Source organism: Spirillospora sp. NPDC049024 (assembly GCF_040649235.1).
Classification (GTDB): Bacteria; Actinomycetota; Actinomycetes; order Streptosporangiales; family Streptosporangiaceae; genus Spirillospora.
This window is the reverse complement of sequence record NZ_JBEZFD010000016.1, coordinates 168,233-221,563: the sequence shown is the minus strand read 5'-3', so window position 1 is coordinate 221,563 and position 53,331 is coordinate 168,233. Positions and strand designations below refer to the sequence as shown.

Sequence of the window (53,331 nt, the reverse complement as noted above, 5' to 3'; positions counted from 1 at the left end):
GAACCAGCCCCACGGCAGCTCCCCCCGACGATCAACTCGCCGAGCAGGACTACACCACCGCTAGATCAATTGCTACGACCGGTTGAGGGCAGGCAATATTAAGCCGTGGCGAGCTCGCGAGTATGACCTGGGACTGCGGCGCCGAGATGGCCTGCCATGCCGCTCTGGCCGTGGCCGCCGCCATCGAGGTGTACTTCGCCCACCCGCACTCCCGGAAACATGCGGCCATCGAGCCCATCAGCTCATCCGGACATCGCCTGACCGCCTCGGCCTCTACGATGGCGGCCGCAGCCGCTCGCGTTCTTTGTGGCACTCAATCAAATCCACAACAGGCCGGCCGTCTTCACGGGACGCTCTGATTGACTCGCTGTAGATGGCATCGGGAGGCAATGCCCCCTGTTGTCGTCGCCTCACTACTTCATGCAGTGTTCTTCTCTTTGCTGTCGCGCCAAAGGGAAGAGGGGTGGATGGATGACCCGGCGATCAAGCCTGGTGTGACGACGTGGCCGCGGTCGGTTAATGTGATTCGATGTTTTCGGTCGACCGGTCAGTGCGTTCGGGTATCGTTCGTGGTTGACCGGTAGGGTGACATAAGGAGTTCGGTATGGCGCAGAAAGTACAGATTATTCTGACCGACGATGTCGATGGCGGCGAGGCTGCCGAGACGGTGTCGTTCGGTATCGACGGTGCGGCATATGAAATCGACCTCAGTGAGGCCAACGCTGCCAGGCTTCGCGCGGCCCTGCACCCGTTCATGGGCGGCGGGCGGCGCCTGAAGGCGGTCAAAGGCGGGAAGGCAACCGGCCGCGGAGCCGCCGGCGCTTCCTCTGACCGGGGACGGTCGGGCGACATCCGGGCATGGGCCAGGGAGCAGGGCATCGCGGTCAACGACCGCGGCCGTATCCCAGCCGACGTGATCGAGCAGTACCAGGCCGCTCACTGAGCAGCCCGCTCCCACTCGCCAGGGTCTCTGTGGCCGCGGTCAGGCGGTACGGCGCAAAGCCGCACTGAAACGCTCCGGGTCGGGTGGAGGGGTTGGTGTGCCCCGGGTTGCTTCACCGGAGCGGCGTCCTAGCGTCTAAGGGTTCAAGTTACAGGATTTGATATCTGTAACCTGTTGGCTTAGTGTTTCCCGTATGGAGCGGAGAACACTCGATGCCAATGTCTGTGCGGGGGCGGTCGGGCTCGGCTGGTCAGGCATGTCCGGCGCGGATGGACACAGCGCCGACGAGCAGAGCATTGCGACACTTCATGGCGCGCTCAACGCCGGGATGACGTTCACCGGCACCGCCGACCACCAGGGGATGGGCCATCGCGGGGCCACGGTCGCACAGCTGGCGATCGCATGGGTGCTCGCGCAGGGGCGCGTGCACCGAGACATCGTCGCGTTGGTCGGGGCCGGCCGACCGCGCCGCAGCGCCGAGACGGCCTCGGCCGCCGGCCTGCGGCTGACCCAGGACGACCTGGACGTGATCGAGCAGGCCGTCCCGCGAGGGGCCGTCGCCGGAGAACGCCATGCCCCTGCTCTGCTCGCGCTCCTGGACAGCGAGCGAACAGGAAGCAGGCACTGATGCGGGCCCGGACCCCGCTGGACGCGAACACCATTCTGGCGGCCACCGAGGAGATCCTGCGCCGCCACGGGCCGGACAAGGCGACGGTCGTCGACGTCGCCCGGGCCCTGGGGGTCAGCCACGCCGCCGTCTACAAGCACTTCGCCTCCAAGCAGGTGCTGCGGGAGGCCGTGACCCGACGCTGGCTCGACCACAACCGCGACACCCTCGCCGTCATCGCGGCCGACCGTGCGGTCCCGCCCGCGCAACGACTGCGTGCCTGGCTGCACGCCGTCCTGGCCGTGAAGCAGGCCAAGATCCGCCAGGACCCGGAGCTGTTCGCCGCCTACGGAATCCTCGCGGCCGCGCACAGCAGCGTCGCCACCGACCATGTAGCCGACCTCATGGGCCAGCTGGCGGCCATCATCGCCCACGGCGCCGCCGACGGCAGCTTCCGCACCGACGACCCGGAGGCCACCGCCCGCGTGGTCTTCACCGCCACCGCCAAGTTCAACCACCTCGCCCATGCCTCCGAATGGCAGGACCCCGGCATCGGCGCCGAACTCGACGAGGTGTGCAGCCTGCTGCTCGAGGGACTGCGCGCCCCCGCACCGCCATGACCGGGCCGGGTCGAGTAGACGCCGCGGTCGCCGTCAGCGGCGCGATCGGTCCCGCCCACCAGCATCCGGCCGGCAACGAACGAGGAGTGACGAACAATCATGGTTCAAGCGATCGCAGTGACCCGGCCAGGCGGACCGAACGCCCTTGAAGAGCTCGACCTGGCGGCGGAACCGATCGGTCCCGGCCAGGTCAGGATCCGGGTCACCAGCGCCACGGTGAACCCGGTCGACGCGGTGATCCGTTCACGTCCGCGGCAGGATGAGGCGGACGCGGTGCGGGTGCCGGGCATGGAGGTCGCCGGCGTGATCACCGACATCGGCCCCGCCGTCGAGCGCCCGTTCACGATCGGGGACGCCGTCATGGCCATCGTGGTGCCCTCGGGCGAGCACGGCGGCTACCGGGCGGACCTGGTCGTGCCGGCGCGGTCGGTCGCGAAGATCCCGGCCGGGCTCTCCGACGTCCAGGCCGCGACCATCCCGATGAACGGGCTCACCGCCCAACTCGCGCTCGACACGCTGGCGCTGCCGGCCGGCGCGACGGTCGCCGTCACCGGCGCCGCCGGCGCCGTCGGCGGGTACTTCGTCCAGCTCGCCAAGCAGGCCGGGCTGGTCGTCGTGGCCGACGCCGCCCGGCAGGACGAGGCCTTCGTCCGCGACTGCGGAGCCGACCAGGTCGTGCCGCGGGGGGACGGCTTCGCCGCGACGGTCCGCCGCCACCACCCCGGCGGCGTCGACGGGCTCCTCGACGCCGCCGCGCTGGAGGCCGCCGCGCTCCCCGCGGCCAAGGACGGCGGCACCGTCGTCACCGTCCGCGGCTACCGGGGCGACGGCACCGACCGGGTCCGCGTCGCCCCGATCTTCGTCCGCGACTACGCCACGGCCGCAGCCGCACTCGACCGGCTCGCCGAACTCGCCGGCGATGGACGGCTCACCATCCGCGTCGCCGGTCGACTGCCCGCCCTCGCGGCCGCCGACGCGCACCGCTCGCTCGAGCGACGCGGCGTCCGCGGGCGTTTCGTGCTGCGGTTCGACTGACCTGTGGCTGCCACGTGCCGGACCGCGGGCGTACCGGCGTGTTCAGCCGATCTCCGCCGTGCGAGTCCGGCCCCCTCGCAAAGGTGCGATGAAGCCGAAACGGCGGTCCAGCTAACTTCACACCGAAGAGGCCACTGGTTCGAACCCAGTATCGCCCACCCCAGCTTTCCACAGGTCAGAGTGTTCTCTAAGCGTGATCGCGTGCGTCTCGATGACCTCTTCGTAGGCTCGGGAGCCGGTGAGGGAGCTTTGCGGAGTCCCGAAACGCTCACCCAGACGGTCGATCAACGGAACTGCCTCGTCCTGGGCGGCCGAGTTCGATGGCAGAAGCTGCACTGGCCGCCTTGAGAACCTCGTGGGCCCGTTCGGAGTGGGCGTTCTCGTTCGCATCGCTCCCGCTGTTTGCGCTAGGTCGAGAAGCGCAGATTCATATCACTTCACCGACCGGGGCCTCGGCGTCTGACGGGGGCCCGAATGGCGTGGGGCCAACCGATCAGGGGGCCGCCTTGACCACGTGGACGCTGTCCATTTCGCGGCAGCCGGCGGGCAGCGCACCGAACGCGTAGTCGCCTTCCGGGTTGACGGGCGGGGAGCGGAGCGCCGCCCGGCAGGCGTCGTCGCCCAGCGCCGCGATCATGGTGAAGGTGCGGCCGACGTCCGCGCTCCCCTGCCCGATCGGCCGTTTGCGGAAGCTCCAGTGGCCGTCGTGCACGGTGACGGGGGCGAGGGAGCCCGGGTAGTAGCTGCCGTTGTCCGCCAGGTCGAAGATGTGCAGCGTGAGGTGGCCGAGGCCGGTGGCCGTGCCGCTGAGCAGCACCCCCTGCTCGCCCGGCACCCGGGCCTGCTCGCCGGGCGAGGCTATCGTCACCTTGGGGCGGGCCGGTGCCGCGCGGCGCGAGGCGGGCGGCGGGCTCGCCGGGGCCTTGCGCGGCGGGCCGGTGAGGACGCGGCGGCTCGGTGACTCCGACGGCGATGCCGCCGCGCCCGGGGAGACGGTGGCGGACTGCGGCAGGCGCAGAGCCTGCGGTGGGGCGTGCGTCGGACGGTGGTCGCGGTCCGCCTTGAGCGCGGCCTGAAGGGCGAGCGAGGATGCGACGATCGTGCCGGTCGTCAGGGCGATCCACCCGACCAGGAACCCGCACCGCCGGGGCCGGTTCGGCACCTTGCGGTGCGTCGCCGGGCGATCTCGATGCGGTGACGGGGTCTCTTCCGGCATGGGAGCCTCCACCGTGCGAACGGACACAAGTGACGGTTTGTTTTAAGTTTGTTTACGCCTACTTGTGTTGTATCGTCAAGGGGGTGGTGGTTCAGGGCGCCACTTTGCGTACGCGGACACTGTCGCCCTCCCGGCATCCGGGAGGGAGCGTCCGGTAGACCACGTTGCCCTCACCGTTCGGCACTGCGGCGGCCAGGGTCCTCCCGCAGGCCGCGTCCGCGATGACGGCGATGGTCGTGAACACCTTCCCGACGTCCTGCGCGCCCGACCCGATGGTGCCGTTGTGGAACCGCCACCGGCCGGCGTGCACCGGAACCCGCCCCTCGTCCGCGACGTAGTAGAGCCCGTCCGGCGCGAGCTCGAAGATGCGCAGCCGGCTGCCGCCCAGGCCCGTGGCCGTCCCGGTCAGCGTGACGCCGGCCTGGCCGTGCACCTCGGTTCCCTGGGGCGGAGAGCTGATCGTGACGCGGGGCGGCGTCCGGCGGGGCTTCCGGGACGGCCTGGCGGGCGCGGCCGCGCGCGGGACGCGCCGCGGGGGCTGCGTCCGCGTCGGCGAAGGCGACGCCGCCGGGCTCCCGGTCGGGCCTGCCGGAGCCGAGGGAGGCGAGACCATGCCCGCCGCGCCCCCCGAACCGGCGACCGGCCCGCCCTCCTCGCGCGTCCCGCGCGCCGCCGACCCCGCGAGCGCCTGCGCGGCGACCACGACCACGCAGACCGCGACGCCGGCCCAGCCGAGCGCGTACCGGTAGCGGCGCGGGTCCCGCTCATTCGGCCGCCGGTGGGCGGGGCCGTCCGGCCGTCGTTTCCCGGGAGCTGAGCGCTGCGTCACCTGATCCTCCGAGTCGTGGGCGGCGGGGCGGGCGGACGATGCGGGCGGCGAGCCGGTCGGTCGCGAGCACCGCGCAGGCGACGGTGACGGCCGCGATCGCGCCCAGCGCCGTCCACGCGGTGCCGACGCCCCGCGACAGGTCGCCGTCCCGGACGGTCACCTCCACGATCGCCATGCCCTGCCGGCTGCGCGGGACGGGCTGGAGCAGCACGCCGCCCTCGCCGGTCCGCAGTTCCACGGCCCGCGCCTCCCGGCGCACCCGGTCCAGCGTGCGCGCCGGCACGGCCGACCGCCCGTAGCCGATCTGGCCGCCGTCGGGCAGCAGCACCCGCACCTGCTCGCCGCCCTCCGCGTTGACGTCGACGACCGCGTCGCGGGCGTCCGCGCCGGTCGCCACCAGGGGGGTGAGGTCGTTGGCGAGCCGCTGCGCGCCGGCGAGGGCGCGGCTGTGCGCCAGCTCCCGGGCCAGCACGAGCGACGGCACCAGCAGCGTCAGCGCGACCAGCGAGCTCACCGCGGCGGACAGCAGCACGAATCGGCCCCTCATGCCGGGATCTCCAGCTTGACCCCCACCCCGCGGACCGTGTGCAGGTAGCGGGGCGCGGCGGCGGTCTCCCCGAGCTTGCGGCGCAGCCACGACATGTGCACATCGATCGTCTGGTCGTTGCCGTAGGGCTGGCGCCACACCTGGGAGTGCAGCTCCGCGCGCGGGACGACCTCGCCGGGACGTGCCGCCAGGAACGCCAGCAGGTCGAACTCCCGCCGGGTCAGGTCCAGCGGGCGGCCCTCCAGGGACGCCTCGCGCCGGACGAGGTCGATCCGCAGCTCACCGGCGTGCAGCACGCTGGACTCGGCCTTGCCGCAGGCCCGGCGCAGCACCGAGCCGAGCCGCGCGTCCAGCTCGCCGATCGTGAACGGCTTGACCATGTAGTCGTCGGCGCCGGCATTGAGCAGCCGGATGATCTCCTCCTCGCCGTCCCTGGCGGTGACCACGACGACCGCGGCGTCGGATACGGCGCGGAGCATCTTCAGCAGCTCGTGCCCGTCCATGTCGGGGAGGCCGAGGTCCAGGACCACGACCTGCGGGGGACTCGCGTGGACTTCCTGAAGGGCGTGCCACGCACCCGCCACGCTGCGCACCGAGTGCCGCCGGTCGGACAGGTCCCTGACCATCGCGGTCCGCACCTCGTCGTCGTCCTCAACGATCAGTATTCGAGCCATTGCGTTCTCCCAGGGGTCGTTTCGCCGGCGTCCGGGCCGGGCGCCGTCCGTCCCGCCTACGGCGGGCGCGCCGGGGCGGGCCGGCCGGAACGGTGGACGTGCGCAGCCATACGCCGACGTGCGCGCCGCCCATGACCGACCGTCCGATCTGCATCTCACCGCCCGTGGACTCGGCGAGCCGGCGGACGATGTCGAGCCCGAGACCGGTGGAGCCGCCGCCGCTGCGGCCGCGCTCGGACATCGCCGCGGGGTCGGGGATGCCCGGCCCCGCGTCCGAGACGAGGATGCCCACGCGGTCCCGGCCGGCCTGGAGCGTCACGCCGAACGCGGTGCGCTCCGGGGTGTGGTGGAAGACGTTCCCGAGCAGCGCGTCGAGCGCCGCGGCCAACTCGCCGCGGCCGACCGGCACGGGCGCCGCGCCCTCCGGGGCGGACAGGTGCCACTTGCGTTCCTGGTCGTCGGCGAGCGCCGACCAGTAGCCGACCCGTTCCCGCACGACCTCCGCGGCGTCGCACCCGGCGGTCCCGTCCGGCGCGTCGCGCCCGCGGGCCAGCCGGATCACCGTGTCGATCTCCTGCTCCAGCCGGGCGAGCGCCAGGCGGGTCGGCCCCATCCGGCCGTCCTCGCCGAGCCGGTCGACGTTCAGCCGCAGCGCCGTCAGCGGCGTCCGCAACCGGTGTGACAGGTCCGCGGCCATCCGCCGCTCCGCGGCGATCTGCCGGCCCACCCGGTCGGCCATCGTGTTGAACGCGAATGCCGCCTCCCGCAGCTCGGGCGGGCCCTCGGGCCGGACCCGGACGCTCAGGTCGCCGCCGCCGAGCCGTCCGGCCGCCCGGCCGAGCCGGCGCGCCGCGCCGACCATCCGGGCGCCCATCCGATCGGCGGCGGCGACGGAGCACAGGACGAGCAGCAGGCCGACCGAGCCCATGACCGCCCAGGCGGCGAGGACGCCATCCGGCAGTTCGTCCTCGGGCACGCTCACCTGGACGACCGCCACGCCCTCGCGCGCCGGGACGGGCTGCAGCACGACCCGCTCCCCGGGCCGGTCCAGTTCCGTCGCCATGGCCTGGCTCCGCGCCGCGGCCAGTTCGCGGGACGGCACCAGGGAGCGCCCGCCGACCTCCGTGCCGTCCGGCAGCATGACCACGGCCCTGGCCCGCGTCCCTGCGGTGGCCTCGGCGAGCGCCCGGTCGATCGCGGCGCGGCCGGCCGACGCGGTGACCACCGGGACGAGCATGCCGATCCTGCGCTGCGCGTCGATGACCGTGCGGTCGTTCGCGAGCTGCCGGAGGATGAGCGCGGCCGGGACGAGGGTCGCCAGTGCGACCATCGAGGTCACCGCGAGTGAGACGAGGGCGAGTGTCCTGCGCATGGCCTACGCGCCCACCACCCGCAGCCCGGCCTGCTCGAAGTCCTCGGTGAGCCCGCGGTCGAGCCCTGCGTCGGTGATCAGCGTGTCGATCTCGGAGAGCCGGGCGAACCGCGCCAGGTAGTCGTTGCCGACCTTGGTGTGGTCGGCCAGCGCCACCGCGCGCCGTGCCGCCGCGACCATCGCCCGCTTCACCGACGCCTCTGCCGGGTCGGGAGTGGTGAACCCGCACTCCAGGGACAGGCCGTTGGTGCCCATGAACGCCACGTCCACGTGCAGCTCGGACAGCAGCCGCAGGTTCCAGTCGTCGACCGTCGCCAGCGTCCGCGGCCGGACCCGTCCGCCCAGCATGACCACGGTGAGGTTGGGGCGGTCGGCGAGTCGGGCCGCCAGCGGCGGAGAGTTGACCACCACGGTCAGCTCCCGGTCCGCGGGGAGCACCGCGGCCAGCCGCTCGGTCGTGGAACCGGCGTCGATGATCAGCGACCCCTCGTCCGGCAGCTCGGCCAGCGCCGCCTTGGCGATCCGCTCCTTCTCCTCGCGCATCACCGCGTCGCGGGCGGCCAGCGCGGGCTCGAAGCCCAGCCGCTCCACCGGGATGGCGCCGCCGTGCACCCGGCGGATCGCGCCCGCGCGCTCCAGGACGCGCAGGTCCCGGCGGATCGTCTCGCTCGTCACCGACAGGTCCTCGGCCAGCCGCACCACGTCCACCCGTCCCTCCGCTCGCGCTCGGCGCAGAATCTCGCCCTGCCGCTCCTCCGCGTACATGTGGGTTCGCTCCCGGTTTTGTTGGATTGTCATGTGCTTACGCCCGGATGTGGTCGTGGGTCAAGGGGGATGCGCATGCTCGGTCCCGACCGGGTGGTCCGCCGGGCCGCCCGGCCCCGCGAACCGAGGCACGACGCTCATCGTAAAGAGAAAAATGCAGGTACGCGCCATTTCTGAGCCGCCTTAAGCGTACTTATTGGAATATTGAGCAAGTTTTAGTGTCCGTTCTGTTGGCCTTCGGTAGACAAGGGCTCCAGCACGGTTCGGGATGGGCATCCGCCTGTCCGGCGCGGCGAAGGAGGCAGGAATGGGCAGGAGAGGGAAGAAGGCGGTCGCGGCAGGCGGGGCCGCGGTTCTGGGAGCGGGGGTGCTGGTGGGACTGTCCACCTTCGCCTGGGGCGACCTGCCGGAAGTGCCCGAGGAGGGCACGCAGGAATTCGTGGATATGCTGGCCGGCGTGTGCGGCTCGACCAAGGGCGAGATCGAGGGAATCAAGAAATACCGGTGGCACACCGGAAGCGGCGGCGATTGGTCGCCGGTCGAGGCCGACGGGTGTGAGTTCACCGTCAAGGAGGAGCGGACGGAGCAGAACGTCCACAAGAAATATCCGGGCGACTGGCGGTCGGCGAACGTCTGGAACTGCAGCCAGACGGAGGGCAACAAGGTCACCAAGCAGTACCAGGACACCAGAGTCGACCTGTACGACATCAACTGGAGCGTGGGCGCCTCGGTCAGCGCCGGCCTCTTCGACATCTTCACGGTCGGCTTCGAGGCGTCCACCGGGGGCGCCTACCAAACGGGCACCTGGATCTGGGAGGGCACCACGATCGACGTACTCCCCGGATACGTCGGCTGGCTGGAGAGCAGCCAGAACCTCAAGGTCGTCAAAGGCGACTTCAAGCTCAACTTCCCACACCGGCTCAGGGACCACTACTTCTGGTACCTGAACGACTTCGAGGTCAAGACGCCGACCGGTGAGGGCACCACCTTCGCCCAGTTCCGCCCGCTGACCGACGACGAGATCCGCCAGAACTGCCCCGAGTGGGACTGGTCGAAGCCCGACCCCCGCAAGAACGGGAACGGCGACAACGGCGGAGAGAACGGCGGCGGCGACGGTGGAGGGGAGAACAACGACCCGAAGATCCCCGCGTGGGAGGCGCAGAAGTACTACTCGCTCGGCGAGAAGGTGACGTTCGACGGAGTGACCTACGAGTGCATCCGCGCTCATCAGGCGGCCCCCGGCTGGGAGCCGGCCAAGACCCCCGACCTCTGGCGCCGCCTCTGACCCGCCCCAGCGGCGGTACGACGGCCTCGATGAGACGCGGGCCCGGTTCGGCGAGCGCCTGCCGAACCGGGCCGCAGGCTCCTCCGCCGTGTGGCCCCCGCGATGTCGGCACCCCCATCCCGGACGCCGGCGCAACGAAGTGGGGGCCGGGCGGGACAGGTCGTATGTCCGGCGTGACGCGGTCCCCTGCTCGGGTGGTGCCGGGACGGCACCGACCCGCGTCGTCCCGGCGGATCACGACCGCGGCCGACGAACCCCGGCGGAGCACTACGACCTCGGCCACGGATACTGCACCTGCGCGTGGTCGCCACCATCCCCCTCACCGACGACGAACAGGCCGCGGTCAGCGACGGACAAGCCGCCCTCGACCAGCTCTTGGACCGGCTGACGGACATGCCCACACCGGCCGGGCCGGCGCCCCGCCAACTCGGCGATTCGGCAGCCCAACGCTCTTGCCGATCGGTCGCCGTCAGGCAAGGAGGGCAGGCTTCCAACGGCCCGAGTGTCGGTAGCGGCTGACAAATTCCCCCCATGACCGGTGCATCCACACCCAGGCACTTCTCACCCCGATGGAGCGACGACTCTCGCACCGCCCCGCCAACGGTCGGGGACGAACGGGAGATCTTGAATTCGACCCTGGACTGGCAGCGGGAGACCTTCGAACTCAAATGCAGCGGCATCCCACCCCAGCGACTCTCCGACAGGGCCGTGCCGCCCTCCTCGCTGTCCCTGCACGGCCTGCTACGCCATCTAGCCGCCGCCGAGCGCTGGTGGTTCCGCATCCAGTTCGCCGGCGAGGACGTTCCGCTGCTCTACTACTCCGACGACGATCCCGACCAGGACTTCGACTCCCTGGACGGCGACGTCCAGGAGGCACTCGGCACCTGGCGAGCCGAGTCTGCGGTGCGGTCAGGCCTGGTCGTCCAGCAGGGCTCGGGTCCACAGGTCCTGTTGTGCCTCGATGTACTCGGCGTTGCTGCGCCAGATGTCGCCGTGGCCCTGCTGCCAGAGCCTCGTCCAGGGCTGGTTGCCGGCAGTGGCCTGTGCCCGCAGGAAGTCGTGCATGGACCGGGTCCGTCGGCCTAGAAGCGGGACCAGCTTGCGTCGTTGGTCTTCGTCCAGTTCGTAAGCGTCGACAAAAAGGCGTAGTCGAGCGGCAGCGTCGGTTCGCTGCCATGCCGGATCGGCGGACAAGGGGATGAAACTTTGGTAGGCGTAAGCGAAATCCCACAGGCGGGAGCCGGGTGCGGCGGTGTCCCAGTCGATAAAGACCCACTCGTCTTCACCGGCGATCAGGTTCCACGGTGCCAGGTCATGGTGAGCGATGATGTCGCAGGTATCGGGACGGATCAGCACCTGCCAGTGAGCGTCCGGCGGCGGCGTGAAGCTCTGCACGGCGTCATGGAAGTCCCGGATGAGCCGGGCGACACGCCTGATGCTCTCCGGCCCTTCCAACAGAGCGGAGCCATCGGGCCACACCCTCGTGCCGGGAACGAAGCTGAGCACCTCACAACCTTGCTCATCGATGCCCAAGGGGCGCGGCGCCGCCCGGAAACCAACCCCGTGAAGGTGGGTGAGCAACGCATGTACCGCTGGCGTCCAGGCCCCCGCAGGCCGACGGACGGTGTCTCCGATTCGGACCACACCAGCACTGACGTTGCCGCCGGGCAGCGGCTCCTCATCTGGCTCCACGTCGTTCAGTATGAGTGCGAGTTGCTCGTGGCCGGGGGCGTCCTGCCTGCCGACCTGGTCGCCCGCAACCGCCAGGTCGCCGAGGCCGCACTCCGGCCGTGGACCCCGGCCTTCACGCACGGCGACCTGCAGATCGCGCACGTCTTCGTCTGGGCAGCAGGTGCCCGCTGTTGGCGGCCTAGCGCGGCCACGGCGGCTGGTACCTGCGACTGGAGTTGAGCACCGGACGCCCTCCACACCGCCCGGCCGGAACTGATGGCCTCCTGGTTTCCCGGTTCAAGTCAGCGCTGGGCGTGATAGTCGAGGCAGACTTGGTAGTCGGGGAGAAGTCCCGCCTTCTGAACCTCGGCCAGGGACGGCGCGGCGGCGTCCTTCGCAGAAAGCACCGGGGGGACGTTCACCGGCCACTGGATACCCAGATCGACGTCCAGCGGATGCACGCCGTGCTCCCGATGAGGAGTGTACGGTTCCGAGCACAAATACAAGACCATGGTTTCGTCGGTCAGCGCCATGAAGCCGTGGCCCAGCCCCTCCGCGATATAGACGCAGGATCGGTTATCGGAGTCCAGTGTCACCGCCTCGTGCCGCCCGAACGAGGGGGAACCGGCCCGCAGGTCGACGACCACATCGAGGATCGCGCCCCGCACGCAGGTCACATATTTCGCTTGCCCCGGCGGGACATCGGCGAAATGCATTCCCCGCAGCACCCCCTTGGCCGACGTGGAGCAGTTCGCCTGCGCCAGCCTGAACGAAGACCCGGTTTGTTCCAGCAGGTCTTCCCGGAACCACTCGTTAAAGGAGCCCCGGTCGTCCCACTGCACACGGGGCGTGAACTGATAAGCGCCCTCAATCGTCAGAGGATCCACCAGACAAGTCTATCCGCCGACGCGCCCTGATCAACGCCATGTGCAGATTGATCTCAGTTCCGCATGGCGAAATCGGTTGCTCTTGTCGGCGAGGAGGCGGATGTCTTCCTTCTCCCGCCGGTGCGGGATCCTCCACTCCTTGAGTTGGGCGCTTGCGCGTTCGCCGGGTCCGCGGAGCTTGGCGCGCGGGGGTCCGGACGCGGTGGTTGTGGTGATCAACCTGTCTATCGGGGTTTTTTCACATCACCCGCTGAACGACCGCATCGCGATCATGCTGTGATCGGTGCCCGCTCGGGACGGATGAAAAAGGGTCACTCTCCCTGTCAAAAGGTGCTGTGCGTCCTGCCCCAGGGGGCGCGAGGCGGCATTTCACCAAGGAGCGCAAGGGCGAGATCGTCCGCATGGTCTTGGACGGCCCACGCCCCATCGCCCACGTTGCGCGTGAGGTCGGGATCCACGTCGGGGGCGAATCGAAGGGAGGGCGGCGCCCGGCCGGGTGTTCCCGGCCGGGCACGGTGTGCGCCTCAGGTTTCGGCCGGGCGGACGGCCGGTGCCTTGACAGTCCGCCTGCGGGTCTCGACGCCGAACACCGCGACGACGAAGACCGCGATCAGCAGCGGGACCGCGCCGAGCAGCGCGGTGGCGTTGATGGACGGGACCGTCGCGCCGAGCACCAGGACGATCGTGACGACGACGCCGCCGAGCTTGCCCACGCCCGCCGACAGTCCGGAGCCGCGCGAGCGGATCCGCGTCGGGTAGATCTCCGAGCTGTAGGCGGCCAGCACCGCGGCGATCGTGGCGGTTCCGACGATCGGGCCGGCCAGCAGGACGTACAGCCAGGTCCGGTCGTGGGCGAGGGTCTCGCCGGAGAACGAGAAGGCGGCCAGCGCCACGGTCACCAGCGCGGTCAGCACGATGATCGTCTTCTTGGCGCTCCACAGCCCGTACATGGCGGCGGCGATGAACACCAGCGGAAGCCCCAGTAGGGAGGAGTCGCGGAGCGCCGCGTCTGCGGTCTTCTGGGCCAGACCGAGCTTCTGCAGGTTCGACGGGATCCAGAGCTGGAACCCGTAGGTCACCAGCCCGATGCCCAGCCCCAGCACCACGACCGCGAGGCTGAGCCCGGCGAACGGCGGCCGGAACAGCGGGGTGAAACCGGCGCCGTGTGCGGCCTTCTTGAGCTCCTCGACCGGGCCGGCCGTGGGACCGGGCTCCGCCTCGGGCAGCACGTGCTCCTCGATCGCGCCGTACCGGGTCATGATCGCGCGGGCCTCGTCCTCGCGGCCGTGCGCCAGCAGGAACCGCGGCGACTCGGGGATCCAGTGGTTCAGCGCGATCAGCAGCACGCCCGTCGGCATTCCCAGCAGCCACAGGATCCGCCACGAGTAGTGCGGCACCAGCGCCGAGGACAGCGAGCTGGTGAAGATGTAGGCCAGCGCCAGGTTCCCGCCGATCAGCACCATCACCCAGCCGCGGTGCCGGCCCGGGATCATCTCCGCCAGCAGCGAGAACGTGATGGGCAGCATGCCGCCCGCGGCGAGCCCCATCAGCAGGCACATCGCCAGGTTCCACGCGAACGACGGCATCGTCCCGCAGATCGCGGTGGTCACGAACATCACGCCGGCCAGCAGGATGGACGAGCGGCGCCCGATGTGGTCGCCGAGCCAGCCCCACAGGAACGAGCCGATCACCGTCCCGGTCAGGCCGAACAGCGGCAGCAGCGCCACCGGCCAGTGCCCGGCGGGGTTCAGCGCCGACTTGAGCCCGTACTCCTTGCCCATCCCCGGCGCCACGAACGACAGGGTGATCGGCTTCATCGCGTCGATGGTGACCGCGGTCGTCATCACGACGACCAGCCCGATGTGGGCGGGCCGGAACGGCGCGTCGTACGCCGCGCGCACGCGCACCTCGTCGTCGAGCCGGGAGGCGGCGAGGCCGCGCGGGATGAGCCCATAGGCGGTCAGGGCCATGCCGGCCAGGATGAGCGCCATCCCGGTGAGCATGGTGGCGTCCATCTCCATGCCGCGCATGTTGTAGTGCATGTCCGCCGAGTCGAGGTACATCGGCAGGTGCAGGGCCACGCCCGCGATGCAGGCGATGAACCCGGTCCAGAAGGCGGGGGGATGGGCGAAGGCGATACCCCCCACGGGCCGTGTTCGCATCAGTGCGTCCTCACGAGTGTCGGCTGCTTCGGAGGGGGCCTCCGATGGAGAGGATTTTCGTGAGGCCGGGGACGGCCTGTCTTCTTCTTGGTTGCTCTCCCCGCGGAGCCGGGCGCCCTGCCGTGCCTAGAGGGGTATGTTGGCGTGCTTGCGCGGCTCCGCGATCTCCCGCTTGCCGCGCAGCGCAGCCAGGCCCCGTGCGAGGGCGGCGCGCGTGTCGGCCGGGTCGATGACGTCGTCGACGAGGCCGTGCTCGGCCGCGAAGTACGGGTGCGTGAGGCGCTCGGCGTACCGGGTCATCAGGACGCCGCGCAGCGCGCCCGGGTCGGCGGCGGCGGCGAGTTCCCGGCGGTGCACGACGTTCACGGCGGCCTCCGCGCCCATCACCGCGATCTCGTTGGTGGGCCAGGCGAGCGACAGGTCGGCGCCGATCGAGCGGGAGTCCATCACGATGTACGCGCCGCCGTACGCCTTGCGCAGGATCACCTGGATCCGCGGCACCGTCGCCTCGCAGTAGGCGTGCAGCAGCTTCGCGCCGTGCCGGATGACGCCCGCGTGCTCCTGGTCGACGCCGGGCAGGAACCCGGGCACGTCGACGAGCGTCACCAGGGGGACGCCGAACGCATCGCAGAAACGGACGAACCGGGCGGCCTTCTGGGAGGCCGCGGCGTCCAGCACGCCGGCCAGCACCATCGGCTGGTTGCCGACCAGGCCCACCACCTCGCCGTCGATGCGCGCCAGCGCGCAGATGACGTTGCCCGCCCAGCCCTCGTGGAACTCCATGAACTCGCCGTCGTCGGCGATCTCGGCGATGACGGCGCGCATGTCGTACGGGCGGTTCGGCTCGACCGGGACGAGCTCCGCCAGCCGCGGCCGCACGTCGGCCGCGGCGCTCCGCGCGGCCGCGGCGGGCGGCGGCTCCAGGTAGTTCGACGGCAGCAGCGACAGCAGGTACCGGACGTCGTCCAGGCAGCTCTCCTCGTCGTCGTGCACGAACGTCGCCACCCCGGACCGGGCGCCGTGCACCTCGGCGCCGCCCAGCTCGGCGTGGGTGACCCGCCGGCCGCTGACCGCTTCGACGACGTCCGGGCCGGTCAGGTACATCTGCGCGGTGCCGCGGACCATGAACGTCACGTCGGCGAGGGCGGGGGAGTAGGCGGCGCCGCCCGCGCACGGGCCGAGCACCACGCTGATCTGCGGGATGACGCCGGACGCGCGGACCTGGCGGCGGAAGATGCCGCCGTAGCCGTCGAGGGCCAGCACGCCCTCCTGGATGCGGGCGCCGCCGCTGTCGTTCAGCCCGATGAGCGGCGCGCCGTTCGCCAGCGCCAGGTCCATCACCTTGTGGATCTTGGCGGCGTGGGCGGCGCCGAGGGACCCGCCGGACAGCGTGAAGTCCTGCGAGTAGACGAAGACCGTGCGGCCGTCGACGGTGCCGGATCCGGTCACCACTCCGTCGGTGCGGGGGCCCGCCGGTTCGTCCGGGCCTTCGGAGCGGCGGCGGAACATACCCATTTCCATGAACGAGCCGGGGTCGAGCAGCAGATCGAGCCGTTCCCGCGCGGTCCGCTTGCCGAGCGCGTGCTGGCGCTCGACGGCCGGAGCGCGGCCGGCGAGGGTCTCGGCGCGCAGTTCGTCGCGGTCCCGCCGCAGCCCGGCCATCGACCGTGGGGCCGGTTCGGCGACCACCGCGGGCAGGCGGGCGCCGCGCGGCCGCGGCCGCGGCCGCGGTACCGGAACCGGAACGAAGTCGGCCTCGGATGCGCTCACGAACTCCCCTTCCTCGGTGCGTTCCCGCCATTTCCCGGGGCGGGGTGCGACCTCTCCATTGTTCGGCAGGCCAATCCTCGTGTCTTCTCCGATTTTGCCGTTGGAACGTGATAAGCCGGGAATAGAGAAAATAACACTGTCATTTTATTTGGCCGGGTATTCGAGGGCCGGCCGCGGGGAAAGGCCGCGCCGCGCCGCCCGCGTCCGGCGGTCGGGCCGGATGCGGCAGCAAACCGGGAGATGAAGGGCGCGCGGGCCGCGGCGCACACTGCGGTGGACGTCACCGCCGTTGAGGAGTGCCCCATGTCCACGATCATCGGCTCGCTGCGCAGGCTCGTCATGGCCCCGTCCCTCGCTGAGGTGGGCTTCGCCGAGCGCGGCTTCCCCGTCACCCCGTCCGAGCGGGTGCTCGCCCTGGAGGCGATACCGCAGGCCGTGGTCTGCGGCTTCGAATGGGGCATCGACGCCCGCGACCAGTGGGAGGTCGAGCGGCGGCTCGCCCTGGTCTCGCCGGAGCAGCGCGGCTTCGCCTACGAGGGCGCGACCATGGCGTTCACCGTGCTGGACGCGATGGGACCGCGCCGCGGGCACCGCACCCGCGACCTGCTGCTCGGACCCGGGCGCCCGCACATCTTCCTCGCCTACATCGGGATCGGGTTCGCGATGGCGCGGCTGCCGCGCGTCCTGTGGCGCAAGGTCCTGCCCGACCTCGCCGGGTCGCCGTACCACCCGACGATGAGCTGGCTCGCCGTGGACGGGCTCGGCTTCGACCGCGCCTACTTCGACACCCGCCGCTGGGTGGACGCGCAGGAAGTGCCCGCGCCCTACCCCTGGCTGGGCCGGTCCGACTACTTCCCGCGCGCCTTCGACCAGGGCGTCGGACGCGCCCTGTGGTTCGTCCACGGGGGTGCGCCGGACGCCGTCGCCGCCGCGGTGGGACGGTTCGCCGAGCGGCGCCGCGCCGACCTGTGGAGCGGCGCCGGGCTCGCCGCGACCTTCGCGGGCGGTTGCGACCCGGCCGGCTACGCCGCCCTGCGCGGCCACGCCGGCGAGCACGCTGCCGCGCTCGCGCAGGGCGCCGTGTTCGCCGCGAAGGCGCGCTGCCACGCCGGGTTCGTGCCCGGCCACACCCGCGAGGCGCTGCGGGCGATCACGGGCCTGACGGCCGAGGCGGCCGACCGGCTCGCCGACGACGCCGCCGTGGACCCGGACGCGCAGGGCGAGCCCGCGTACGAGCTCTGGCGCGCGAACGTGCGCGACCGGCTCGGCCCGCGCCTGCCTCGGGATTAGCGGTGCCCGGGTGCCGCGCCCGCCCCTGAGCACGACCGGAGTGGACGGCGCCCGCCGGACCGGCCAATTCTGGAATCAAACGAACCGGCGAATCCAGGTGCTGAATTGAATGGTTCACTGAGAAGGCTCCGCAGCAGGATCCTGACCCCGAGCATTTCGGCCACGAAAATGTCGGTGCGCGGTTTCAGGGTCAAGGACTACGAATCCCAGGCCGTGCTGGAGACCATCGGCCGCACATTCCTCACCGGCTACGCGGCCGCGACCCGTGTCCCCTCCACGGGCGAGGTCGCCGCGGAACTCGCGGACGTCCCGACCCGGTTCCGCGGGTTCGCCTACGAGGGCGCCGCGATGGGGCTCGCGATGCTGGACGGCCTCCCCGGCGGCGGGAACCGGCGGGTCGCCGAGTTCCTCGACGGCGCCGGGCGCGACCACGTCTACATGGTCTACGTGGGCGTCGGCTGGGCCGCGGCCCGGCTGCCCGGGTTCCGGCGGTCGAGGCTCGCCGCCCCGGACCCGCTGCTGCGCTGGCTGGCGCTGGACGGCTACGGCTTCCACCAGGCGTACTTCCGCACCGGACGGTACGTCGACGGGCAGGCCGTGGACCCGGTGTCCTGGCCCGTCCACGGCGCACCCTACGCCGGCCGTGCCGTCGACCAGGGGATCGGCCGGGCCCTGTGGTTCGTCTGCGGCACCGACCCGCGCCTGGTCGCCGACCGGATCGAGGCGTTCGCCGAGGACCGCCGCGGCGACCTGTACTCCGGCGCCGGACTCGCCGCCGGCTACGCGGGCGGCGCCGACGAGAAGGAGCTGCGCGTGCTCCGGGAGCGGGCCGGCCGGTACCGCCCGGAGCTCGCCCAGGGCTGCGCGTTCGCCGCCGAGGCCCGGCTGCGCGCCGACCTGCTCGTCCCGCACGTCGAGCTCGCCACCGAGGTGCTCTGCTCCACGACGCCGCAGGAGGCGGCGCGGGTCTGCACCGAGCGGATGCCGGCGCGGCCCGCGGACCCCGCGGCGGACGCCCGCGCGGAGGTCCCCGCCTACGAGGCGTGGCGGCGCGACATCGCCGCGGCGCTCGTCCCCGGTCAGGACTGACCCCTACTCCACGACCACCGCGCCGGTTTCGCTCCTGCCGCGTGCCGGCGACCGCTGAAAGAAGGCTGCCCCCGAATGAGCAGGATCGCCGTCATCGGCATGGCGTGCCGCTACCCGGACGCCACCTCGCCGACGCAACTCTGGGAGAACGCACTGGCCGGACGGCGCGCCTTCCGGCGGCTGCCCGACGTCCGCATGCGGCTGGCGGACTACTGGGACGCCGATCCCGCCGCGCCCGACCGGTTCTACGCCCGCAACGCCGCCGTCCTGGAGGGCTACGAGTTCGACCGGGTCCGGCACAAGATCGCCGGGAGCACGTTCCGGTCGACGGACCTGACCCACTGGCTCGCCCTCGACACCGCCGAGCGGGCCCTCGCCGACGCCGGGTTCTCCGGCGCGGAGGGACTGCCCGGCGAGCGCACCGGCGTGATCGTGGGCAACACGCTGACCGGGGAGTTCTCCCGCGCGAACCTGATGCGGGTGCGCTGGCCGTACGTCCGCCGGACGGTCGCCGCCGCGCTGCGCGACCAGGGCTGGGCGGACGAGGACCTCGCCGAGTTCCTGGCCGGGCTGGAGCGCCGCTACAAGGCGCCGTTCCCGGCGGTGAACGAGGACACCCTCGCCGGAGGGCTGTCCAACACGATCGCCGGCCGGATCTGCAACCACTTCGACCTCAAGGGCGGCGGCTACACGGTGGACGGCGCGTGCTCGTCCTCGCTGCTGTCGGTCGTGACGGCCTGCCGCGCCCTGCTCGACGGGGAGCTGGACGCCGCCGTCGCGGGCGGCGTGGACCTGTCGCTGGACCCGTTCGAGATCGTCGGGTTCGCCAAGACCGGCGCGCTGGCCAAGGGTGAGATGCGGCTGTACGACCGCGGGTCCAACGGCTTCTGGCCGGGCGAGGGCTGCGGGATGGTCGTGCTGGTCCGCGAGGAGGACGCGCGCCGGTACGGCCGGGAGCCCTACGCGGTGGTCGCCGGGTGGGGCGTGTCGTCCGACGGCAAGGGCGGCATCACCCGGCCCGAGAAGCACGGCTACCGGCTGGCGCTGCGCCGCGCCTACGAGCGGGCAGGGTTCGGCATCGACACCGTGGCGTTCTTCGAGGGGCACGGCACCGGCACGGCGGTCGGCGACGCCACCGAGCTGACCGCGCTGTCGGAGGCGCGGGCCGAGGCGGGCGGCGGCGCCGCGCCGGCCGCGATCGGGTCCGTCAAGGGGATGATCGGCCACACCAAGGCCGCCGCCGGGATCGCCGGGTTCGTCAAGGCGGTGATGGCGGTGCGCGAGGGCATGGTGCCGCCGACCGTCGGCTGCGTCGACCCGCACCCCGTCCTCGCCGCCGAGGACGCCGCGCTGCGGGTGCTGCGCCGGGCGGAGCCGTGGCCGGACGACGCGCCGCTCCGCGCGGGCGTCACCGCCATGGGGTTCGGCGGCATCAACACGCACCTGGTCGTCGAGGGCACCGGCCGGCGCCGCTCCGCGCCCGCCTCCGCCGCGTCCGACGCCCTGGTGCGCTCGGCGCAGGACGCCGAGCTGCTCCTGTTCGACGCCGACACGCCCGGCGAGCTGCGCGACCGCCTCGCGGGGCTGGCCGACTGGGTGTCGTCGCTGTCCTATGCGCAGCTGTCGGACCTCGGTGCCGTGCTGCAGTCCCGGCTCACCGGCGGTTCCGCGCGCGCCGCGGTGGTCGCCTCCTCCCCGCAGGAGGCTGCGGAGCGCATCCGCCGCCTCGTCGACGCGCTGGACGCGGGGGAGACCTCCCGGCTCACCCCGGCCGGGACGTCCTTCCTCGGCCGGGTCGCCCGGCCCGCCAAGGTCGGGTTCCTGTTCCCCGGGCAGGGGTCGGGGCGCGGCACGAGCGGCGGGGCGATGCGCCGCCGCTTCGCCGAGGCCGAGGACGTCTACCTGAGGGCGGCGCTCCCGTCGGCCGGGGACGTCACCGCGACGGCCGTCGCCCAGCCCCGGATCGCCACCGGGTCCATGGCCGGGCTGCGCGTGCTGGAGTCGCTCGGCGTGCACGCCGTGGTCGCGGTCGGGCACAGCCTCGGCGAGATCGCCGCGCTGCACTGGGCGGGCGCGCTCGACGACGAGGCCCTGCTCCGGGTGACCGCGCTGCGGGGCCGGACCATGGCCGAGCACAGCGCGTCCGGGACGATGGCGAGCGTCAGCGCGCCGCCCGAGCGGGTCGCCGACCTCGTCACCGGCCTGCCCGTCGTCATCGCCGGGTACAACGGCCCCGCCCAGACGGTGATCGCCGGACCGGACGACGCGGTGCGCGAGGCCGGGCGGCGCGCCGCCGACGCGGGCCTGCCCTGGACCGGCCTCGCCGTCTCGCACGCGTTCCACTCGCCGCTGGTCGCGCCCGCGGCGGGCGCGTTCGTCGACGGGCTGGCGGAGGAGCGGTTCGGCGACGTCGAGCGGCGCATCGTGTCCACCGTCACCGGGGAGCCGCTGCCCTCCCGCACCGACGTCCGGGAGCTGCTGCGCCGGCAGATCACCGAACCGGTCCTGTTCAGCCAGGCGCTGCAGCTGGCCGCCAAGGACGCCGACCTGTTCGTCGAGGTCGGGCCGGGCCGGGTGCTGACCGGGCTGGTCGCCGGCATCACCGGCACCCCCGCCGTCGCGCTCGACACCGACGACGAGTCGCTGGCCTCGCTGCTGCGCGTCGCCGCCGCGGCGTTCGTGTCCGGTGCGCCCGTCGACACCGCGGCGCTGTTCCGGGGGCGGCTGGTCCGGCCGCTGGAGATCGGCGCCGAGTTCGACTTCCTGGCCAGCCCGTGCGAGGCGGCGCCGGAGCTCAGCCTCGACGTGGCCGCCGAGACGTCCGTCCCGGGCCCGGACGGCGCGGGCGACGGCGGTCCGAGCGGAGACGCCGCGGCGGCCGTGGCCGGCGGGGAGTCCAGCGTCGAACTGCTGCGCCGCCTGGCCGCCGAGCGCGCCGAGCTGCCCGCCGAGCTCGTGCGCGACGACAGCAGGCTGCTCGACGACCTGCACCTGTCCTCGATCACCGTCGGCCAGCTGATGAACCAGGCGGCGCTGCTGCTGAACCTGCCCCCGGCGCAGACCGCCGCGAACTTCGCGACCGCCTCGCTCGGCGAGCTGGCCGACGCCCTCGACACCCTCGCCGAGACCGCGTCCGGCGCGTCCGCCGCGCCGGTGGTCGAGGGCGCCGCCGCGTGGGCGCGCGCGTTCACCGTCGACCTCGACCCGGTCCCGGTTCCGCCGCCCGCCCAGCCCGAGGACGACGGCCCCTGGACGCTGTTCGCGCCCCCCGGCCATCCGTTCGCGGACGCGCTACGGCAGGCGCTGCAGCGGGCCCGTGTCGGCACCGGCGTCCTGGTGTGCCTGCCGCCCGACTGCGACGAGGACGCGCTGCGCCTCGCGCTGGACGGCGCGCACGCCGCGCTCGCCGACGGCGCCGCGACCCGGTTCGTGCTGACCGGGCGGGGGCGGGGCGCCGCCGGGCTCGCCAGGACGCTGCGCCTGGAGGCCCCCCGGCTCCGCGTCACCGTCGTCGACCTGCCCGCCGGGTCCGGCGCTGTGGACCGCGTCGTCGCCGAGGTCGCCGCAACCACGGGCTTCAGCGAGGCCGTGCACGACGACGAGGGGCGCCGCCTCGTCCCGACGCTGCGGCCGATGCCGGTGACCCCCGCCCGACAGGAGCAGCCGCTCGGCCCGGAGGACGTCCTGCTCGTCACGGGCGGCGGCAAGGGCATCACCGCCGAGTGCGCCCTCGCCGTCGCCGCCGACACCGGCGCCGCGCTCGGCGTCCTCGGCCGCTCCGACCCGGACGGCGACGCCGCACTGGCCGCGAACCTGCGGCGCATGGCGGACTCCGGGGCGCGGGTCCACTACGTCCGCGCCGACGTGACCGACGCCGCGCAGGTCGAGGCCGCCGTCGCGGAGATCGGCGAGATGCTCGGCCCGGTCACCGGGGTGCTGCACGGCGCGGGCCGCAACGAGCCCGCCGCCCTGCCCAACCTCGACGCGGCCGCCTTCCACGGCGCCATCGCCCCGAAGACGGGCGGCCTGCGGGCGGTGCTCGGAGCCGTCGACCCCGGGGCGCTGCGGCTGCTGGTCGCCTTCGGCAGCATCATCGGCCGCAGCGGGCTCCCCGGCGAGGCGCACTACGCCGTCGCCAACGACTGGATGGCCCACCTGACCCGCGAGTTCGCCGAGCGGCACCCCGACTGCCGGTGCCTGTGCCTGGAGTGGTCGGTCTGGTCCGGCGTCGGCATGGGGGAGCGGCTGTCCGTCGTGGAATCGCTCGCCCGCGACGGGATCACCCCGATCGGCCCCGACGAGGGCGTGGCGCTGATGCGCCGGCTCGTCGCCGACCCGGACGCGCCCCCGGTGGTGGTCGTCAGCGGCCGGACCGGACGCGTGGACACCGTCCGCCGGGACCGCGCCGAGCTGCCGCTGCTGCGCTTCGTCGACCGCGTCCTCGTCCACTACCCGGGCGTCGAGCTGGTCACCGAGGTCGAGCTCGGCGCCGGCACCGACCGGTACCTGCCCGACCACCTGCTCGACGGGAACATGCTGTTCCCCGCGGTGTTCGGGATCGAGGCGATGGCGCAGGTCGCCCGCGCCGTCACCGGGAACGAGACGACGCCCGTCGTCGAGGACGCCGCGTTCCTGCGGCCCGTCGTGGTGCCGCCGGACGGGTCCACCGCCGTCCGCATCGCGGCGGTCGCCACCGGCGACGACACCGTCGAGGTCGCGATCCGCAGCGCGGAGACCGGCTTCGCCGCCGACCACTTCCGGGCGCGGCTGCGCTACGGCGCCGGCGCCCCGGCCGGCGGGCCGCCCGCCCAGGTGCCGGACGGGCTGCCGGAGGTCCCCCTCGCCCCCGCCGGCGACCTGTACGGCGGCGTGCTGTTCCAGGGAAAGCGGTTCCACCGGCTGCGCCGCTACCACCGCGCCGCCGCCCGGCACGTCGACGCCGACGTGGCCGCCCGACCGGCCGACTGGTTCGCCGGATACCTCCCGGAGGCGCTGCTGCTCGGCGACCCGGGGCTGCGGGACGCGCTGATGCACGGCAACCAGGTCTGCGTCCCCGACGCGACCCTCCTGCCGGTCGCGGTCGACCGCGTCCACCCGGGCGGGGAGAGGCTGACCGGGACGCTCCGGTACTGCGCCGTCGAACGCGAGCAGGACGGCGACACCTACACCTACGACATCGCGGTCCGGGACGCCGCCGGCGCCGTCGTCGAGCGCTGGGAGGGGCTGCGGCTGCGGGCCGTCCGCAGGTCCGACGGCACCGGGCCGTGGGCGGTGCCGCTGCTCGCCGCCCACCTGGAGCGCACCCTCGCGGACGTCGCCGGGATCCGTGTCGCGGTCGGCCTCGAACCCGGCCCGGCCCCGGGCGACGGACCGGGCGACGGGCGGGGCGAGGGCGACCGCCGCGAGCGGTCCGCGCTCGCGGTGAGCCGGGCGCTGGGCCGCCCGGCCGCCCTGCGCCACCGGCCCGACGGCCGGCCCGAGCTGGACGCCGGCTCCGGCGGCCCGGACGGCGAGGTCGCGGTGTCCGCCGCGCACGGCCCCGGCCTGACCCTCGCCGTCGCCGCGCCGGGTCCGCTCGGCTGCGACGCCGAGCGGGCCGTCCCCCGCCCGGATTCCGAATGGGACGGCCTGCTCGGTCCGCACCGCCCGCTGCTCGACCTGGTCGCCGCGGAGCAGGACTCCGACACCGGCACCGCCGGCACCCGGATCTGGGCCGCCCGCGAGTGCCTGCAGAAGGCGGGGCTGCCCGCCACGGCGCCGCTGACGCTGCTGCCGCCCGCCCGCCCCGGGTGGGTGGTGCTGGCCTCCGGCGACCTGCGCGTCGCCACGTTCGCCACGACCCTGCGGGACGTCCCGGAGCCGGTCGTGTTCGCAGTCCTGAGCCGGCCGGTCGCCACCGGCCGCGCGTGACCCGAGAAGGGCGGTCGCAGCACACCCATGGGCAACTACTTCGAGTACCTGCACACGGTCGGTTTCGAGGAGACCAACCTCGTCGGGAACGTCTACTACGTCAACTACCTGCGCTGGCAGGGGCGGTGCCGGGAGATGTTCCTCAAGCAGCGGGCCCCCGCGGTCCTGGACGACCTGAACGCCGACCTGAAGCTGTTCACCCTCCGGGTCGACTGCGAGTTCTTCGCGGAGATCACCGCCTTCGACGAGGTCTCGATCCGGATGCGGCTCCTGGAGCTCGCGCAGACCCAGCTGGAGTTCGGGTTCGACTACGTCCGGCTGGACGGCGGCGGCGCCGAGACCCTCGTGGCGCGCGGGCGGCAGCGGGTCGCCTGCATGCGCGGCCCCAACGGCCGGACGGCCCCCGCCCGCATCCCCGAGGCCCTCGGCCGGGCGCTGCAGCCCTACACCGCGGGCCTCGCCGAGGCGGGGAGGACGGCGTGAGCGCCCTCGATCCCGCGGGGCTGCGGCGCGCCCTCGGCGCGTACGCGACCGGCGTGACCGTCGTGACGGTCGGCGGGCCCCGCCCGCACGGGATGACCGCGAACTCCTTCACCTCGGTGTCGCTGGACCCGCCGCTGATCCTGGTGTGCGTGGGGCGGGGCGCCAACATGCACCGCAACCTGCTCACCGGCGACCAGTTCGGCGTGTCGGTGCTCGGCGCCGGGCAGCAGGCGGTGGCCCGGCACTTCGCCGACCCGGCGCGGGCGCTCGGCGCCGCGCAGTTCGACGCCGTCGACTGGCATCCCGGCGCGCTGACCGGGGTGCCGCTGATCACGGGCGCGCTCGCCGGGTTCGAGTGCGAGGTGTGGCGCCGCTACGACGGCGGCGACCACACCATCTTCACCGCCCGGCTGCTGTCGATGGCCCGCCGCGACGACGACGGCGCCCTGCTGTTCTTCGACGGGCGATTCCACCCGCTGCGCCCCGAGCGCACGGAGGTGACGGCATGAGCGCGGCGGAGCGGGAGGCCGTCCCCGCGCCGGAGGCGGCGGGGGCGGGCGTGGCCGCCGAGCCGGACGCCGCGACCGGCGGGCGGCGGACGCCGCCGGGCCCGCCGCGGCGGGCCATGCCGGGCATCTTCGCCAAGCTCGTCCGGGACCGGCTCGGCCTGATGATGGACGCGACCACCCAGTACGGGGACGCCGTCCGGGTGGCGGCCGGGCCCAAGACGCTCTACATCTTCAACCACCCCCGGCACGCCAAGCGCGTCCTCGCCGACAACGCGGGCAACTACCACAAGGGCATCGGCCTCGCCCAGGCCCGCCGCGCCCTCGGGGACGGGCTGCTCACCAGCGAGGGCGAGCGGTGGCGCGCGCAGCGCCGCACCGTGCAGCCCGCGTTCCGGCAGTCCCGCATCGCCGCGCAGGCCGGCGCCGTCGCCGAGGAGGCCGCCGGCCTCGTCCGGCGGCTCCGCGAGCACGCCGGGCGCGGCCCGGTCGAGCTGATGGGCGAGCTGACCGGCCTCACGCTCGGCGTCCTCGGCCGGACCCTCCTGGACGCCGACCTCAGCGCCCACGGCGGCATCGGCGAGGCGTTCGAGGCCGTCCAGGACCAGGCGATGTTCGACATGGTGACGCTCAGCGCCGTGCCGCCGTGGACGCCGCTGCCCAAGCAGCTGCGGTTCCGGCGCGCCCGCGCCGAGCTGGCCCGGGTCGTGGACCGGCTGGTCGCCGAGCGGACGGCGCGCGGCGCGGACGGCGACGACGCGCTCGCGCTGCTCATCGCGGCGGCCCGCTCGGCCGCCGACCCGGAGGCCGCCCGCCGCCGGCTGCACGACGAGCTGATCACGCTGCTGCTCGCCGGGCACGAGACGACGGCCAGCACCCTCGGCTGGTCGCTGTACCTGATCGACCGGCACCCGGACGTGGCGCGGCGGCTGCACGAGGAGGCCGTCGCCGTCCTCGGCGACCGGCTGCCCGAGTACGCGGACCTGCACCGCCTGACCTACACGGGCATGGTCCTCGAGGAGGTCATGCGGCTCTACCCGCCCGTGTGGATCCTCACCCGGACCGCGCAGGCGGCGGACGAGGTGGGCGGCTACCACGTCCCCGCCGGGGCGGACGTGCTGATCTCGCCGTACACGCTGCACCGCAACCCGGCCTTCTGGCACGACCCGGAGCGGTTCGAGCCCGAGCGGTTCGCGCCCGGGAACGCCACCGCCCGCCCGCGGTACGCCTACATCCCGTTCGGCGCCGGGCCCCGGTTCTGCGTCGGCAACCATCTGGGGATGCTGGAGGCCACGTTCGTCCTGGCGCTGATCGCCCGCGACCTGCGGCTCTCGGTGCCCCCGGGGCACCGGGTCGTCCCCGAGCCGATGCTGTCGCTGCGGATGCGCGGCGGCCTACCGATGAACGTCCGTCCCGTCGAGTCCGGCGGCCGATGACGCCCTGCCCGCCCTTCGCGGCGGGTCCGGCGCGCCCCGAGCGGGTCCGGCACCGCTCCGCCCCCCTGGGCGGAGCGGTGCCGGACGTCTCTCGGCGGGGGCGTCAGCCGGTGGTGGCGTTGAGGGCGTCCGTCCTGATGTCGGTGAGGGCGAGCAGCACCGGCGGGTCGATCATCCGCATCGGGCGCAGCTGGACGTCCACGGGGAGCGGCACGGTGTCCGCGGCGATCGAGATCGGGCCGTGGCTGCCCACCCACGGCACCGGCTCGTCGGTGGGGGGACCGGCCGGCACCGGGGGGCGGTCGTCCGGCAGGGAGTGCGCCAGGACGTACCAGGTGCCCTGCGGGACCCGGTCCAGCCGGTAGCGCCCGGGCCCGTCGAGCACGGTGCAGCGGATGGGGGAGCCCTGCGGGATCGGCTCGGGGAACAGGCCGACGAACACGGTGCCGGCGGTGCCGTCCTCCGGGTGGAGGATCCGCCCGCCGACCGACACCGACCGCGTCCCCCAGTCGTTGCGGCGCGGGTCGGTGGGGATCCGCGGCCGCACCCCGCCGCGCTGCCGGTAGAGGGAGGGCGCCAGGCCGACGCTGCTCTTGAACCGGGAGCTGAACGTCCCGACGCTCGTGTAGCCGACCTGGTTGCTGATGTCGGCCACGGTCATGGTGGTGGAGATGAGCAGCCGCTTGGCCTCCTGGAGCCGGAGCGCGGACAGGAACCGGCCGGGGGACACCCCGGTCACCTGACGGAAGACGCGGGAGAAATGGAACTTGCTGAAGAGCGCGGTACGGGCCATGTCGTCGATGGTGAGCTGCTCGCCCAAGTTCAGGTACATGTTCTCGATTACACGTTCAACGGCCTCTTCCGAGATGTTGCGCATGACGCGGCATCCTTCCGTCCGTGACGTGGTCGGGAGCCGGCACGGGAATCCGGTGCGGAATGCCCGGGAAAGGCGTTTCCAAGATCGTCTTCCGGTGCGCCGCTGACCATTGATCTGATCGCGTCATAACATTAGAAAAATGGTGTGACCAGGTCAATGGACGGAACGTCGAACATAACGCCGTAATTAGTTACGGTAACTGTTTTCGGCATTCCGGATGACGGAACGGCGAACACCGGGAGCGCGCGGGGGCGGGGCGCCGGAGGCGCGCGGGTGCGCCGGTGTCCGGGGCGGCCGGGCCGGCCGGGCCGGCTCAGCGCCGGTCGAGTTCGTCGGCGAGCCGGTGCCAGTCGGTGGCGCAGTGGCGGGCCAGCTCGGCGACGGCCTCCCGGCAGTGCGGGGGGACGCAGTCGCACAGGTCCGCCCAGTCGCCGGGCGCGATGACGCGCGCCCGCAACAGCAGCAGGAGCCGGCGCCCGGCGCCGGTGTGCCGCAGCGAGGGGTCCCTCATGAGCGTCTGGAGGATCGCGCCGTGGTCGCGCGGCCCGTCCGCGCCGTGGGGGCGCTTCCGCTCCGCGCGTCCGGTACTGCCGACGGCCCGCGGCCCGGCCGCGCCGGTGCGCCGCCGGGCGGGCGGCGCGGCGTACCGGTCGGGCACGGGGTTCTCCTTGCGCAGCAGCCGTCTGCGCACGTCATGGGCGGTCGACAGGGACACGCCGGCGGCCCTGGCGATCTCCCGCAGCGGCGCGTCCGGCCGCTGCTCCATCGCCCGCGCGGCGGCGAGCCGCCCCTCCGCGCTGTTGAGCGGCCGGATCCGGCCGTCGGCGCCGAGCCGGTCGTTCGACTGCGGCACGGTCGCGGACGAACGCCGGACCCCGGCCACCGACTTCGCCGACAGGCCCGTCCGCGCCGCGATCGCGCGGTCGGACAGCTGCGGGTGGCTCGCCATGATGCGGGCCGCGGCGGCGCGCCGGTCGGCCCGCGACAGCGGGAGCCCGTGCGCGACGTTCTCCTCGACCGCGCGGACGAACGCCTCGTCCGCGTCGCCGTCGAAGTAGACGACGGGGATGGTCTCGTCGCCGCGCAGGATCGCGGCGCGCAGCCGGTGCATCCCGTCGATGACCCGCATCGTGGACCTTTGGACCAGGATCGGGGGCACCGCGCGGCCGGCTTCGACGAGCCGCAGCGTGTGGTCGCGGTCCTCTCCGGTGAGCCGCGGGGAGTCGGCCGACAGCAGCGAGGTGACGGGGACGGAATGGACCGCGTCGGCCGGCTCCTCCCCGGTGTCGCCCGGCCCGTCCGGGGCGTTCGCCCGTGCCGCGGAATCCGCCGGTGCCGCGATCATGCTGGGCTCCATCCGCCGTCTCACCTCTCACCATGGATGATCGCTGTGGGGAGCGCGATCATGACATCGAGCGACCGGTTGGCTGTCCGGGTGGAACGATCTCTCCGTTCCATGATGGAAACCGGGAAACCGGTCTTTTGCAAGAGTGAACTCAGGAGTCCGGCATTTTTAGATAAATGGTCCTCTGGACGTCCCGGACCCTGCCCGCCCTCCCTGGGCTATTCGGCGCGCCGCCGTGAGCGACGCCCACGCGGTGATCTCGATCAGCTCCCGGTCGCCCGCCCGCTCGCGCCGCCACGCCGCGATGTCCGCCGGCCCCACCTGGTACGAGGCGAGGGCGGTGAGCAGCGCCAGCCGGGCGGCGGGCCGCTCGTCCGGCGCCAGGTCCGCGGCGGCCCGGGCGGCCCAGCCGCGGTCGAGGCCGGGCGGGCGGCCGTCCCACGCCCGCAGCCGGGCCCGCACCAGCTCGCGCACGGGTCCGGGGACGGCGCCCGCCGCGCCTGCCTCGACGGCCGCCGCAGCGCGCGCCAGCGCGTCCGCGACCGGCGGGGCGTCCGCCGCCCAGGCGAGGTCGGGCGGCGCCGGCGCGGGCGGCAGCAGCGGCAGCGCCGCGCCCGGCGGCGGGCCGCCGCGGGCCGCCGCCCCGGCGAGGCGGCCGAGCAGCCGCATCATCGGGCCGTGCGCGCGCCGCGGCACCCGGGCCGGCAGCGGACCGTCCCCGAGGAACACGTTCACCATGCGGTTCAGGTAGTGGAACGTCAGCACCACCCCGGTGAGCTCGGCCAGCGCCCCGGGCGCCAGCGGCGGCGCGGGCGCCTCGCCCGCCGCCCAGCGCGCGATCCGCTCGCGGCCCGGGTCGCCGACCCGCCCCCACCGTCCGTCCGCGACGGCCGCCGCGGCCGCCGGCGACGACAGCGCGCCCAGCGTCGCGCCGTGCACCGCCACGCAGTACGGGCACCGGTTCGCCCGCGAGACCGCGGCCGCGGCCGCCTCCTTGTCGGCCCGCTCCGCGACGCCCGCGGCGACCAGCGTCTCCCGCAGCATCACCCAGGACGCGGCGAGCGGGCCGGGCGCCGGCGAGTGCAGCGCGACCGGCGGGGCGAGCATCCCGAAGTCGCGTTCCACCTGCGCGTACACCGCGGCGACGGTGCCGCGGGCCGCGCCCGGCTGGACCGGCGCGACATGCCTGACCTGCTCCAGCGCCCGGCGCAGCGGGCGCCGCAGGATTCCCGGTGCCACCGCCGCCCCTCAGCCGCCGCCGACCATGTCGCGCACCAGCGGGGTCGCCGCCCGCCGCGCGCTGGTCGCCCCGTCGGGCGCGGGCGCCCCGTAGCCGACCGCGACGCCGCGGTCCTGGGCGGCCCGCACGATCCCCGGCACGGCCCGCTCGGCGAGCGCCGCGATCGTGAACGCCGGGTTCACCGTGAGCGCGCCCGGGACCGCCGACCCGTCGGTGACGAAGATGCCCGGGTGGCCGCGCAGTTCGTGCCGGTCGTCCAGCGCGGATGTCGCGGGATCGTCCCCGATCCGGCACGACGCGAGCGGGTGGACGGTGTAGGCGCCGACGAGGTCGTTCGTCCACGGCTCCACGGTGGCGAGGCCGTCGCGCTCCAGGATGTCCTTGACCTCGGCGTCGGCGGCGGCCCAGCCGCGCAGCGTGTTCGGCGTCGGGTCGTAGCGCAGCGACCCCCTGCCGAGCATCTGCTGGGAGATGCGGACGGCGTTCCCGGTGGGCGGGGGCGGGCCGAAGACGCCCTCGTTGTCGTCCTCGCTCATCGTGAAGATCGTCAGCCAGGACTGCCAGCGGCGGAGCATCTCCTTCTTCTCCGGTCCGAACCAGGTCAGCTCGCCGCCGGCGTCCGGGATCTGGGCGAGGATCGTGCCGAACCCGGGCGGGAAGTAGAGCTGCTCCAGCGTGAACCGCTCGAACTCCGGGAGCGTCCCGTCCAGCCGGTCCCAGCTCGCCACGCAGGGGCCCTTGCCGACCTGGGACGCGGCGTACGCGCCGCCGGGGTGGTGCAGCCCGAGCACCTCGCGGACCCGGTCCTCGTCGAAGACGGCGGTGTTGAGCCGCTCGCCGTTCCCGGAGAAGTACCGGCCGACGGCGGGCGGCAGCGTGCCGAGCTCCGCGGCCGAGCGCTGCAGGATCACCGGGGTGGCCCCCGCCCCGGCGGCCAGGACGACGATCTTGGCGTCGATCGTGCCCTCGCCCGCCGTCACCCGGTAGTCGTCGCCGTCGATGTGGGTGTAGTGCACCCGGTACCCCCCGTCCGGGGTGCGCGACAGCCGCTGCACCTCGTGCAGGGGGCGGATCTCCGCGCCGTGGGCCACGGCGGCGGGCAGGTAGTTCAGCAGCAGCGACCGCTTGGCGTCGAACCGGCACCCGGACATCATCCAGTTGCAGTTGGTGCACCGGTCCCGGTCGATCGCGGCGGGCGCCGGGTTGGCGGTGCGGCCGGCGTGCGCGCACGCGGCGGCGAACAGGCCGCCGGAGTAGGTGACGTCGTTCCAGTCCTGCCGGGTGATCGGCAGCGACTCGGCCACCCGGTCGTACCAGGGCTCCAGCGTGTCGCGGGTGATGGACGCCGGCCACATCCGGCGGCCGAGGCTTCCCCGGCGCTCGAACACGAACCCGGGGACGCGGGGCATCGCGGCGAAGTACACGACGCTGCCGCCGCCGACGCAGTTGCCGCCGAGGACGCTCATCCCGTCCCCGACCACGAAGTCGAAGATCCTGGTGTAGGAGGAGCCGAGCAGGAAGTCGTGGTCGAACTCGTCGCTGGCCACCCACGGGCCCCGTTCCAGCATGACCACCTTCGCTCCGCCGGCGGCCAGGTGGTAGGCGGTGATCGCGCCGCCGAATCCGGTGCCGACGACGACGATGTCGGCGCTGTCGCGGGCGGTCATGTCAGGCTCCCCGTCGCGTCGGTGTCCGGGTGGACGGGCGCGAGCTCGCGCCGGTAGGAGAACCGCGGGAACCGCCACAGCCCGTCGTCGTCGGGCCGGGCGAACCCGAGCGCCACCAGGCCGGGGTGCCCCTGCTCGACGGCCTCGGTGGTGTGCATGTGCGCCGCGGTGTCGAACGCCATGTTGCTGAACAGCGCCAGCAGGACCCAGAGGTCCTTCTCCGGGTGGTCGGGCGCGGTGAGCGCGCGGACGACCGCGGTGCGCTCGGCGAACGGGAGGGCGACGAAGGGCGGCACGGAGCCGTCCAGGTCCAGGCCGCGCCGGTCCGCGTGCTCGCGGGCGTGCCGGTCGAGGGCCGCGGCGTAGTCGTCGAGCGCGTCCGCGATGCCGGTCGCGGGCATCTCCAGCAGGGCGATGGCGCCGGCGGCGACGGCGCCGGGGCCGGGGGCGGCGCCCGCAACGGCCCGGTCGTCCGGCCCGCGCTTCTCCCCGGGCACGATCGTGTCGGCGAAGGCCTCCAGTGTCGGCGTCCTGCCGGCGGCCCCGGTCGGGCTCTCGGTCTCCATGCGGTCTCCTCACACGGCGTAGCAACACAGTTCAGTAAAAATGGGGCAAATCGGCTGTGCATCTTCGGAAATGCCCGCGGAACCGCACGCGGGCGGCCCTCCGGCGTGCGCTGCGGCCCCGCCGCGGGCACCGCTCCCGAAAAAGGCGGTCTTTCCATTCCGGTGGGGCCCGGGAGCAGTAAGAATGACCATCTGGTCAATCGCTCACCGGAAAGCGGTACTTTCCATGCAAGAACGAGCTCGGCTCACCCGGCAGACCATCCTGGAGGCCGCGGCGGCCGCCTTCGAGGCGCACGGGTACGGCGCGGCCCGCCTCCAGGACATCACCGACCGGGAGGACGTCAGCAAGGGCGGGCTGTACTTCCACTTCCCGTCCAAGGAGTCGCTCGCCCTGGAGATCATCCGGCGCGGCGAGGAACTGCACATCGACCTGGTGGAGGAGCTGCGCCCGCGCTTCCCGCGGGCCATGAGGCTGCTGATCGAGTACACCCAGCAGGTGGGCCGCGCCTTCAGCGACGACGTGGTGGCCCGCGCCGGGACCCGGCTGCTGCTGGAGGGCCGGCTGCGCGACCTGGCCGGCCCGCCGCCGCTCGCCCGCAGGATCGGCACCGTGCGGGAACTGCTCGTGGCCGCGCGGGAGCAGGGCGACCTCGCGCCGCGGGTGGACCCGCCGTGCGCCGCGCAGTCGCTGGCGGCCGCGTTCCTCGGGTTGCAGATGATCGTGATGGTGCGCGGCGGCCCCCTCGACCCGGACACCTGCGTGTCGCAGATGTGGCGGGTCCTGCTGCCCGGTCTCGTCCCCGCCGCGCGCCTGGACGACCTCCTGGGGTCGCTGCCCGCGGCGGGCGGCTGACCGCCGTTCCGCCGGGGCCGCCGCGGGCCTCAGCGCGGCGGGTCGTCGAGCACGCCGCGCGCCCGCAGCAGCGGGAGGACCCCCTCGCCGAAGGAGTACGCCTCCTCCAGATGCGGCTGCGCCGACAGGATCAGGTGGTCGACGCCGAGCGAGCGGTACTCCTCGATCCGCTCCGCGACCTGCTCGTGGCTCCCGACGAGCGCGGCTCCCACGCCCGGCCGGACCAGCCCGTAGCCGGCCCAGACGTTCGGGTAGACCTCCAGGCCGGCGGCGCCGCCGCCGTGCAGTGCCGCCGCGCGGCGCTGCCCCTCGGACTCGCTGCGCGCGAACCGGCGCTGCGCCTGGCGGACCCGCTCGGGGTCGATGCCCTCGACGAGCCGCCGGGCCACGGCCCACGCCTCCGCCGCGGTGTCCCGGCTGATCACGTGGAAGCGGGTGCCGCAGCTCAGCTCCCGGCCGCGGGCGGCGGCCGCCTCCCGCGCCCGGTCGAGCAGCCCGGCGAGGTCCGGCGGCGGCTCGCCCCAGGCGAGGTAGGTGTCGGCGTGCGCGGCCGCCACCGCCCGGGCCGCGTCGGACGACCCGCCGACGAAGACGTGCGGCCGGACGGGATGCGGCCGGGCCAGCAGCGCCCCCTCCACTTGGTAGTGCTCGCCGGCGAAGTCGAACCGCTCGCCCGTCCAGGCGCGGTCGAACACCTCCAGGAACTCCGCGGTGCGCGCGTACCGCAGGTCGTGGCCCAGCGGGTCGCCGTAGCGGCGCTGCTCGTCGGGGTCGCCGCCGGTGACGATGTTGAGCTGCAGCCGTCCGTCCGACACCCGCTGGAACGTCGCCGCCATCTGCGCCGCCAGCAGCGGCGCGACCAGGCCGGGCCGCAGGGCGATCATGAACTTGATCCGCCGGGTGCGGGCGGCGAGAGCGCCCGCCGCCACCCAGGGGTCCTCGCAGAACAGGCCGAACGGCGTCAGCATCCCGGTGAAGCCGAGGCGGTCGGCGGCCAGCGCCACCTGGGTGAGGTAGTCGATGCCGGGCTCGCGGCGCGCCCCCGGCGGGGGCGGCCCTCCGGACGGTTTCGCGATCTCCCTGCCGTCGCCGTGCAGCGGCAGGAACCAGTACAGGTCCACGATGCGGCGCCCCCCTCGCTTGCGGGCCCCGGCTCACCCGGCCGGGCGGCCTCACCCTAACTCCGGTTCCCGCACGTCGGAGGGGGTGCGGGCGGACTCGGCAATCGCGAAGAAGCCCGCCCCGCGCCGCATTCCGGAAGATGCGCCGCCGGCCGCGCCGCGCCGACGATGACGCGGTGGGACCCGGCTCGCCGCGCGGCGGAGCCGGGCGGGACGCAGCGTGGGAGGTGCCCGCATGCGGGTGATCGTCGACTACGACCAGTGCGACGCCAACGGGCTGTGCAGCGAGCTCGCGCCGAAGATCTTCGAGCTCGGCGCCGACGACGTGCTGCGCGTCCGCGAGGAGCGGCCCGGGCCGGAGCTGTGGCCGGCCGCCGAGGAGGCCGCGCGGGCCTGCCCCAAGCTCGCCATCACGCTGACGGAGCACGCCTGATGGCCGTGGCGGCCGCCCTCGGCGCCCGCACCCCCGTCATCGTCGCCGCCGCCCGCACGCCGATCGGCAGGCGCGGCGGCGGGCTGGCGGGGCTGAAGGCCGTCGAGCTGCTGCGCGCCGTGCTGCTGGAGGCGATCGGCCGGGCCGGGATCGCGCCGGACGACGTGGAGCAGATCATCGGCGGCTGCGTCACCCAGTCCGGGGAGCAGAGCCTCAACGTGACCCGCAACGCGTGGCTGAGCACCGGCCACGACCCGGCGGTCGGCTGCACCACCGTGGACGTGTCGTGCGGGTCGGCGCAGCAGGCCAACCACCTCGTCGCCGCGCTCGTCGCGGCGGGCGCCATCGACGTCGGGATCGGCTGCGGGGTGGAGTCGATGAGCCGGGTGCCCATCGGGACGAACCTGTACCAGGGACCCGGCCACTACAAGACCACCGACTACCCCTGGGACGACCCGCCGAAGGCGCAGTTCGGCGGTGCCGAGCGGATCGCCCGCCGGCAGGGCGTCCGCCGCGCCGACGCCGACGCGTTCGGGCTGACGTCGCAGCGGCGCGCCGCCCGCGCGTGGGACGAGGGCCGCTTCGACGCGGAGGTCGCCGCGGTGACCGCGCCCGTCCTGGACGGCGACGGCGCACCGACCGGCGAGCACCGCCGCGTGACCCGCGACGAGGGGCTGCGGCCCACCACCATCGAGGGCCTGGCGCGGCTGCGGCCGAACGTCGAGGGCGGCGTGCACACGCCCGGGACCACCTCGCAGATCTCCGACGGCGCGGCCGCCGTCGTGTGGATGTCGCTGGAACGCGCGCGGGCGCTCGGCCTGCGGCCCCGCGCGACGCTCGCCCACCAGGTCGTCACGGGCGCCGACCCGTACTACCTGCTCGACGGTCCGGTCGCCGCGACCCGGCGGCTGCTCGGCCGGGCGGGCATGGTGATCGGCGACGTGGACCTGGTCGAGATCAACGAGGCGTTCGCGTCCGTCGTGCTGAACTGGGCGTCCGCGTTCGGCACCGACCTGGACCGCGTCAACGTCAACGGCGGCGCGATCGCCCTCGGCCATCCGCTCGGCGCCACCGGGACCCGGCTGCTGGTGACGGCGCTGCACGAGCTGGAGCGCACGGACCGCGAGCACGCGCTCGTCGCGATGTGCTGCGGCGGCTCGCTCGGCACCGCGTCCCTGCTCCGGCGGCTGTAGGGGGGCCGGGACGTGGGGGAGAGCACCGCGGCGGCGGGGCCGCTGTCGGGCGTGCGGGTGCTGGCGGTGACGAAGGCGTGGTCGGGGCCGCTCGCCGCGTGCGTGCTGGCCGACCTGGGCGCCGACGTCGTCAACGTGGAGCTGCCCGGGTCGCGGGACGGTCAGGTGCCGCCGCTGATCCCGGGCAGCCGGCTGTCGTGGTTCCGCGAGTCGGTGCACCGCAACAAGCGCAGCGTGGCCGCCGACCTGCGCAGCGACGAGGGCCGCGAGACGTTCCTGCGGCTCGTCGCCACCGCCGACATGGTGGTGCAGAACTACATGCCCGGGACGCTCGCGGGCTGGGGCGTCGGGTACGAGGCGTGCCGGGCCGTCCGGCCCGACCTGGTCTTCGTGTCGATCTCCGGGTGGGGGCAGGACGGGCCGAAGGCGCACGCCCCCGCCTACGACCCCGTCGTGCAGGCCGCCGCGGGCTGGATGGCGCTGAACGGGCTGCCCGGCGGGCCGCCCGTCCGCTCCCCGACGTTCATCGCCGACGAGCTGGCGGGGCTGCACGCAGCGATCGGGGCGCTGGCCGCGCTGGCGCACCGCGACCGGACGGGGGAGGGGCAGCACGTCGAGGTCTCCATGCTCGACAGCCTGCTGTTCAGCAGCAGCGGGCTGCCGACCCTCGCCGCCGCGGGGGCGCCCCCGTCCCGGCAGGGCAACGAGACCGACTTCGTGGCGCCGTCCAACGTGTACGCCTGCTCGAACGGCCACCTGTACCTCGCGGTGGCGCTGAACAAGCACTGGCGGCTGCTGGCCGAGGCGATCGGCAGGCCCGAGCTGGGCCGCGCCGCCGGATACCGCACGAACGACGAGCGGCTGGCCAACCGCGACGCGGTCAACGACCTGGTCGCGGAATGGTGCGCGCGCCGCACCGTGGCCGAGGCGCTGGCCGTCCTGGAGGGGGCGGGGCTGGTCGTGGCACCGGTCCGCGACCTCGCCGAGGCCGTCCGGGACCCGCAGGTCGTGGCGCGCGGGACGCTGCGCCCGACGCGGCTCAGCGACGGGACCGTCGCGCCGCTGCTCGCGCCGCCCGCCCGGTTCTCCGCCACCCCGACCTCGATCCGCCGCCCCGCGCCCCGGCCGGGCGCCGACACCGCCGAGGTGCTCGGCGAGCTCGACCGCGCCCCCGCGGCCCCGGAAAAGGGGCGCGGGAAGGCCGCACTTGTAAATAACGACGAAACGCCGCCGGCTCTTTAGTGTTCATGGTGTCGAAAGCGTCCGCAGGGAGGGGTGCGATGTCGGAAAGGCATGGTGTTCTGGTCACCGGCGCTTCGCGCGGCATCGGCCGCGCGATCGCCTTGCGGCTGGCCCGGGAGGGATATGCGGTGGCGGGTTGCCATCGGACGGCCAGCGCCGAGGCCCGGCAGACGGAAAAGGACGTCCAGCAGTTCGGGAACGGCTGCTATCTCGCCGAATGCGACGTGGCCGACCCGGAGGCGGCGGAGGCGTTCATCAGCGCCGCCGAGGACCGGATCGGGCCCATCGACCTGCTGGTCAACAACGCCGGCATCACCCGGGACGCGCCGCTCGTGCTCTCCTCCGACCAGGACTGGGCCACCGTCCTCGCCACCAATCTGTCCGGCACCCGGAACATGTGCCGGGCGATGGCCTTCCGCTTCATGAAGAACCACGGCGGTGCCGTGGTGAACATGTCGTCGGTTGCCGGCGTCTACGGGAACGCGGCGCAGACCGCCTATTCCGCGACGAAGGCCGGAATCATCGGATTCAGTAAATCGCTCGCGAAAGAGGTCGCCGGATACGGGGTTCGGGTGAACGTCGTCGCCCCCGGATTCATCGAGACCGACATGACCGGGGAACTGCCCGAGAAACTGCGGGCGCAGGCCCTTTCCCAGATACCGGTGGGGCGGTTCGGGCGTCCCGAGGACGTCGCCGAGCTGGTCGCGTTCCTGCTGTCGGACCGCGCGTCCTACATCACCGGCCAGGTCTTCCAGGTCGACGGGGGGATCCTGCTGTGACCACCGCCCCCGCACCGCACTGGCGGACCGCGCCCGCCGCGCCGGCGGCCGCGGCGCCCGCCCGGGCCGTCGACGCCTGGTGGGCCGAGCCGATCGACGGCGGCTGGACGATCGCCGCGCGGGTCCGGGTCCGCGGCGACGACCCGAACCTGCGCGGCCACTTCCCCGGCCTGGCCGTCTACCCGGGGATCTTCATGGTGGAGACGCTCTGCCAGGCCGTGGCCCTCGCCGTTCCCGGCGACCCCGCCCTGCGGGTGCTCCGCTCGGTCCGCTTCCTGTCCCCGCTGCTGGACGGCGACGAGCTGCACCTGCAGATCACGGCGACCGAGCGGCCCGGCGGCGGGTGGGACGCCACCGGCACCGGCCGCCGCGTCCGCGACGGCGTCCCGGTGACGCGCCTCACCGCCCTGTTCGGCGCGCCGCCGCCCGTGCCCGACGTCCCGTTCACCAGCCTGGCCGCGGCCGTCCACGACCCCGCCGGGGTGCGCGAGCACACCGCCGTCCGTGCGGCCCTTCCGCAGCGGCATCCGCTGCTGCTCGTCGACCGTGTCCTGGAGTTCGACCCCGGCATCGGCCTCGTCGCGGTGAAGGCGGTCACCGCGAACGAACCGTGCTACGCGGGCGTCCGCGACGGCGCGGACGAGCGCGCGCACCACTACCCGCCGTCCCTCATCATCGAGTCCCTCGGCCAGGCCGCGGCCCTGCTGTGGCTGGACGGCGCGACGCTTCCCGGCGACGGCGCCGTCCTGATGTTCGCGGGCGCCCGGGACTTCTCGTTCGACGGCGCCGTCCTGCCCGGCGACGTGCTGCGCCACCGCGTCCGGCTGGACACCGTGGTCGCCGGCACGGCGTTCGCCACCGGCGAGACGTGGGTGGGGCACCGCCGCGTCGCCGCCGTCCGCAGCCTGATCGCCACCCGGCGCCCGGTGCGTCCCGCCGACCCGGTGCGCCCCCCTGATCCCGCGCCCGCCCTGGGCGCGGACCGCCACGACCGCGACGACGCACGGTCGTCCAAGGAAGGAACGCGATGACGCCGGAAGAGCAGCGGCTCGAGGAGCTGCGCGAGATGGTCGCCGAGGTGCTGGAGGTGGAGCCGGAGGAGCTGACCGACACCGGCGACTTCGTGGAGGACTACGAGGCCGACTCACTGCGTGCCATCGAGATCCTGGCCCGCATCGACAAGGCGTACAAGGTGCAGATCCCGCAGGCCGAGCTGCCGGAGCTGCGCAACCTCAAGGCCGTGCACGCCGCGCTCCTGCGGCACGCGGACCGGCGGGGCTGACCGATGGCGCGCGTCGCGGTGACCGGGCTCGGCCCGGTGTCCAGCATCGGCGTGGGGCGCCGGGCGTTCGCCGGGGCGCTGCGGGCGGGACGGTCCGGGATCTCGCGGATCACGAGCTTCGATCCGTCCGGGTTCCCGCACCAGAACGCCGGCGAGGTCCGCGGCTTCCGGCCGGACGGCCGGCTGCGCCGGCTGGACCCGCGACGCTGGGGGCGGTCCAGCCTGTTCGCCGCGAGCGCGGCGCGGCTGGCCGCCGCCGACGGCGGCCTGGACCCCGGGTCCCTCGACCCGGGCCGGGCGCACGCCGTCATCGGCACCACCAGCGGCGAGTCGGCGGTCGCCGAGGCGCTGACCGCGCAGATCGTCGAGGACGGCTTCGCCGCGCAGGACCCGGCGCTGCTGGCGCAGGTGCCGGCCGGGCGGCTGGCGAACGCGGTCAGCGAGGAGCTCGGCCTGCTCGGCGAGTCGCTCACGATCGCGACGGCGTGCTCGGCCAGCAACTACGCCCTCGGCTACGCCTACGACCTGCTGGTCACCGGCGAGGCCGACGTCGTGCTGGCCGGCGGCGCCGACTCCGTCTGCCGGTGGGCCCACGCCGGGTTCTACCGGCTCGGGGCGCTGGCGGAGCACGCCTGCGCCCCCTTCGACAGGGACCGTTCCGGCATCCTCACCGGGGAGGGCGGGGCCGTGCTGCTCCTGGAGACCTTCGACCACGCGCGGGCGCGCGGCGCCCGCATCCACGCCGAGCTGCTCGGCCACGGGCTGAACTGCGACGCCAGGCATCCGGTCGCGCCCGACACGGCGAGCGTCGCCGAGTGCATGCGGCTCGCGCACCGCAACGCCGGGGTGGCGCCGGGCGACGTCGACTACATCTGCGCCCACGGGACGGGAACGCCCACCAACGACCTGGTGGAGAGCAAGGCCATCCTGGAGGTGTTCGGGGACGACCCGCCGCCGGTCAGCTCCATCAAGTCCATGATCGGGCACACGATGGGCGCGGCCTGCGGGTTCGGCGCGATCGCCGCCGTCCTGGCCATCGACCAGGGGTTCCTGCCGCCCACCATCAACTGGACGACCCCCGACCCCGGCATGCCGGGCATCGACCCGGTGCCGAACACCGCCCGCCGGGCCCGGCCCCGGATCGCGCAGAACGACGGGTTCGCGTTCGGCGGCAACAACGCCATCGTGATGCTGGGAGCGGTCGCGTGACGGGCATCGGCATCGCGGGCTGGAGCGTGCTCACCGGCGGCCCGGCGAAGGTCGCGGAGCTGTACGAGGAGCCGCTGCCCTCGCCTACGGGCCGGGCGGTCGCCGGCTTCGACGTGCGCGCCCGGCTCGGCCGCAAGGGCACCGGCTCCTACGACCGGGTCACCGGGCTCGCCGTCGTCTGCTGCCAGGACGCGCTGCGGGACGCCGGCACCGCCGTCGACGGCGCCGCGCGCACCCGGACCGGGGTCGCCCTCGGCACGACGATGGGCAGCTTCAAGTCCACCAGCGACTACAGCCGCGACACGCTCGTCCAGGAGCGGCCCTACCTCGTCAACCCGCTGCTGTTCCCGAACACGGTGATGAACTGCGCGGCAGGGCAGGTCGCGATCCGGTTCGGGCTGAAGGCCGTCAACGCCACGATCGCCGGCGGGCCGGTCGCGTTCCTGAACGCGGTCCGGTACGCGGGCAACGCGATCGAGCGGGGCTACGCCGACGTGATGCTCACCGGAGCGGCCGAGGAGTTCACCCCGCACCGCGCCTGGGCGTCGCACCTGACCGCCCCGCCCGGCGCGTTCGAGGCGGGGGAGGGCGCCGGGGTGTTCGTGCTGACCGGCCCGCGCGCCCCGTCCTGGGCGGGGGCGCACCGCGCCGCCGAGATCCTCGCGGTCGCGACCGGGTACGGCCCCGGCGGCGATCCGGACGGCCGCGCCCTGGCCGGGTGCGCGGAGCGGGCCCTCGCCCGCGCGCGGATCGCCCCCGCCGACGTGGCCGCCGTGGTCACCGGGGAGGGCGCCGACGCCGACCGCGGCGAGTACGCGCCGGTCGCGCGGGTGCTCGGCCGGAGCCCGGACCGGGTCCCGGCCGGCCGGGACGCCGGGGACTGCGGCGCCGCGACGTCCGCGCTCGGCCTCGGCGCCCTGCTGGCGTCCGGCCGGCTGGACGGCGGCGGCGTCGCGCTGCTCACCGCCCGCGGCGCGGACGGGGCCGCGGGGGTCGCGGTCGTCCGCGGCGGGCCGGACCGGAGGGGGGCCGCCGGTGCCGGCGCTGATCACGGCTAGCGCGGTCCGGACCTGCTTCGGGACCGGCGCCGACACGTTCGCCGCGCTGCTCGCCGGGCGCACCGGGGCCGGGCCGCTGCGGGACGGCGGGCCCGGCGTGCCGGGCGTGACGACCGGCTACCACCTCGTCGACGGCGGCGGCTCGGCGTTCAAGGCGAGCCGCCTGCTCACCGACGTCGTCGCGGAGGCGGTCCGGAGCGCCGGGCTCGACCCCGCGCGCGAGCGGATCGCCGTCCTCGTGGGCACCGGGCTCGGGGAGCTGTCGGCGGTCGAGCGGTGGGCGGTCGACGGGACGGACGTCCCGCCGCGCGCCCTGGACTTCGAGGCGGCCGTCCGGGCGGCGCTGCCCGGCGCCGCCGAGGTGACGACGCTGTCGGGCGCGTGCAGCGCGGGCGGCCACGCCCTCGCGCTCGCCCAGGACCTCGTGGAGCTCGGCGCCGCGGACGCCGTCGTCGCCGCGGCGGCCGACACCGCGACCCGGTCGATGCTCGCCATGATCGGCCGCGTGTCGCCCGTGCCCGCGTCGGCGGTCCGCCCGTTCGACGCCGGACGCGAGGGCGTCCTGCTGGGCGAGGGCGCCGCTGCGGTGGTCGTCGTCCCGGAGCGGCGCCCGTCCGGCCGGCGGCGCGTCCGGCCGCTCGCCCGGCTGCTCGCGACCGGTCTGTCGTGCGACGCGGCCCATCCGACCGCCCCGGACGTCGCCGGCATCGGCCGCGCGATGCGGGACGCGTTCGACCGCGCCGGACGCCGCCCCGCCGAGGTCGGCCTGGTGGTCGCGCACGGGACCGGGACGGCGCTGAACGACCCCGCCGAGTGCCGGGCCCTGCGCGACCTCGGCTGCGCGCCGCTGGTCACCGCCGTGAAGGGGGCGGTCGGGCACACCTCGGGCGCCGCCGCGTTGGTCAACCTGGACGTCGCGGTCCGCTGCCTGGAGGAGGGCGCCGTCCCGCCGGTCGTCGGCCTGCGGACCGTCCTGGACGAGGGCGCGGACGTGCGGTTCGTCCAGGACGGGCCGGCCGCACTGCCGTCCGGGCTCGTCCAGTTGAACGCCTTCGGCTTCGGCGGCGTCAACGCCGTCACGCTTTTGGAGGCCCCCTCATGAACGTCGCGATGACCGGGTGGAGCCTGCACCTGCCGGGCGTGCGCCCGGCCGATGCGCTGGCCGCCCGTTTCGGGACGCCGCCGGGCGCCTGGGCGCGTGCCGATGCGGTTCCGGCGGATCGCGCGGCGGACGTCCTCGGCCGGAAGGGGCTGCTGGGCATGGAGCCCGCGGCGCGGCTCGCGCTGTGCGCGGTGCACCGGGCGCTGGACCTGCCGCCGAAGCACCGTCCGGACGGCCCCGCCGATCCGCGCGCGGCCGTCGTCGCCTGCGGCGACCTCGGCAACGCCGAGGCCGTCGCCCGGGTCGCGCGCGCCGTCGCGACGGAGGGGGCGGCGGCCGCCAGCATCCTGGACGCGCCCAACGTGTCCGGGAACGTGGTCGCCGCCACGGTCGCGATCCGCTTCCGCCTCGGCGGTCCCAACCTGATGGTGTCGTCCGGCCCGGGCTCCGGCGCGCACGGCCTGCGGCTCGCGCTCACCCTGCTGCGCGCCCGCCGCGCCGACCGGGTCGTCCTCGTCGGCGCGGAACCCGGCGACGAGGTCGCAACCGCCCTGCACGCGGCGGGCGACCCCGCGTCGCCCCTCGCCGCCGGAGCCGCCTGCGTCGTCCTCGAAGCCGTGCCGGAGACGGCGCCGCCGGACGGCGCGCGTCTCGAACTGTGCGACCCAGGCGGCGGGGACGCGGTCGCGATCGGGCCCGGCGGGTTCGACACGGCGGCGGAATGGGGCGACCACCACGGAGCCGAGACGGTGGTCGGGCTGGCGCTCGCCGCCCACCTCGTCGCCGACGAGGGGGCCTGCGCGGCGGACGTGCACGGCGCGGCCCGGGTGCGGAGGGCGCGATGACCGTGCCGCTGCACGTCCTGTCGCCCGGCCGGCCCGGCGCCCCGCTGATCGTCTTCGCGCACGGCCTGGAGGACGCCTGGACGAGCTGGGCGCCCCTGGCCCGCCGGCTCGACCGCGGCTGGCGGATGGTCGCGCTGGAGTTGCCGTGGCGCGCCGGCAACGACTACCGCTGGCGGCACCGGCGGCCCGGCGAGTGGCTCGGCGACGGCCTCGACCTCGTCGGCGCCGTCCCCGACGTCCTCGTCGCGCACTCCTTCGGCGCCAACGCGGCGCTGGAGCTGCTGTGCGCGGACGACCCCCGGGCCGGGCGCGCCTCGGCGCTGCTGTGCCCGCTGTACCGGCCGCCCCGGCACCGGTTGACCTGGCGGATGCTCGACCGGTCGCGCAGTACGTTCACGCAGCACATCCGCGACGGCGTGCGGGCCCGCCTCGGGCCCCGGGCCGCGACGCTGAACCCGGCGCTGCTCGACACGATGATGGACCTCGCCGTGGACCGGGTCGGCCCGGCCGGCTTCCTGACGGTGTTCGAGCAGTACGCGGCCACCGCCGACCTGCCGCTGGCGTCGGCGGCGCGGCCCGCCCTCGTCATCGCCGGCGACCAGGACCCCGCCACCTCGGGCGAGGCGGCCCGCGAGCTCGCCGCCGGCATGCCCGGAGCCGAGGCCGTCATCGGCCCCGGCTACGACCACTTCTGCCATCTGCGCCACGCCCCCGCCATCGCCGGCCGGATCGCCCGGCTGGCCCGCGCGGTCCACCCGTCCCCGACGAGAACGGCAGGCAACCCCCGATGACCGCAACCCCGGTAGCACCGACGACCGCCGCGCCGACGGTCGTGCGCGCCCGCCCCGGCTACGAGGGCGCCAACATCCGCACCTGGATCGGCTTCAAGCACTTCATCTACCTGGTCGAGCAGGCCGTCCTGCAGTGGCTGGCCGACCAGGGCGCGGGCGCCCGCACCCTGTTCCTCGAGCACGGGCTCGGCGCGGAGATCGTCGAGTGCTCCGTGCAGCTGCCCGCCGTCCTGGAGATCGACGACGAGGTGACCGCCCGGGTCGCCGCCCGCCCCGACGGCCGCCTCGACGTGCGGCTCACCGTGGTCCGCGACGGCGCCGAGGTGACCGTGCTGCGCGGCAAGGTGACGGTGGCGCTGGTCCGCGAGCGCAAGGCCGACCGGCACCGCCCCGCGCCGCCGGCGCTCGCCGCCCTGGAGACCGCCGAACTGGCGCGTCCGGGCGGCCCCGCCCCCATCCCGCTCCCGCCGGGACGCTCCGTCCGGAGCGCGGTCGGCGCCGACGCGTTCCTGTGGTCGTGGCGGGCGCCCTACTTCTACTGCCACTACACCGACCGCGTGCAGCACTCCGGGTTCGTCCGCGCGCTGGAGGAGGTCGTGGACCGCTTCCTCGCCGACCGCGGCATCTCCGTGGGACGGCTGCTGGAGGAGAGGTCCTGGATCCCCGTCGTGTCGCGCGCCCGGATCGGCCTGCTCGCCCCGGCGCGCATGGAGGAGACCGTGCACACCGTCTTCACGGTCGTGGACATCCTGCGCGGCGTGATGTTCGACGCCCGGATGGACTGCTACGTCCAGCGCGGCGACCGGCTCGTCCCCGTCGCCACGGCGAGCATCCTGCACGGCTACGCGATCGCCGCGGGCGAGGGCGCGGGCGGCCTCGCCGAGCTGGACGACGCCACCGTCGCGGCGCTGACCGGGGGCGGACGATGACGCGGCCGGCGGCGCGGACGGGGAAGCCGGCACGGACCCGGCGGCCCCGGCTCTACTTCTCCTTCCGCAGCCCCTACAGCTGGCTGACGGTCCACCGCCTCCTGGAAGAGGCGCCCGACGCCTTCGAGACGTTCGACCTGTTCCCCTACTGGGACCCGGACGAGCGGACCTGCGAGCTGCTGCGCGAGCGCGGCGGCGAGTTCCACTACGTGCAGATGAGCCGCGCGAAGCACCTGTACATGCTGCTCGACACCAAGCGGACGGCCGAGCGCGCCGGGCTGGCCATGGCGTGGCCCGTCGACGTCGACCCGTGGTGGGAGCCGCCGCACCTGGCCTGGCTGCTGGCCCGCCGCCGCGGCCTGGCCCGCCCGTTCTACGAGGCGGTCGTCCGGGCCCGGTGGGGACGCGGCGACGACATCTGCGACCCGTCCGTCGTCCGCGCCGCCGCCGCCGAGGCGGGCCTCGACCCGGACGACGCCGCGGCCGCGCCCGACGACCCGTCCATCCGGGCCGAGGCCGCCGACTGCCTCTACCAGGCGTACCTCGACGACGTGTTCGGCATCCCCTACCTGAAGTGGGGCCGGCACCGGTTCTGGGGCTACGACCGCCTGGACGCCTTTCTGGAGACCTGGAGACCGGCGCTCGAAGGGAGCACCACATGACCGAGACGCCCGCGCACGTCCGGCCCCGGACCGGCACCGCGCCGCACGACACGCCGCATGACGCGCCCCGGACCATGCCTGAGGCCGGGCCGGACGAGCCGGACCCGTGGGAGGGCATCCCCGCCGAACTGCTGGACGGCGGCCGCGCCTACGACGTCGACACCGCGGGGGGCTGCGGATGAGGACCGCCCCGCCCGCGGGGGAGCGGCGCGCCCCGCGCCGGCCCGAGCGGAGCCCGGACGAGGAGCGGCTGTACCGCAAGCAGCGGCTCGCCGCCGCGCTGCGGCTGTTCGCCCGGTTCGGGTTCGCCGAGGGCGCGGGCGGCCACATCACCGTCCGCGACCCGGAGCACCCCGACCGGTTCTGGATCAACCCGTTCGGCGTCGACTTCGGTCACGTGCGGGTCAGCGACCTGCTGCTGGTCGACGCCGACGGGACGGTCCTGCACGGCGAGGGGAGCGTGAACCCGGCCGGGTACGCGATCCACTCGCGCGTGCACGCGGCCCGCCCGGACGTGGTGGCCGCCGCGCACTCCCACTCGGTGCACGGCCGGGCCTGGTCCGCGCTGGGCCGCCTCCTGGACCCGCTCACCCAGGACGCGTGCGCCTTCTTCGAGGACCACGCGGTGTACCGCGAGTTCGGCGGGGTCGTCCTGGACGCCGAGGAGGGCGACCGGGTCGCCGCGAGCCTCGGCACCGGGAAGGCCGTCGTCCTGGCCAACCACGGGCTGCTGACCGTCGGCGGAACGGTCCAGGAGGCCGCCTGGTGGTTCGTGTCCATGGAGCGGTGCTGCCAGATCCAGCTGCTGGCCGAGGCGGCGGGCGTCCCCGTCCCGATCCCCCCCGAGACGGCCCGGGAGACCCGCGCGCACATGGGCTCTCCCGCGATGGGGCGGCTCAATTTCCGGCCGCTGTACGCCGACATCGTCCGGGCAGAGCCCGGCCTGCTGGAGTAGGAGACCTTCGCCCATGCCCACGCTGCTGAACCGACACATCGACCGGGACGGCTCCGGGATCGCGCTCGCCGGCGAGGGCGGCGCGGCGCTCACCTGGAGCGGGCTCGGCGAGCGGGTCGACCGCTGGAGGGACGTGCTCGCCCGCGCCGGCCTCGGCGAGGGCGACCGGGTCGCCGCCGTCGTCGGCAACCGGCCCGAGGCGTTCGAGCTGCTGCTGGCGTGCCTGCACGGCGGCCTCGTGCTGGTGCCGGTGAACTGGCACCTGACCGCCCCGGAGATCCGCCACATCCTCGCCGACTCCGGCAGCCGCGCCCTGGTCGCCGAACCCGCCTACGCGGCGACGGCGGCCGAGGCGCGCACCGAGGGCTGCGCGCTGGGGATCGTCCTCGGCGACCGGGACCGGGACGGGTTCGCGGCCGCCGAGCCGCTGCTGGCCGCCGCCGATCCCGCCGGTCCCGGACGGCAGTCGTGCGGATCGACGATGCTCTACACCTCCGGTACCACCGGCAAGCCCAAGGGCGTCGTCAACAACCTCTTCACGGTCGGGGCCCCGTTCGAGAAGGTCGACCGGCTCACCCGCTACGCCCGGACGGTCCTCGGCGTCCCCGCGGGGGAGCGGGTGATGCTCGACGGCCCCTGGTACCACTCGGCGCAACTGTTCTTCTCGCTGCTCTCGCTGCTGCAGGGGTCCCGGCTGGTGGTCCGGCGCCGCTTCGACCCGGCCGCCACGCTGCGCACCATCGACCGGGAGCAGATCACCGCCGTCCACCTGGTGCCGACCCAGTTCGTCCGGCTGCTACGGCTGGACGAGGAGACGCGCCGGGCGTTCTCCGGCGCGAGCCTGCGGCGGGTGTGGCACGGCGGCGGGCCCTGCCCGGCCGAGGTGAAGCGCGCGATGATCGACTGGTGGGGGCCGGTGCTCGTGGAGTACTACGGCGCCACCGAGGGCGGCGCCGTCACCCTCATCGACTCCGACGAGTGGCTGCGCCGTCCCGGCAGCGTGGGCCGCGCCGTGCCCGCCTACGAACTGCTGGTCGTCGGCCCGGACGGCGCGCCGCTGCCGCCCGGCCGGGAGGGGCGCGTCTTCGTCCGCCGCAAGGTCGGCCGGAGCTTCAGCTACCACAACGACCCGGACAAGACCCGCAAGGCGCACCTCGCGCCCGACACCTTCACGTTCGGCGAGCTCGGCCGCCTCGACGAGGACGGCCACCTCTACCTCACCGGCCGGGAGCAGGACATGATCGTCACCGGCGGGGTCAACGTCTATCCCGCCGAGGTGGAGGCGGCGCTGATCGCCCACCCGGGCGTCCGCGACGTCGCCGTGGTCGGGCTGCCCGACCCGGAGTTCGGCGAGCGGGTCGTCGCGGTCGTGGAGCCCGCCCCGGGCACCGGCTCCGACCTCGCAGTCCGGCTGGACCGGCACTGCCGCACCCGGCTCGCCGGGTTCAAGGCCCCCCGCACCTACCACTTCGTCGATACGCTGCCGCGCGAGCCCACCGGGAAGCTCCGCCGGGACGCGCTGCGCCTCGGCGACCTGCCCGGGACGGCCGCATGAGCGCCCGGGACATCGCCCATCCCGCCACCTACGCCGCCGGCGTCCCGTACGCGGAGTTCGCGCGGCGGCGCCGGGAGGAGCCCGTCGGCCGGGTGGAGGAGCCGCTGCTCGTCCGGCACAGCAGCGCCGGGCGGATCGCCCAGCGCGGCACCGGGTACTGGGCCGTCATGTCCCACGCGGCGGTGCAGGAGGCGTCGCGGCGGCCCGAGGTGTTCTCCTCGGCCGCGAAGGGCGCCTTCCTCACCGACCCGCGCAGCCGCGCCGACCTCGTCCAGGCCCGGCAGCTGCTGGTGAACATGGACGCGCCGGAGCATCTGCGGCTGCGCCGGCTCATCACCGCGGTGTTCACGCCGCGGGCCGTGCGGGCGCTCGCCGGGTCGGTCCGCGCGCACGCCGCGGCGCTGGCCGAGCGGGCGGCGGCGGCGGAGCGGTTCGACGCGGTCGCCGACCTCGCCGCCGAGCTGCCGCTGCTGGTGCTCGCGGGCCTGCTCGGCGTGGACGAGGCCGACCGGCACCTGCTCTACCGGTGGAGCAACAACCTCGTCGGCTTCGACGACCCCGAGTACGGCGGCGGCGACATCGACGTCTACCGGGCGACGTTCGCGGAGGCGTTCGGGTACGCCCTGCGGCTCCGGGCGCGGCGGCGCGCGGAGCCGGCCGGCGACCTGATCGGCCGGCTCGCCGCGGCGGACCTGTCCGACCGCGAGTTCTGCAACTTCTGGCTGCTGCTGGTGGTCGCGGGGAACGAGACCACCCGGCACCTGATCTCGGGCTCGCTGCAGGCCCTGGCCGCCTTCCCCGAGCAGCGGGACGCCCTGGCGGCCGGGGAGGTGCCGATGGCGGACGCCGTGGAGGAGCTGATCCGGTGGGTGACGCCCATCATGCAGTTCCGGCGCACCGCCACCCGGGACACCGAGCTGGCCGGGGCGCGGATCCGCGGCGGCGACAAGGTCGTCCTGTACTACGCGTCCGCGAACCGGGACGAGGCGGTCTTCACCGCCCCGGACCGGCTCGACCTGTCCCGCCGGCCCAACCCGCACCTGGCGTTCGGCGTCGGGCCGCACTTCTGCCTGGGCGCCCATCTCGCCCGGCTGGAGCTGGCCGAGCTGCTCACCGCGCTGCGCCCGCACCTCCGCCGGTTCGAGCCGGTGGGGCCGGCGGTGCGGCTGGAGTCGAACTTCGTCAACGGCGTGAAGTCCCTCCCGGCGCGGTTCGCGCCCCGCTGACCGGCGGCGGCACCGCCCGGCCCGCGACCAGGCGGACGAAGGACCAGGCGAACGAGAATCCAGGCGAGCGAAAGGGGAGCGAGGCCCTCGGCCTCGCTCCCCTTCCCCCGTCCGGTGACTCCGTCGTCACCCGGCGGGCGTCGGCTGCGGCGGGGTGCCGCTCTTCAGCACCCGGTAGATCATCTCCGGGCTCATCAGCGCGTCCGCCGGGTCCACCAGGCCCGCCACCCGCATGAACGCCCGGGTGACCTGCCCGTCCTTGGTCGCCGCCGACTGCAGCAGCGCCATGTAGGCGTTCGCCATCTGCAGCTCGGGCGGCCGCGGGCCCTCCACCTCGGGGAAGGCGAGGTCGCCGCCCGCCGAGATCTGCCACGGCGCCTCGATGACCCCGGCGATGTCCTTCAGGAAGGGCAGCGGCTCGGGGATACCGCGCTCCAGGTGCGAGCGGAGCGTCAGCGCCTCCAGCGCCGCGACCGTCATGCCCTGCCCGTAGACCGGGTTGAAGCTGCACGCCGCGTCCCCGAGGACGATGAACCGGTCCGGGAAGCTCTCCAGCTCCTCGTAGCGGCGCCGCACGCTCGCCGGGTAGCGGAAGGCGACGGGCTCGTCCAGCGGCTCGGCGTCCTTGACGGCGTCGTGGACGTCCGGGACGGGCAGCGACCGCAGCCACGCGTCGAAGCCCTCGTCGTCGGTCGGCGCGCTGTCGCCCAGCACCCCGGTGAGCGACACGATCGACCGGCCGTGCCCGACCCGGGAGAAGAACGCCCCCCGCGGCGTCGCGGGCGTGGAGACGGGGTTGATGGACAGGTCCCCGTTCAGGATCGACTCGTCCGGCAGCCGGTAGTGCCGGGTGGTGTAGCTCAGGTCGATCTTGATGCGCTCCTCGCGCGGCCGGGCGTGGCCCATCTCCTCGAGCCAGGCCGGCGTGCGGGAACCGCGCCCGGTGGCGTCCACCACCAGGTCGGCCTCGACGACCTCCGGCTCGGCGTCGCCGTGCTGGACCCGCACCCCGGTGACCCGCCGGCCGTCCGCCGTCGCCGTCGGCCCGAGGATGTCGTACTCCTCCATGAACCGGACGTTCGGCCGCTCCTGCACGCCGTCCCGGACGTGGGCCTCCAGGACGGGCCGGTCGGTCGACACGCAGATGCACCCGGTCGCGGCCGGGCGGAGCCGCTTGCCGTTGAAGAACCAGCGCAGCTCGCCGAGGTCCCCGGTCGGGATGCCCGCCGCCACGGCCCGCTCGGTGAAACCGGGGAACAGCTCCTCGAGGATCTGCTGCCCGCGGGCGAGCAGCCCGTGCACGTGCCTCCCCTGCGGGACGCCGCGCCGGGCCTCCGTCACCCCCGTGAGCCGGTCCCGGTCGACCACCACCACCTCGTCGAAGGCGTCCGCGAGCACCCGGGCCGCCAGCAGCCCCGCCATGCTCCCGCCGAGTACCACGGCCCGCCTGCCCACGGACCCGTCACTTGCGCTCACCGTCATCTCCCGGAAGGTAGGAAGCCGTCGCTCACCGCGCGTCGCGCGGGGTGTTCTGGTAGGCGGCGAGCCGCCACGTCCCCTCCTGCTTCACCAGCAGCCAGGACGCGCGGATGGCGCGCTCGTCCGAGGGCTCGGTCTCGCCCGGCGCGAGGACGCCGCCGTGCGTGATGAGCAGCCCCACCGTGTCGCTGAGCAGCCGGACGTGCAGCGGCGTCCCGGTCACCCGGGTGCCCTTCAGGTCGTTCTCGAACGCGGCCGCCATGAACCCGGCGATCTCCGCGCGCCCTTCCCGGAACACACCCGGAAGGATCATGGTGCCGTCCTCGGTGAACACCTCGGCGAACGCGCCGGCGTCGTGCGCCGCCCAGGCCTCGACGACGCGCGCCGGGACGGCCGCCAGGGCGGCCTGCTCGGTGGAACTGGATGACGTGCTCGTGGTCATGTGCGGTCCTTTTCTGCCGGTGCCCGGTCAATTCCCTGAGCACGGTCCCGTGCTCGCATTCCGACAATCCCACCGCGACCGTCCGGCGGCCATCTTCCGGCTTGCGCCATGGCTCTTTCTCCGCAATTCCTCGGAAGCATTCCAGAAGATGGCGGGCGGGCGTGCGCGATGTGAGGATCCGAAGGAATGCAATGCGGGAATCCGAGCGTTGGGAGGAAAGGGTGACAATCACCGAAGCGCCATCGCGCGCGGAGCTGGTGGCCGCCGCGCGGAACACGGTGCCGGCGCTGCGCGAGCACGCGCCGTGGAGCGAGCGGAACGGACGGCTGCACGACGACGCGGTCGCGGCGCTGGCGGAGGCGGGGATGTTCCGGCTCCGGCTCCCGGCGCGCTACGGCGGGTTCGAGAGCGACGCCCGCACCGTCGTGGACGCGGTCGCCGAGCTGGCCGCCGGCGACGGCTCCGCCGCCTGGGTCGTCGGGGTCAACGCCATCACCACCTGGATGGCCGCGCTGCTGCCCGACGAGGTCCAGGACGAGGTGTTCGCGACCCCGGACGTGCGGCTGTGCGGCACGCTCAGCCCGACCGGCATGGGCGTCCCCGCGGACGGCGGCCTCGTCCTGAACGGCAAGTGGGGGTTCATCAGCGGCGCCCCGCACAGCCACTGGCAGGTCGTCATCGCGGTCGCGCCCGCGCCCGGCGGCGACTTCTGGCCGGTGATGGCGGTCGTCCCGATGAGCGACCTCACGACGGTCGACGACTGGGACACCTCCGGGCTGCGCGGGACGGGCTCGGTGAGCACCGTCGCGGAGAACGTCTTCGTGCCCGAGCGGCGGATCCTGCCGCTGCCGCTGGTCCTCGCCGGCCAGTACGCGTCGCGGGCCAACGCCGCGTCGCCGGTGTGGCGGGCGCCGCTGCTGCCGACCGCGTCGGTCCTGTCGGTCGGCACGGCCGTCGGACTCGCCGCGGCGGCGAAGGCCGAGTTCCTCGACCGGCTGCCCACCCGCAAGATCACCTACACGTCGTACGAGGAGCAGAGCGAGGCGCCGGTCACGCACCTGCAGCTCGCGGACGCGGCGATGCGGATCGACGAGGCGTTCTTCCACGCGCACCGGCTCGCCGACCTGGTCGACTCCAAGGGCGCTTCGGGGGCCCCGTGGAACGCCGAGGAGCGCGCGGTCGCCCGCGCCGACATGGGCCGCGCCGTCCGGCTCGCCAAGCAGGCCGTGGACCTGCTGGCGGGCGCGAGCGGCGGGTCTTCCATCTACAGCTCCGTGCCGATCCAGCGGATCCTGCGCGACGTCCAGGCGATCACGACGCACGCGCTGATGAACCCCGACACCAACGACGAGCTGTACGGCCGGGTGCTGTGCGGCCTGGAGC

48 protein-coding genes and 1 pseudogene (1 of these 49 running past the window's edge) are annotated in these 53,331 nt (G+C 74.3%); 31 read left to right on the top strand and 18 right to left on the bottom strand.

Annotated features, from left to right (window positions below; genetic code table 11):
- Positions 1-604 precede the first annotated feature (604 nt).
- The 4 genes from AB0C21_RS28350 (at position 605) to AB0C21_RS28335 (ending at position 3,205) form a co-directional block, all read left to right on the top strand.
- Positions 605-943, top strand: coding sequence for a histone-like nucleoid-structuring protein Lsr2 (locus tag AB0C21_RS28350; protein ID WP_500208282.1), 339 nt, complete (start codon positions 605-607; stop codon positions 941-943).
- A 193-nt stretch (positions 944-1,136) separates the two neighbouring features.
- Positions 1,137-1,571 (top strand): hypothetical protein, encoded by a 435-nt coding sequence (locus AB0C21_RS28345; protein ID WP_500208281.1) that lies wholly within the window; start codon positions 1,137-1,139, stop codon positions 1,569-1,571.
- Entirely contained in the window at positions 1,571-2,170 is a 600-nt protein-coding gene (locus AB0C21_RS28340; RefSeq protein WP_500208279.1) for a TetR/AcrR family transcriptional regulator, read from the top strand. The genes AB0C21_RS28345 and AB0C21_RS28340 overlap by 1 nt, the downstream gene beginning before the upstream one ends.
- A 99-nt stretch (positions 2,171-2,269) precedes the next feature.
- Positions 2,270-3,205, top strand: a complete 936-nt coding sequence (locus tag AB0C21_RS28335; protein WP_500208278.1) for an NADP-dependent oxidoreductase — start codon at positions 2,270-2,272, stop codon at positions 3,203-3,205.
- A 493-nt stretch (positions 3,206-3,698) separates the two neighbouring features.
- Here AB0C21_RS28335 and AB0C21_RS28330 read toward each other — a convergent pair whose 3' ends face one another.
- From AB0C21_RS28330 to AB0C21_RS28305, 6 genes are all read right to left on the bottom strand, one after another.
- Positions 3,699-4,421, bottom strand: coding sequence for a hypothetical protein (locus tag AB0C21_RS28330; protein ID WP_500208277.1), 723 nt, complete (start codon positions 4,419-4,421; stop codon positions 3,699-3,701).
- A gap of 91 nt (positions 4,422-4,512) precedes the next feature.
- On the bottom strand, positions 4,513-5,250 hold the full coding sequence (locus AB0C21_RS28325) for a hypothetical protein (protein ID WP_500208275.1): 738 nt from the start codon (positions 5,248-5,250) through the stop codon (positions 4,513-4,515).
- Complete coding sequence (locus AB0C21_RS28320; RefSeq protein WP_500208274.1) at positions 5,186-5,797, bottom strand: hypothetical protein; 612 nt, start codon at positions 5,795-5,797, stop codon at positions 5,186-5,188. The genes AB0C21_RS28325 and AB0C21_RS28320 overlap by 65 nt, the downstream gene beginning before the upstream one ends.
- Positions 5,794-6,471, bottom strand: coding sequence for a response regulator transcription factor (locus AB0C21_RS28315; RefSeq protein ID WP_500208273.1), 678 nt, complete (start codon positions 6,469-6,471; stop codon positions 5,794-5,796). The genes AB0C21_RS28320 and AB0C21_RS28315 overlap by 4 nt, the downstream gene beginning before the upstream one ends.
- Complete coding sequence (locus tag AB0C21_RS28310; protein WP_500208271.1) at positions 6,449-7,843, bottom strand: sensor histidine kinase; 1,395 nt, start codon at positions 7,841-7,843, stop codon at positions 6,449-6,451. Before AB0C21_RS28310 ends, AB0C21_RS28315 begins: the two co-directional genes overlap by 23 nt.
- A 3-nt stretch (positions 7,844-7,846) precedes the next feature.
- On the bottom strand, positions 7,847-8,608 hold the full coding sequence (locus tag AB0C21_RS28305; RefSeq protein WP_500208289.1) for a DeoR/GlpR family DNA-binding transcription regulator: 762 nt from the start codon (positions 8,606-8,608) through the stop codon (positions 7,847-7,849).
- A gap of 307 nt (positions 8,609-8,915) precedes the next feature.
- Between AB0C21_RS28305 and AB0C21_RS28300 the strand changes: the two genes are divergently transcribed.
- Positions 8,916-9,893 (top strand): carbohydrate-binding protein, encoded by a 978-nt coding sequence (locus AB0C21_RS28300; protein ID WP_500208270.1) that lies wholly within the window; start codon positions 8,916-8,918, stop codon positions 9,891-9,893.
- 531 nt (positions 9,894-10,424) lie between these two features.
- A pseudogene (locus tag AB0C21_RS28295) lies at positions 10,425-10,784 on the top strand (mycothiol transferase); the annotation flags it as partial.
- Between the two features lie 18 nt (positions 10,785-10,802).
- Here AB0C21_RS28295 and AB0C21_RS28290 read toward each other — a convergent pair.
- The 4 genes from AB0C21_RS28290 to AB0C21_RS28275 form a co-directional block, all read right to left on the bottom strand.
- Positions 10,803-11,726: a phosphotransferase enzyme family protein gene (locus AB0C21_RS28290; protein WP_500208268.1), complete on the bottom strand. Its 924-nt coding sequence runs from the start codon at positions 11,724-11,726 to the stop codon at positions 10,803-10,805.
- A 140-nt stretch (positions 11,727-11,866) separates the two neighbouring features.
- Positions 11,867-12,451, bottom strand: coding sequence for a dTDP-4-dehydrorhamnose 3,5-epimerase (rfbC, locus tag AB0C21_RS28285; protein WP_500208267.1), 585 nt, complete (start codon positions 12,449-12,451; stop codon positions 11,867-11,869).
- 524 nt (positions 12,452-12,975) lie between these two features.
- Positions 12,976-14,613 (bottom strand): MFS transporter, encoded by a 1,638-nt coding sequence (locus tag AB0C21_RS28280; RefSeq protein ID WP_500208265.1) that lies wholly within the window; start codon positions 14,611-14,613, stop codon positions 12,976-12,978.
- Positions 14,614-14,739: 126 nt separating this feature from the next.
- A complete protein-coding gene (locus AB0C21_RS28275; RefSeq protein WP_500208264.1) occupies positions 14,740-16,383 on the bottom strand; it encodes an acyl-CoA carboxylase subunit beta in 1,644 nt (547 codons plus the stop codon).
- 303 nt (positions 16,384-16,686) lie between these two features.
- Between AB0C21_RS28275 and AB0C21_RS28270 the strand changes: the two genes are divergently transcribed.
- The 6 genes from AB0C21_RS28270 (at position 16,687) to AB0C21_RS28245 (ending at position 27,097) form a co-directional block, all read left to right on the top strand.
- Positions 16,687-17,673 carry a DUF1702 family protein gene (locus AB0C21_RS28270; protein ID WP_500208263.1) on the top strand — a complete coding sequence of 329 codons (987 nt, stop codon included), beginning with the start codon at positions 16,687-16,689 and terminating at the stop codon, positions 17,671-17,673.
- 105 nt (positions 17,674-17,778) lie between these two features.
- Complete coding sequence (locus tag AB0C21_RS28265; protein WP_500208262.1) at positions 17,779-18,762, top strand: DUF1702 family protein; 984 nt, start codon at positions 17,779-17,781, stop codon at positions 18,760-18,762.
- A gap of 75 nt (positions 18,763-18,837) precedes the next feature.
- A complete protein-coding gene (locus AB0C21_RS28260) occupies positions 18,838-24,672 on the top strand; it encodes a type I polyketide synthase (protein ID WP_500208261.1) in 5,835 nt (1,944 codons plus the stop codon).
- 27 nt (positions 24,673-24,699) lie between these two features.
- On the top strand, positions 24,700-25,155 hold the full coding sequence (locus tag AB0C21_RS28255) for an acyl-CoA thioesterase (protein WP_132197926.1): 456 nt from the start codon (positions 24,700-24,702) through the stop codon (positions 25,153-25,155).
- Entirely contained in the window at positions 25,152-25,664 is a 513-nt protein-coding gene (locus AB0C21_RS28250) for a flavin reductase family protein (RefSeq protein ID WP_500208260.1), read from the top strand. Before AB0C21_RS28255 ends, AB0C21_RS28250 begins: the two co-directional genes overlap by 4 nt.
- The gene (locus AB0C21_RS28245; protein WP_500208259.1) at positions 25,661-27,097 is read left to right on the top strand and encodes a cytochrome P450; all 1,437 of its coding nucleotides are present in this window, start codon (positions 25,661-25,663) and stop codon (positions 27,095-27,097) included. Before AB0C21_RS28250 ends, AB0C21_RS28245 begins: the two co-directional genes overlap by 4 nt.
- 103 nt (positions 27,098-27,200) lie before the next feature.
- Here AB0C21_RS28245 and AB0C21_RS28240 read toward each other — a convergent pair whose 3' ends face one another.
- The 5 genes from AB0C21_RS28240 to AB0C21_RS28220 all read right to left on the bottom strand — a co-directional run bounded on the left by AB0C21_RS28240 (position 27,201) and on the right by AB0C21_RS28220 (position 32,792).
- Positions 27,201-27,929, bottom strand: a complete 729-nt coding sequence (locus AB0C21_RS28240) for a helix-turn-helix domain-containing protein (protein WP_500208257.1) — start codon at positions 27,927-27,929, stop codon at positions 27,201-27,203.
- Between the two features lie 358 nt (positions 27,930-28,287).
- Positions 28,288-29,319, bottom strand: coding sequence for a ParB/RepB/Spo0J family partition protein (locus AB0C21_RS28235; RefSeq protein WP_500208255.1), 1,032 nt, complete (start codon positions 29,317-29,319; stop codon positions 28,288-28,290).
- 168 nt (positions 29,320-29,487) lie between these two features.
- A complete protein-coding gene (locus tag AB0C21_RS28230) occupies positions 29,488-30,558 on the bottom strand; it encodes a carboxymuconolactone decarboxylase family protein (protein WP_500208253.1) in 1,071 nt (356 codons plus the stop codon).
- Between the two features lie 9 nt (positions 30,559-30,567).
- Positions 30,568-32,226, bottom strand: coding sequence for a GMC family oxidoreductase N-terminal domain-containing protein (locus AB0C21_RS28225; RefSeq protein ID WP_500208251.1), 1,659 nt, complete (start codon positions 32,224-32,226; stop codon positions 30,568-30,570).
- The gene (locus tag AB0C21_RS28220) at positions 32,223-32,792 is read right to left on the bottom strand and encodes a DUF5987 family protein (protein WP_500208249.1); all 570 of its coding nucleotides are present in this window, start codon (positions 32,790-32,792) and stop codon (positions 32,223-32,225) included. The genes AB0C21_RS28225 and AB0C21_RS28220 overlap by 4 nt, the downstream gene beginning before the upstream one ends.
- Positions 32,793-33,018: 226 nt before the next feature.
- Between AB0C21_RS28220 and AB0C21_RS28215 the strand changes: the two genes are divergently transcribed.
- Positions 33,019-33,645, top strand: coding sequence for a ScbR family autoregulator-binding transcription factor (locus AB0C21_RS28215; protein ID WP_500208247.1), 627 nt, complete (start codon positions 33,019-33,021; stop codon positions 33,643-33,645).
- Positions 33,646-33,674: 29 nt separating this feature from the next.
- Here AB0C21_RS28215 and AB0C21_RS28210 read toward each other — a convergent pair whose 3' ends face one another.
- Positions 33,675-34,766: an LLM class flavin-dependent oxidoreductase gene (locus tag AB0C21_RS28210; RefSeq protein WP_500208246.1), complete on the bottom strand. Its 1,092-nt coding sequence runs from the start codon at positions 34,764-34,766 to the stop codon at positions 33,675-33,677.
- Between the two features lie 235 nt (positions 34,767-35,001).
- Between AB0C21_RS28210 and AB0C21_RS28205 the strand changes: the two genes are divergently transcribed.
- Genes AB0C21_RS28205 through AB0C21_RS28125 form a run of 17 tightly spaced genes read left to right on the top strand, consistent with a single transcriptional unit; the run spans position 35,002 to position 50,027 of the window.
- Positions 35,002-35,199, top strand: coding sequence for a ferredoxin (locus tag AB0C21_RS28205; protein WP_500208245.1), 198 nt, complete (start codon positions 35,002-35,004; stop codon positions 35,197-35,199).
- A complete protein-coding gene (locus tag AB0C21_RS28200; RefSeq protein WP_500208244.1) occupies positions 35,199-36,392 on the top strand; it encodes a steroid 3-ketoacyl-CoA thiolase in 1,194 nt (397 codons plus the stop codon). The genes AB0C21_RS28205 and AB0C21_RS28200 overlap by 1 nt, the downstream gene beginning before the upstream one ends.
- Positions 36,393-36,404: 12 nt before the next feature.
- Complete coding sequence (locus AB0C21_RS28195) at positions 36,405-37,634, top strand: CaiB/BaiF CoA transferase family protein (RefSeq protein WP_500208242.1); 1,230 nt, start codon at positions 36,405-36,407, stop codon at positions 37,632-37,634.
- Between the two features lie 38 nt (positions 37,635-37,672).
- The gene (fabG, locus tag AB0C21_RS28190) at positions 37,673-38,413 is read left to right on the top strand and encodes a 3-oxoacyl-[acyl-carrier-protein] reductase (protein WP_132196019.1); all 741 of its coding nucleotides are present in this window, start codon (positions 37,673-37,675) and stop codon (positions 38,411-38,413) included.
- A complete protein-coding gene (locus AB0C21_RS28185) occupies positions 38,410-39,444 on the top strand; it encodes a 3-hydroxyacyl-ACP dehydratase FabZ family protein (RefSeq protein WP_500208240.1) in 1,035 nt (344 codons plus the stop codon). Before fabG ends, AB0C21_RS28185 begins: the two co-directional genes overlap by 4 nt.
- Entirely contained in the window at positions 39,441-39,695 is a 255-nt protein-coding gene (locus AB0C21_RS28180) for an acyl carrier protein (protein ID WP_132196017.1), read from the top strand. The genes AB0C21_RS28185 and AB0C21_RS28180 overlap by 4 nt, the downstream gene beginning before the upstream one ends.
- 3 nt (positions 39,696-39,698) lie before the next feature.
- On the top strand, positions 39,699-40,904 hold the full coding sequence (locus AB0C21_RS28175) for a beta-ketoacyl-[acyl-carrier-protein] synthase family protein (protein WP_500208238.1): 1,206 nt from the start codon (positions 39,699-39,701) through the stop codon (positions 40,902-40,904).
- On the top strand, positions 40,901-41,962 hold the full coding sequence (locus AB0C21_RS28170) for a beta-ketoacyl synthase N-terminal-like domain-containing protein (RefSeq protein ID WP_500208236.1): 1,062 nt from the start codon (positions 40,901-40,903) through the stop codon (positions 41,960-41,962). Before AB0C21_RS28175 ends, AB0C21_RS28170 begins: the two co-directional genes overlap by 4 nt.
- Positions 41,940-43,064 (top strand): beta-ketoacyl synthase N-terminal-like domain-containing protein, encoded by a 1,125-nt coding sequence (locus tag AB0C21_RS28165; protein WP_500208234.1) that lies wholly within the window; start codon positions 41,940-41,942, stop codon positions 43,062-43,064. Before AB0C21_RS28170 ends, AB0C21_RS28165 begins: the two co-directional genes overlap by 23 nt.
- Positions 43,061-43,909, top strand: coding sequence for a beta-ketoacyl synthase N-terminal-like domain-containing protein (locus tag AB0C21_RS28160; RefSeq protein ID WP_500208232.1), 849 nt, complete (start codon positions 43,061-43,063; stop codon positions 43,907-43,909). Before AB0C21_RS28165 ends, AB0C21_RS28160 begins: the two co-directional genes overlap by 4 nt.
- Complete coding sequence (locus tag AB0C21_RS28155) at positions 43,906-44,700, top strand: alpha/beta fold hydrolase (protein WP_500208230.1); 795 nt, start codon at positions 43,906-43,908, stop codon at positions 44,698-44,700. The genes AB0C21_RS28160 and AB0C21_RS28155 overlap by 4 nt, the downstream gene beginning before the upstream one ends.
- Positions 44,697-45,629, top strand: a complete 933-nt coding sequence (locus tag AB0C21_RS28150; protein ID WP_500208228.1) for a hypothetical protein — start codon at positions 44,697-44,699, stop codon at positions 45,627-45,629. Before AB0C21_RS28155 ends, AB0C21_RS28150 begins: the two co-directional genes overlap by 4 nt.
- Positions 45,626-46,291: a 2-hydroxychromene-2-carboxylate isomerase gene (locus AB0C21_RS28145; RefSeq protein ID WP_500208227.1), complete on the top strand. Its 666-nt coding sequence runs from the start codon at positions 45,626-45,628 to the stop codon at positions 46,289-46,291. The genes AB0C21_RS28150 and AB0C21_RS28145 overlap by 4 nt, the downstream gene beginning before the upstream one ends.
- Entirely contained in the window at positions 46,288-46,473 is a 186-nt protein-coding gene (locus tag AB0C21_RS28140; RefSeq protein WP_500208225.1) for a hypothetical protein, read from the top strand. The genes AB0C21_RS28145 and AB0C21_RS28140 overlap by 4 nt, the downstream gene beginning before the upstream one ends.
- Entirely contained in the window at positions 46,470-47,246 is a 777-nt protein-coding gene (locus tag AB0C21_RS28135; RefSeq protein ID WP_500208224.1) for a class II aldolase/adducin family protein, read from the top strand. Before AB0C21_RS28140 ends, AB0C21_RS28135 begins: the two co-directional genes overlap by 4 nt.
- A gap of 13 nt (positions 47,247-47,259) precedes the next feature.
- The gene (locus tag AB0C21_RS28130) at positions 47,260-48,801 is read left to right on the top strand and encodes an AMP-binding protein (RefSeq protein ID WP_500208223.1); all 1,542 of its coding nucleotides are present in this window, start codon (positions 47,260-47,262) and stop codon (positions 48,799-48,801) included.
- Positions 48,798-50,027 carry a cytochrome P450 gene (locus AB0C21_RS28125; RefSeq protein ID WP_500208222.1) on the top strand — a complete coding sequence of 410 codons (1,230 nt, stop codon included), beginning with the start codon at positions 48,798-48,800 and terminating at the stop codon, positions 50,025-50,027. The genes AB0C21_RS28130 and AB0C21_RS28125 overlap by 4 nt, the downstream gene beginning before the upstream one ends.
- A 126-nt stretch (positions 50,028-50,153) precedes the next feature.
- On the opposite strand, the gene AB0C21_RS28120 is transcribed toward AB0C21_RS28125, so the two are convergent.
- Entirely contained in the window at positions 50,154-51,509 is a 1,356-nt protein-coding gene (locus tag AB0C21_RS28120; protein WP_500208220.1) for an FAD-dependent oxidoreductase, read from the bottom strand.
- Positions 51,510-51,534: 25 nt separating this feature from the next.
- Complete coding sequence (locus AB0C21_RS28115; protein ID WP_500208219.1) at positions 51,535-51,948, bottom strand: SgcJ/EcaC family oxidoreductase; 414 nt, start codon at positions 51,946-51,948, stop codon at positions 51,535-51,537.
- Positions 51,949-52,169: 221 nt separating this feature from the next.
- Between AB0C21_RS28115 and AB0C21_RS28110 the strand changes: the two genes are divergently transcribed.
- A protein-coding gene (locus AB0C21_RS28110; RefSeq protein ID WP_500208218.1) for an acyl-CoA dehydrogenase family protein crosses the window boundary here: on the top strand, positions 52,170-53,331 show its 5' portion. It continues 20 nt past the right edge of the window; only the first 1,162 of its 1,182 coding nucleotides appear in the window; it begins with the start codon at positions 52,170-52,172; the stop codon falls past the right edge of the window.

Excerpts from the sequence above, each read along its gene's own strand:
- AB0C21_RS28350 (WP_500208282.1), top strand. The coding sequence starts at position 605 with ATGGCGCAGAAAGTACAGATTATTCTGACCGACGATGTCGATGGCGGC.
- AB0C21_RS28345 (WP_500208281.1), top strand. The coding sequence starts at position 1,137 with ATGGAGCGGAGAACACTCGATGCCAATGTCTGTGCGGGGGCGGTCGGG.
- AB0C21_RS28340 (WP_500208279.1), top strand. The coding sequence starts at position 1,571 with ATGCGGGCCCGGACCCCGCTGGACGCGAACACCATTCTGGCGGCCACC.
- AB0C21_RS28335 (WP_500208278.1), top strand. The coding sequence starts at position 2,270 with ATGGTTCAAGCGATCGCAGTGACCCGGCCAGGCGGACCGAACGCCCTT.
- AB0C21_RS28330 (WP_500208277.1), bottom strand. The coding sequence starts at position 4,421 with ATGCCGGAAGAGACCCCGTCACCGCATCGAGATCGCCCGGCGACGCAC.
- AB0C21_RS28320 (WP_500208274.1), bottom strand. The coding sequence starts at position 5,797 with ATGAGGGGCCGATTCGTGCTGCTGTCCGCCGCGGTGAGCTCGCTGGTC.
- AB0C21_RS28315 (WP_500208273.1), bottom strand. The coding sequence starts at position 6,471 with ATGGCTCGAATACTGATCGTTGAGGACGACGACGAGGTGCGGACCGCG.
- AB0C21_RS28310 (WP_500208271.1), bottom strand. The coding sequence starts at position 7,843 with ATGCGCAGGACACTCGCCCTCGTCTCACTCGCGGTGACCTCGATGGTC.
- AB0C21_RS28305 (WP_500208289.1), bottom strand. The coding sequence starts at position 8,608 with ATGTACGCGGAGGAGCGGCAGGGCGAGATTCTGCGCCGAGCGCGAGCG.
- AB0C21_RS28300 (WP_500208270.1), top strand. The coding sequence starts at position 8,916 with ATGGGCAGGAGAGGGAAGAAGGCGGTCGCGGCAGGCGGGGCCGCGGTT.
- AB0C21_RS28280 (WP_500208265.1), bottom strand. The coding sequence starts at position 14,613 with ATGCGAACACGGCCCGTGGGGGGTATCGCCTTCGCCCATCCCCCCGCC.
- AB0C21_RS28270 (WP_500208263.1), top strand. The coding sequence starts at position 16,687 with ATGTCCACGATCATCGGCTCGCTGCGCAGGCTCGTCATGGCCCCGTCC.
- AB0C21_RS28260 (WP_500208261.1), top strand. The coding sequence starts at position 18,838 with ATGAGCAGGATCGCCGTCATCGGCATGGCGTGCCGCTACCCGGACGCC.
- AB0C21_RS28255 (WP_132197926.1), top strand. The coding sequence starts at position 24,700 with ATGGGCAACTACTTCGAGTACCTGCACACGGTCGGTTTCGAGGAGACC.
- AB0C21_RS28245 (WP_500208259.1), top strand. The coding sequence starts at position 25,661 with ATGAGCGCGGCGGAGCGGGAGGCCGTCCCCGCGCCGGAGGCGGCGGGG.
- AB0C21_RS28240 (WP_500208257.1), bottom strand. The coding sequence starts at position 27,929 with ATGTACCTGAACTTGGGCGAGCAGCTCACCATCGACGACATGGCCCGT.
- AB0C21_RS28235 (WP_500208255.1), bottom strand. The coding sequence starts at position 29,319 with ATGATCGCGGCACCGGCGGATTCCGCGGCACGGGCGAACGCCCCGGAC.
- AB0C21_RS28225 (WP_500208251.1), bottom strand. The coding sequence starts at position 32,226 with ATGACCGCCCGCGACAGCGCCGACATCGTCGTCGTCGGCACCGGATTC.
- AB0C21_RS28220 (WP_500208249.1), bottom strand. The coding sequence starts at position 32,792 with ATGGAGACCGAGAGCCCGACCGGGGCCGCCGGCAGGACGCCGACACTG.
- AB0C21_RS28215 (WP_500208247.1), top strand. The coding sequence starts at position 33,019 with ATGCAAGAACGAGCTCGGCTCACCCGGCAGACCATCCTGGAGGCCGCG.
- AB0C21_RS28205 (WP_500208245.1), top strand. The coding sequence starts at position 35,002 with ATGCGGGTGATCGTCGACTACGACCAGTGCGACGCCAACGGGCTGTGC.
- AB0C21_RS28200 (WP_500208244.1), top strand. The coding sequence starts at position 35,199 with ATGGCCGTGGCGGCCGCCCTCGGCGCCCGCACCCCCGTCATCGTCGCC.
- fabG (WP_132196019.1), top strand. The coding sequence starts at position 37,673 with ATGTCGGAAAGGCATGGTGTTCTGGTCACCGGCGCTTCGCGCGGCATC.
- AB0C21_RS28180 (WP_132196017.1), top strand. The coding sequence starts at position 39,441 with ATGACGCCGGAAGAGCAGCGGCTCGAGGAGCTGCGCGAGATGGTCGCC.
- AB0C21_RS28175 (WP_500208238.1), top strand. The coding sequence starts at position 39,699 with ATGGCGCGCGTCGCGGTGACCGGGCTCGGCCCGGTGTCCAGCATCGGC.
- AB0C21_RS28160 (WP_500208232.1), top strand. The coding sequence starts at position 43,061 with ATGAACGTCGCGATGACCGGGTGGAGCCTGCACCTGCCGGGCGTGCGC.
- AB0C21_RS28155 (WP_500208230.1), top strand. The coding sequence starts at position 43,906 with ATGACCGTGCCGCTGCACGTCCTGTCGCCCGGCCGGCCCGGCGCCCCG.
- AB0C21_RS28150 (WP_500208228.1), top strand. The coding sequence starts at position 44,697 with ATGACCGCAACCCCGGTAGCACCGACGACCGCCGCGCCGACGGTCGTG.
- AB0C21_RS28145 (WP_500208227.1), top strand. The coding sequence starts at position 45,626 with ATGACGCGGCCGGCGGCGCGGACGGGGAAGCCGGCACGGACCCGGCGG.
- AB0C21_RS28140 (WP_500208225.1), top strand. The coding sequence starts at position 46,288 with ATGACCGAGACGCCCGCGCACGTCCGGCCCCGGACCGGCACCGCGCCG.
- AB0C21_RS28135 (WP_500208224.1), top strand. The coding sequence starts at position 46,470 with ATGAGGACCGCCCCGCCCGCGGGGGAGCGGCGCGCCCCGCGCCGGCCC.
- AB0C21_RS28130 (WP_500208223.1), top strand. The coding sequence starts at position 47,260 with ATGCCCACGCTGCTGAACCGACACATCGACCGGGACGGCTCCGGGATC.
- AB0C21_RS28125 (WP_500208222.1), top strand. The coding sequence starts at position 48,798 with ATGAGCGCCCGGGACATCGCCCATCCCGCCACCTACGCCGCCGGCGTC.
- AB0C21_RS28120 (WP_500208220.1), bottom strand. The coding sequence starts at position 51,509 with ATGACGGTGAGCGCAAGTGACGGGTCCGTGGGCAGGCGGGCCGTGGTA.
- AB0C21_RS28115 (WP_500208219.1), bottom strand. The coding sequence starts at position 51,948 with ATGACCACGAGCACGTCATCCAGTTCCACCGAGCAGGCCGCCCTGGCG.